We start from the raw sequence: 56,935 nt of genomic DNA, 5'->3' as shown, positions 1-56,935 counted from the left end.
GATGGCGGCCGCTTTGTACGCCAGGTTGCTGCTGTCCAGGGGGATGTCGACGTCGTCGAGGTCCAGGGTGCTGTCCGGGCTGAGGCTGATGGTGATGCCGGGGGCAGCGGTACTGGTGGCAGCCACTTCCTCGTACAGGGACACCGCGAGGTAGACGCTGGCCACCGAGTGGTAACCGTCAGGCCGCAGCGGCCCCACCGCCAGGGACACGTTGACCTTGCCGGGCGCCTTGACCCGTACAGTCCTGGCAGCGAACCGCCCTGCCGCGCTCACGGCCGGTTTTCCCTGGCTTCGGCGATCCGGGCGAATGCTGCAATATCAATGACTTCACCGCGGGCGGTGGGGTCCACGCCGGCAGCGAGCAGGCAGCGTTCGGCTTCCGGCGCTCCCCCGGCCCAGCCCGCCAGGGCGGCGCGGAGCGTCTTGCGGCGCTGGGCGAATGCGGCGTCCACCACGGCAAACACCTGCTCGCGGGTGGCAGTGGTGGCCGGTGGTTCGCGGCGGGTGAAGGCCACGAGACCGGAGTGGATTTTCGGGGCGGGCCAAAAGACGTTCATGCCGATCACGCCGGCCTTGCGCATCTGGCTGTACCAGGCGGCCTTGACGGACGGCACACCGTAGGTCTTGGACCCCGGCCCGGCGGCCAGGCGGTCCGCCACCTCGTCCTGCACCATCACCAGGCCGTGCTGCAGGCTGGGGAAATGCTGCAGCAGGTGCAGCACCACCGGAACGGCCACGTTGTACGGCAGGTTGGCCACGAGGGCGGTGGGTTCCACCGGCAGTTCGGTGACTTTCATGGCGTCGGCGTGCACCAGGTGGAAAGCATCGGCGGCGGCCGGCCGCCATTCGTTCACGGTCCCGGGGAGCTTGGCGGCGAGGACAGGGTCGATTTCGACGGCGACGACCGCCGCTGCCGCGTCGAGCAGTCCCAGCGTCAGGGAGCCCAGGCCAGGACCGACCTCAAGTACTGTTTCGTCCGGCCCCACGCCCGCGGCCGCAACAATGCGGCGGATGGTGTTGCCGTCAATGACAAAGTTCTGGCCCAGGGTCTTGGTGGGCCTGACCCCGATTTCCGCTGCCATCCGGCGAATGTCGGAGGCACCGAACAGCGGTGCGGGCACGGCGGGGATCGGTTCAGTCACCTAGGTATCCTATCCCGCGCGGCAGGCCCGCCCTTCCGGTTAACGGCGATGGCCGGCCCCGGAGTATACGGTGCCGGCCATCGCCGTAACTGCGCGTTTGTTCCTTGCGGATCAGCGGCTGGCCGCCCAGCCGCAACCCCACGGCGACAGGCCGCGCTGCGCGTAGACGCGGTTGGCGATGTCGATCTGCTGGGCCTTGGTGGCGAGGCTTGCATTCGGAGCGTAGGCGCCGCCGCCGGCGCCGATCCAGGTCTGGATGTCGAACTGCAGGCCGCCGTAGTAGCCGTTGCCGCTGTTGATGCTCCAGTTGCCGGTGGACTCGCACTGGGCGATCTTGTCCCACATGGCTTCGTTCATCATGGCCGGTGCTGCCGCGCCGGTGTTGGCACCTGCAGCGGCGGACGCGGCCTGGACGGCCGGCTTGGCTTTGGTGCCCACGGTGACCTTCTCGGTGACCGGCTGGACCGCGACATTCTCCGACACCAGGGTCCGCGAGGCCTCACGGCCGTCCACAAGCACCAGCTTGAAGGTGCGCTCGATCTTTCCGGCTGCTCCGGCCTGGGTCACCTGCTTCTCACCCTTGAGCATGTCGGCGCTTTCGGCGGTGACCGTGTCGAAGGGGACGTCCTCGCTGGTAACTGCGGTCTGGCCGGTGTCCACCCGGGAGACCTTGATGACCATGTTGTTCACCACGTTGGCGTTGGCCGGCTGCGAGCTCCGGTCGTTGGCGCCTAGGGTCACGCCGGAGTCCTCCAGGACCTTGCCCACCGTGGGGGCGGTGGTGGTGGCGGTGTTGACCTTGCCGTCGGCGACGATGCTGACGGTCTTGGGTGTGGAGATGGAGACGTATGAACCGGCCAGGGCAAGGGTGGCATCCTTGGGCTCCGACACGGACGAGGCGCTGGCCACACCGAGTTCGGTCACCAAGTCCTCGACGTCCTGCGCCGTGGTGTTGACCGTCTTCTCGGCCCCGTCAAGGCTGACCTTGACTTCCTTGGCCTGGTTGATGTTGATGATGGTGCCGTTTTGGACGGTGGCGTCCAGGGAAGGCGAGACGCGGTCGCCGGGCTTCAGGTCCAGGTTGGCGCTCTTGACCACCTGCGCCACTGTTCCACCAAAGGACTGCACGGATGACGCCTGGCCATCCACGTTGAGCGTGACTGTTTTGTTATTGCCCACGAAGGCTACGAGGCCTGCGACCAGGCCGCAAAGCACCAGCAGCTGGGCGCCAACCTTTATAAAGCTGAACTTGCCGTCCGATGTGAAGAACTTGATCACGATTGCCCGTAACTCTCGGTCCATCCGGGCACGGGGAACGCGCAATAAAATGCCCGGAGCAACCTCGAAAGAAGAGTCCGGGCACCGATGCGCCGCCACACTCCGCGCAGCGGCATGGCCGGATATTGGTCAAGCCGGGCCGGCTGCACGTTGAGTGAAATTACCCGTTGGCCTTCCCCGACCCCGGCTAATAGTTTTCCACTGTAACCGTAGCGTTATAAAGCAGCCAACATTTTTGCATACCAGGTATGCGGTAAGGGGCGTAGCGACAGGCTGCGGTCAGGACCAGGATCCGTATGCCCTTGCGGTATTTTCGCTGATTGCGGTGCACAGGCCGGCAAGGTCGGAGCCTGTCAATTCTGCCATGGCCCGCACGGTGTAAGGGACCATGTAGCTCGCGTTCGGACGTCCCCTGTGCGGATGCGGAGTCAGGAAGGGGGCGTCCGTTTCCACCATCACAAGCTGCCGGTCAGCGACCGCGAGCGCGGCCCGGAGGTTCGCGGCGTTCTTGAACGTCAGGGTGCCGGCAAAGGACATCCACCAGCCCTGCTCATTGCACGTCCTGGCAAGGTCCTCGTCCCCGGAAAAGCAATGGAACACCACCCGTTCCGGTGCCCCTTCCTCCCGGAGTACCCGGACCACGTCATCGTGGGCATCCCGGTCATGGATCTGCAGGGTCAGGTCCAGCCGCTTTGCGATATCGATATGGCGCCGGAACGAGTACTCCTGGTGCCGCAGCCCCTCGCCTTCCGTGCGGTAAAAGTCCAGCCCGGTTTCGCCGATGGCACGGATACGGGGATGCGCGGCCAGCTGTTCGATCTCCGCAAGGGCCGCTTCCAGTTCGCCCCGGGCAGCGTAATGCGGAGCATCGTTGGGATGCAGCGCCACAGCTCCCAGCAGCCTTTCGTCCAGGTCCACGGCCTCCACTGTGAACCGCGAGGACTCCAGGTCGCAGCCAACCTGCACCGCCCCCTGCACGCCGACGGCCGCTGCGGCGTCAAGGGCTGCCTTGATCCCTACCGGGCCCTTTCCTTCCGGGAAGTCCAGGTGCGTGTGGTTGTCCATGACCGGGACCGGCAACGGTTCGGGCGCCGGCGGGAAATCCCTGCGACGGTCCGCATCAGGATCGGTGGTTGCATCTGCGGCAGGCGCCCGGTAGGCGGCGGGAATGGACGAATCGCACATCCAATCAGCCTAGCGGCCCAAGGCTCCCCCATATTTGCCGGAACTCTCTGTCAGGCAGGGCAGTTGTGTTAGTAGTCTGGAACGAACACACGCGCACGCCCACCGAGGGGCGAAGGCAGGCTTGCTGTCACGTCCAGGTGAAACCCGGGCTGAAAGGTTGCCGATGGAACCCCACCGACGCACTGCCAACAATGGAAGCGCACCTAACCTCAACCTGGCCGGCGTCGCCGATCCCGTCAGCCACCTGAACGGCCACCGGCCGGCAGCCATGGAGTCCGGGGCCTTCCACGCGGCGGCGCAACGCATCCTGACCACCGTCAACACGGTCATCGACGGCAAATCCGATGCCGCCAAGCTGGCGCTCACCGTCCTCCTCGCCCAGGGCCACCTGCTGGTGGAGGACGTGCCCGGCGTCGGAAAGACCCTGTTGGCCAAGACCCTTGCCCGAACCATTGACTGCACGGTCAACCGCATCCAGTTCACCCCCGACCTCCTGCCCTCCGACGTCACCGGGGTGTCCATCTACAACCAGGCGTCCAGGCTTTTCGAGTTCCGGCCCGGCGCGGTCTTCGCCAACATCGTCATCGGCGACGAAATAAACCGGGCGTCCGCCAAAACCCAGTCCGCCCTCCTCGAATGCATGGAGGAGCACCAGGTGACGGTGGACGGCACCTCCTACAAACTCGATGAGCCGTTCATGGTGGTGGCCACCCAGAACCCCATCGAAATGGAAGGGACGTATCCACTGCCCGAGGCGCAGCGTGACCGCTTCATGGCGCGGATTTCCATGGGCTATCCGGATAAGGACGCCGAGATCGAGATGCTCGAGACCCACCAGGCGGTCTCGCCGCTGGCAAACGTCTCCCCCGTGGTCACGGCCGGCGATGTCGCCGCGATGATCGCCACTGTCCAGCAGGTGTTCGTGTCCGGTCCCGTGAAGGAATACACGGTGTCAGTGGGCAGGGCCACGAGGGAAAGCCCGCTGCTGCGGCTGGGTGCGAGCCCCCGCTCCATGCTGCAGCTGCTGCGCGCCGCCAAAGCCACCGCAGCCCTGGACGGACGCGATTTTGTCCTCCCGGACGATGTGGGTGACGTGGCAGAGGCAGTCCTGGCGCACCGGATCATCCTTGACCGGAAGGCTGCCGGCGCCGGCGAGACCCCGCACAGCGTCCTGCGGGGCATGCTGTCCCGGCTGCCCGTGCCGCAGGCCGCCGCCGGCCAGCCCGACCGTGCCGGGGCCGCCGCCGGCAGCAGGAACCGCTAGGCGCATGCCATGGCCCTCCTGGACAAGCTCCCCCGGCACCTGTTCACCAGGCGTGGGTGGGGCATGCTGGCAGCCGGCGCCTTCGCGTTGGCCGCGGCCCAGGTCATGGGACGCCGTGACCTCCTGACCCTGGCACTGCTGCTGCTCCTGCTGCCCCTGGTCTCCCTCGCGGGCGTCCGCCTCGTCAAACCCCGGTTCCGGGTCTACCGGGAGTTCAACCCCTCCCCGGTGGAAACCTCGGCTCCCGCAGTGGTCTCCCTCGCGGTGGCCAGGACCGGCCCGGGAAGCGGGCGGGTGGTCATGGAGGAGCGGCTTCCGGCGCAGTTCGGCCACCCACCCGCCTTCCGGTTCCCGTCCCGCGCAGCCACCGCCGGCACCAGCCGCTACGAATACCACCTCACCTCCAGGTTTCGCGGGCAGTTCAGGATTGGACCGGTCACGGCCGAGTTCACCGACCCCTTCGGTCTCTCGCTGCACCGGCGGTCCATTGACGACGGCGACGTCCTCACCGTGACGCCTGCCGCCGTCGTCCTGCCCGCCACAGGGCTGGCAGGAGCCCGGGGCAACGACGGCGTCACCGCCACCCGCGTGCGGGCGAATCCCAGCGATGACGACGTGATGACCCGCGAATACCGCCACGGCGACCCGATGCGGAGGGTCCACTGGGCTGCCACGGCCAGGCATGGGGCCCTAATGGTCCGGCAGGAGGAATCCGTGACCACGCCGGAAGCGACCATCATCCTGGATCACCGTTCCGGTGCGTTCGCAGGCGGGCCGGGAACCTCGTCCCCGGGGTTGCCGGGCCACGACGGGCATGCGCCGGCCACCAGCGACACGTTCGAATGGTCGGTTGTTGCCGCCATGTCCGTCAGTGCACACCTGGCAGAACGCAATTACGGCCTCCGCCTGCTGGATGCGGCAGGCGAACCAGCGTTCCTGCACTCGCCGTCGTCCCCCGAGCCGGCGGCCGAGGAGTACAGCGGCCCGTCCGGGCTGCAGTCGATCGCCGAAAGCCTGGCTGCGATCCACCTCTCCGGCCCGCTCCACTCACGGCGGGACGGCGTGCTCCTGGACAAAGGCGGCCGTGCCGCGGAGCACCGGGCCGCGGCAACGCGGCCGCACCCGGGCATCGACCAGGGCCCGCCGGCGTTTGACGACCACCTGATGGACAAGCTCTCCGCCCACCGGATGCGGGGCCCGCTGATTGCAGTGCTGGGCCGGATCACCGGCGAAGAGGCGGCGGCCCTGGCTCCGGCTGCCGCCTATGGCACGGACGCGTTCGCCCTCCTGGCGGTGGAACGGCCCGCGGAGTTCCAGCATGTCCTGGAGGTGCTCCGGCAGGGCGGCTGGCGGGCCGTGGCCGCCGGACCGAACACCCGGCTTCCTGCTGTGTGGGGCCAGTTCGGCCAGGATCCGGCCGTCCCGGTGGCACCGGCATCGGAGGTCCGCCGGGGAGCGGGGGTGGCCAAATGACCATGGCACCTGCCCGGCCGACGGGCGCGGGGCAGCGGGCGAACGGCAATCCCGGGGCGCCTCCCGGGCGGACGGGCGCGGGCGCCTATCCCTGGGCCATGGCGGCAGCCATCACGGCGGCGGGCTGCGGGGCTGCCCTGTCCCTGAATGGCGTCCTCCGCGGCTGGAACTGGTACTGGGCCGCCATGACCACCGTGCTGGCGGTGGCCTTGACCATGGCAGCTCTCCGTTCCCTCCGCGCCCAGCCCCTGCTGGTGACCGCCGGCGGGTTCGTGGCCCTGGGCGGTGTGCTGACCCTGACTTTCTTCCGCAGTTCCAGCTTCCTTTGGGTCGTGCCCACCGGAGCGACACTGCCGGAACTGGACCGGTTGATCCAGCGTGCCAGCGAAACAGTCCTGGCCGAGACAGCACCCGTGGCGCCGAACGCCGGAATTGTCATGGTGGCCTGTGCCGTCCTCGGCCTGGCGGTCATCCTGGTCGATGCCCTCGCGGTGCCGCTGGGCATGCCTGCGGCTTCCGGCGTCGGGCTCTTGGCCCTGTTGGTGGTCCCGGCCATGATCAAACCCCAGAGCGTGGGCGTCTGGAGCTTCGTTGCCACGGCGGCGGGATATCTGCTGATCCTTGCCTGCAGCCAGTGGTTCGCGCCGGACGGCAGGGTGCAGGGCGGCTCGGCCCGCAGCCCGGGGCTGATGCGGCGGGCCGCCGTGACCGGCGCCGTGGCCCTGGCCGCCACGCTGGTGTTGCCCCTGGCCATTCCCGGCTTCGACCGCGGCACCTTCCCGCAGGGTTCCCGGCTGAACCCATGGGGCGGCGCCACCGGCCTCAACCCGATGATCACCCTGGGCAGCAGCCTGCGCACCCCCGACGGAAGCGGCAGGATCACATACGCCACCAACTCGCCCGGACCCCTCTACCTGCGCTCGGTGACGGTGGACAATTTCGACGGCGATTCCTGGGGCCCGGATGACCGGACCGGCTCCAGGGTGCCGCTGGACGGCCGGATCGACCCCGGCTATCCGGTCCTCACCGACGAGCAGGTGCGCCTGGTCACCGCCATCGACGCCGGGTCCTTCACCAGCCCGTACCTCCCGGTCCCCTATGCGCCTGAAACCGTCAGCGGCCTTGGCGGGCAGTGGACCTGGGATCCTGCCACGCTGAGCATCAAGGGCACTGACACCACCACCCGGCGGCAGGAATACCTGGTGACCTCTGCGGTGCCCAAGCTCACCGCAGCCCTGCTGGCCCAGTCTTCAGGGCCGGCCCGGGGCATCGCCGATGTGTTCACCCGGGTCCCGGGCAACGTTCCGGACATTGTGAAAACCACGGCGCAGAGCGTGGCGGGAGGCGCAGGGACCCCGTACCAGAAGGCCATGGCCATCCAGAAGTACCTCCGGTCCTCCGAGTTCACCTACTCGCTCCAGTCACCGGTGCAGGGCGGCTACGACGGCAACGGGCTCTCTGTCCTGGCCGACTTCCTGCAGCAGAAGAGCGGGTACTGCATCCACTACGCTTCGGCGATGGCGGTGATGGCACGGCTGGAAGGCATTCCGAGCAGGATTGCCGTGGGTTACGCACCGGGCAGGCTGACCGGGGCCAGCATCACGGTGGCCGGCCAGGGCTCCCTTCCGGAGTACGAGGCGGATGCGCGAGACGCCCATGCCTGGCCCGAACTGTACTTCCAGGGGCTGGGCTGGGTGGCCTTCGAACCGACGCCGTCCCGCGGAGTTGTCCCCGACTACGCCACCGAGGCTTCGGCATCATCCGGTGCGGAGTCCCTGGGCAACAACGACGGTCTCATTCCCGATACGGCGCCGGTCCCCTCATCGGCCGCCACCCCAACTGCGCAGGCCGTACCCGGCGCAGGCGGCGACGGCACCGGCGACGGTGCGCAGTTGGTGCCCTGGCTCCTCGGCACAGCCGGAGCCGCCGCCCTGCTGCTCCTGGCCGGGGCCCCGCACATGGTCCGCGCCGGCATCCGGTCACGCCGGCTCCACCCCAAACATCCCGACCTGGCAGTCCCCCTTGCCTGGAGCGAACTGAGGGACCTCGGCACCGATTACGGGCTGCCACCCGGAGAGAGCGAGACGCCCAGGACCTATGCGGCCCGGTTCCGCGGCACGCTGCTGGGCGAGCCGGACGGCATGGACCGTGACGCCCACGAGGCAGTCGTGTCCCTTACCGCGGCCTTTGAACAGCACCGGTACGGCCGTCCCGGCGGTAGAGGTCCGGCCGGCGTAGCGGGCCAGGACCTTGCTGCCGGAGTTGCCGCCGTGGAGGAGTCCCTTCAGGCGAACGTCCCCCGGTCCAGGCGGTGGGCGGCCTCCTGGCTCCCCCGGTCCGTCAACCGCCGGCTGGGGGCGCTGCTGGGAATGCCGTTCAGCGCCGCCGGCCGCACCATCCGGCGCCTGCCGCGCGCCGGGGCACGGGTGGGGTCAGCAGCGGACGACGGCGACAGCAGGTCCCGCGGCGGCTGAAAGAGCTGTGCCGGCCGGGATATTCCCGGCCGGCACGTACAGGTCACCTGCCAGGATCAGCCGGCGTAAGGGTCGGCGATGCCGATGTACTGCGTGTAGAGGTACTCCTCGATGCCTTCCAGGCCGCCTTCGCGGCCCAGCCCGGACTGCTTCACCCCGCCGAAGGGTGCCGCTGCGTTGGAGATGACGCCGGCGTTCAGGCCGAGCATGCCGGTCTCCAGCTTTTCGCCCATCCGGATACCCCGGTTGATGTCCTTGGTGAAGACATAGGCCACCAGGCCATATTCGGTGTTGTTGGCCAAGCGGACAGCCTCGTCCTCACTGCCGAAGGTGATGATCGGCGCCACCGGGCCGAAGATTTCCTCGGACAGGATGCGCGTTCCCTCGGAGACACCGGACAGGATGGTGGGCTGGTAGAAGTAGCCCGGCCCCTCCACCGGTCCGCCGCCCAGGACGGCCTTGGCACCGGAAGCGACGGCGTCGGAGACCAGCTCGTGGACCTTGTCCCTGCTCTTGGCGTCGATCAGCGGCCCCACCTTGGATTCGGGCTCAGTGCCGCGGGCGGTGGTCATTTCCTTCATTTTCGCGGCGAACTTCTCCGCGAATTCGGCGGCGACGGACTCGTGGACGATGAACCGGTTGGCAGCGGTGCAGGCCTCGCCCATATTGCGGAGCTTCGCCGCCATGGCGCCGGTAACGGCGGCGTCCAGGTCGGCGTCCTCGAAGACCAGGAACGGGGCGTTGCCGCCGAGCTCCATGGAGGTACGCAGCACGTTTTCGGAGGCATCGGCCAGGAGGCGGCGTCCAACTTCGGTGGAGCCTGTGAAGGACAGCTTGCGGAGGCGGGAGTCCTTGATCAGGGGTCCGGTGGTGGCTCCGGCCGTGGAGGTGGGAATGACGTTGAGGACACCGGCGGGCAGGCCGGCCTCCTGCATGACGGCCGCGAACAGCTGGGAGGTCAGCGGGGTGAGGTTTGCCGACTTCAGCACCATGGTGCAGCCCGCCGCGACGGCCGGGGCAATCTTGCGTGTGGCCATGGCCAGCGGGAAGTTCCACGGGGTGATCAGCAGGCACGGACCCACCGGCTTCTTGGTCACCAGGAGGCGGGACTTGCCGTCGGGGGAAACGGAGTAGCGGCCAAAGGCACGCACCGCTTCCTCAGAGAACCAGCGCAGGAACTCAGCGCCATAGGTCACTTCGCCGCGTGCTTCGGCCAGCGGCTTGCCCATTTCCAGGGTCATCAGGAGGGCGAAGTCTTCGGCCCGTTCGGTCACCAGGTCGAAGGCCCTGCGGAGGATTTCGCCGCGTTCGCGGGGCGGAACCTTGGCCCAGGACTCCTGGGCCGCCGCGGCGGCATCCAGGGCTGCCGCACCGTCCTCGGGGCCGGCGTCGGCGATGCTCAGCAGCACCTTTCCGGTGGCGGGATCCTCGACGTCGAACGTCTTGCCGGAAGCGGCGTCGCGCCACTCACCGTTGATGAGCAGCCCGGTGGGAACGGAGGCCAAAAGCCGGGTTTCGCGCTCGGCGGTAACGGCCGGCTGTGCAGTGACAGTCACGATGACTCCCTCGTCGGTAGGGTTGTGGCAGCCCGTCGCCGCGGCCGGAGTGACCGGGATCATGGGGCTGATTAACAGCCAGACTACTGCGGGGCACTGCCATGGTCTACGCCGTTGCGCACTGCGGAATCGCTCCGGCGCTGTGCAGCTGCACAGCACGCCAGCAGGTCCCGGGAGTAGGCGCGCGGCGGCCCGAACGGGCCTTAGCGGGCGGCGAGGACTGCGGAGTAGAGCTCCCGCTTGCTGACCCGGACATCCTCGGCGACCGCAGCCACCGCCTCCTTGAGCCGGATGCCTTGGGCCACCAGTTCGTTGACCGCCGCCACATGGTCTTCCGGGGTGCCTGCTGCCTGTTCGGGAGCGCCGCCCAGGACCACGGCGATCTCGCCGCGGACCTCGTTGTCCTCGGCCCATTGGAGGAGCTCGCCCACGGTGCCGCGGATGACCTCTTCATACGTCTTTGTCAGTTCGCGGCACACCGCGATCCTGCGGTCCGGGCCGAACCTTTCCCGCAGGGCCCGCAGCATTGCCTCAAGCCGGTGCGGGGCCTCGAAGAACACCATGGTGCGCCGCTCCCCCGCCAGGTCCGCCAGCCGGGAGGCCCGCTCGCCCGCCTTGCGGGGCAGGAATCCCTCGAAGCAGAACCTGTCGGTGGGCAGGCCCGAGAGCGCCAGGGCGGTGAGGACGGCGGATGGCCCCGGAACAGCGGTGACGGGGAGCCCCGCCGCGATGGCCCCCTCCACCAACCGGAACCCGGGGTCCGACACCGCCGGCATTCCGGCGTCCGTCACCATCAGCAGCGTGCTGCCTGCACGCACCTGATCCAGGAGTTCGGCCGTCCGGGTGGCCTCGTTGTGCTCGTGGTAGCTGATGATGCGGCCGGCAACGGCGACACCCAGGCTTTGGACCAGGCGGTGGAGGCGCCGGGTATCCTCGGCCGCCACGATGTCAGCCGTGCCCAGCAGTTCCACCAGCCGGGCGGAGGCATCGCCGGTGTTCCCGATGGGAGTGGCGGCAAGGACAATCCGCCCCGCCGTCACAGGGCCGGGCTCGGGAAGGGTGCTGGGGTTCGGGTCCACCCATCCAGCCTACTGCTGCCGGGTCTTCCAGCCGCAAAAGGTAGCATGGGGCTCGTGACGCAGACCTCGACGCGGCCCGCCGGGGCCGGGAAACCCAGCCCGGCGGCATCCTCCACTGGAACCGGCGCCACTGCGGCAGGGCCGGCCGGGACGAGTCCCCGGGCCTGGATCAGCCGGCCGGACGAAGCGTTCACCGTCGAAGCGCTCAAGGCGAGGCTCATCGGTACCGCCGCGTCGTGGCGGGACTATCCGGCGTCACTCCGGCTCTGGTACATCCTGGTTCCGGTCCTCACTGCGGTGATCGCCGGCCTTCTCCGCTTCGTCCGCCTCGAAGTGCCGCACAAGCTGGTCTTCGACGAGACGTACTACGTCAAGGATGCGTATTCCTACCTCATCAGCGGATACGAACGCAGCTGGCCGGACAAGGCCAACGATTCCTTCAATGCCGGAAACCCGGACGTCCTGCTGAACACCCCCGAATATGTGGTCCATCCGCCGGTGGGGAAATGGATGATCGCGGCCGGCATGTGGCTCTTCGGGCCGGAAAACCCCTTTGGCTGGCGCTTCGCGGCGGCCCTCACGGGCACCCTTACCGTGCTGCTGGTCTCACTGATCGCCCTGAAACTGTTCCGTTCCCTTCCACTGGCCGGCGCCGCAGGGCTGCTCCTCGCCGTCGACGGCCACCACCTGGTGATGTCCCGCACCTCGCTGCTGGACGTCTTCCTCACCTTCTGGGTCCTGGCCGCTTTCGGGGCACTCCTGATGGACCGCGACGACGGGCGCCGCCGGCTGGCCCACCGGCTGGGCCGCGCCGCTGCCGGGAACGGCGGCCAGCCCCCGGCCGGGGCGCTGCTTTCCGGACCATGGCTGGGCGTGCGCTGGTGGCGGGTTGCCGCCGGGGTCTGCATGGGACTGGCAGTGGGAACAAAATGGTCAGGCCTGTTCTTCCTGGCCGGATTCGGCATCCTCACCGTGCTGTGGGACCTCAACGCCAGGCGTGTGGCGGGCATCCGCGGATGGATCAGCGGCGGGGTCATCCGGGACGGCATCCCTGCTTTCCTTGGAATGGTCCCCGTGGCAGGGATCGTCTACTCGGCCACCTGGACGGGCTGGTTCCGGTCGGACAACGCCTACTTCCGCCACTGGGCGGAAAGCAACCCGTCGGCTGAATGGGGCTGGCTCCCCGACTCCGTCCGGTCCCTCATCCACTACCACCTGGAAGCGTACAAGTTCCATCAGGGCCTGAGCTCCGAGCACCCCTACCAGGCCAGCGCATGGAGTTGGCTGGTGATGGGGCGGCCCACGTCGTTCTTCTACGAGTCCCCGCCCCAGGGCACCCCCGGCTGCAACGTGGAGAAATGCACCTCTGCCATCCTGTCCGTGGGAAACCCGCTGGTCTGGTGGCCGGCCGCCATCGCGTTGGTGGTCCTGCTGTTCTGGTGGGCCGGGCGCCGGGACTGGCGTGCCGGGGCGGTGCTGGCCGGCGTCGCTGCGGGCTACCTGCCGTGGTTCATGTACCCCGAGCGGACCATGTTCTACTTCTACGCGGTCTCCTTTGAACCCTTCCTGGTCCTTGCCCTGGTGTACTGCCTCGGCCTGGTCCTGGGCAGATCCTCGGATCCGCCGTGGCGCCGGCGCTCCGGACTGTACTTGGTGGTCCTGTTCCTGGCCGCGGCCGCGCTGCTCTCGGCGTTCTTCTACCCGATCTGGACCGCCGAGGTGATCCCGTACGTCGACTGGAAGGTGCGGATGTGGATGCCGTCCTGGATCTAGGGCAGGATGTCAAGGGAGACCTGAAGGAGCCGCTGCCGCGGCGTGGCAGCGGAAACGGAGACCTGCTGTGAGAGAAGCGAGCACGGAACTGCTGGTTGAGCTTGACGCCAACAGCAACGTGACTGACCTGTTGCTGGAGCAGCACGCTGCCAACCCGGCCCACGCCCTGTACCGGCGGAAGGGACCCAACGGCTGGGTGGATATTTCCGCGCAGAAGTTCCTGCAGGACGTCAGCGCGCTGGCCAAGGGCCTCATCGCCGGCGGCCTGGAACCCGGTGACACCGTCGCGGTGATGTCGCGAACTTCCTATGAGTGGACGCTGGTGGACTTTGCCATCTGGTTCGCCGGCGGCGTTACCGTGCCCATTTATGAAACGTCGTCCGCCAGCCAGGTCCAGTGGATCATCCAGGACGCTGGAGTCCGCCGGGTTTTCGCCGGCGATCGTGCCACCGTGCAGCTGGTCAGCGCCGTGGTAGCCGGATCAGCCGAGCTCCGGGACCGCCTGGTCAACGCGGTGCGGATGGATTACGACGGCGAGGCCCCGGACCTTGCCAGCCTCGCCGCTGCGGGCACGGGAGTCAGCGACGCCGAGCTGGAGCGCCAACGGAGCAGGGCAGGGCTGGCCGATCCCGCCTCGCTCGTATACACCTCGGGTACCACGGGGAAACCCAAGGGATGCGAGATCACGCACGGAAACTTCGCCCTGGTGGCGAAGAACATCGTTGCGTTCCTCCCGGAAATCCTGCAGGAGGACCAGGCCCGCACCCTGATGTTCCTGCCCCTGGCCCACGTACTGGCCCGGGCCGTCCAGGTGGTCTGCCTCGCGGCCGGGGCAACCCTGGGGCACACCCCCGGCGCGGCGCAGCTCCTGGAAGACCTTGGGACGTTCCGGCCCACCTTCCTGCTGGTGGTGCCCCGCATCTTCGAAAAGGTCCGGGCAACGGCAGCGCACAAGGCCGCCGTGGCAGGGAAGGAAAAGCTGTTCGATGCCGCGGCGGCCGCCGCGATCGAATACTCCCGGGAACAGGACCGGCAGAGCCGCGGCGACGGTCCAGGCCCGGGCCTGCTCAACAGAGCCCGGCACGCTGTATATGACCGCCTCGTGTATCCGCGGTTGCGCCAGGCTTTGGGCGGAGAGGTTGGCTACACCGTTTCCGGCGCCAGTCCCCTGGCCTCCGATGACGCGCACTTCTTCCGTGGTGTGGGCATTCCCGTTCTCGAAGGTTACGGGCTGACCGAGACCACGGCGCCCTGCACGGCCAACACCCCTTCCCGGACCAAGGTGGGAACTGTGGGAATCCCTGTCCCCGGCACCACCATCCGCGTAGCCGAGGACGGCGAAATCCTGGTCAAGGGAATTGGCGTGTTCAAGGGCTACCACAACAATCCGGCAGCGAATGCCGAATCGTTCGTGGACGGCTTCTTCCGCACCGGTGACCTTGGTTCCCTGGACAAGGACGGCTTCCTGACCATCACGGGCAGGAAGAAAGACCTGCTGGTGACCGCCGGCGGCAAGAACGTGGCGCCCGGCCCGCTGGAGGAGAAGATCCGCACCCACCAGCTGGTTGGCCATGCGGTGCTGGTGGGCGACGGCAAGCCCTTCATTTCAGCCCTGCTGACCCTGGACCCGGAAGGGGTTGCCAACTGGCGGTCGGAGCGTGGCCTGCCCCCGCTCCCCCTCACTGAAGCTGCCGGGGACCCCCAGGTACTGGCCGCGCTCCAGGAGGCGGTGGACCTTGCGAACCGGATGGTGTCAAAGGCTGAGTCCGTGCGGACGTTCAGGCTGCTGGATGCCGAGTTCACGGTGGAGTCCGGGCACCTGACGCCGTCCCTGAAGTTGAAGCGGGCCGCTGTGGTGGAGGAGTACCAGGCGGAGATCGCCAAAATCTACGGCTGATCCACCATTTCCTGCTCTGCCGCCTTGCCGGCCTCCGGCGCAACGCCGCGGCGGCGCCGGGTAGGCCACGTGAGCACGAGCGTCACGATGGATGCCAGGAGGACCAGGCCCGCGATGGCGATGCCGGCGTCGATCCAGAACTGGCTCGGGAAGAGCCTGATCAGCGTGTCGTCCAGGCTGAAGGTCCAGGACCCGTCGGCAAAGAAGACCCGGTGGAATTCGGTGAAGAACTGCTGCCAGCCCAGGGCCGCCAGCGTGCCCAGGCCCAGGATCAGGACGAGCGTGATGATGGAGCCCGCGAAGAGCCCACGCCGGACCCCGCCGGTGCTGCGCCGGCGCAGGTACAGGATGGCGATCAACGCCAGGATCAGCAGCAGTGCACCCGCGCCGACAGTGGAGAGGATGACCGCCTTGACGTCCGCCATGTGGCTGACTTCGCCGTCCTTGAAAAGCTTTTCGCCGCTGCGCTGCACCAGGTCGCCCAGGTACCTGGGGCCAGCCCAGTTGAGGAGGTAGTCCACGGCGTAGGAGCCGTAGGTCATCCTGTCATCGGTGCTGAATCCGTAGCCGTCGCCCGGGAACCCCGGGCGGTTGTACTCCACCCAAAGGAAGAGCGGGGTGGTGACCGCCCGGACGGCCAGGATCAGGAGGATGAACGGGTAGATGACAGCGAGCAGGACCTGCATGAAACGCGGCGCCACGGGCTTGGCGTTCGCGGCGCTTTCCCGTTGGGCGTTGCGGCGTTCCACTTCCTCCTCGGGGGGACGGACGTGCAGCGCAGTAGTGGGAAGGGACTCCTTAAACACCGGCGAACCGGGGCTGTGGGTGTGCCCATCCGCGGAAGGGGAGGCAGCTGCAGACGCGGCGGCCGTTCGTCCGGTTGCGTTACTTCCGGGGGCGGAGGACTCAACGGCGGCCTCGGCGGCCTTGCGGTGGGCGCGGGTTTCCGGTTGCGGGGTTTTGCCCTCGGCACCGGATTCCTGCCGGCCGGCCTTGTCCCGGTCGGCTTCTTCCCCATCCGGTTTGTCCCCGCGGGCTTCTTCACCATTGCTCTTGTCCCCGTCAGCAGGCGTCAGCCAGGAGAACGCGGGCTCGTCGGAATCCCCGGACGTATCCAGCAAAGGCTCCGGCTGCGGCGCAGCGCTTTTGGCGCGGACCGGCGTTTCGTCATTCACAGCAGCGTCACTTCCGTTGGGTTCCGCGCCGGTTCCATTCCGCCGGCGCGATTGATTCTGCTGACGAGCCTACCGTCCGGAACTTCCGCTGTGCGAGGAACCACCCCGGCAGGATTACAACGATTCAGGCAGCGATTTCCGTGTAGCCGGCATCTTCCCGGCGGAGGTCACCGCGTTCCCCGGCGAGGAAAGCGCGCCTGCCCCACACCAGGACGTACGTCCAGTACGCGGCGAGAACGGCCGCGCCGATGCCAATCCTGGCCCACGCAGGGAGCGGACTGGGCGTGACAAACCCTTCCACCAGCCCGGAGACGAACAGGACCAGGACCAGTCCCAGGGCCACCGTTACCAGCGACCGGCCTTCTTCGGCCACCGCCCGTCCCCGGGTCCGCGGGCCCGGCGAGACCATGGCCCAAAAGATCCGCAGTCCAGCGGCTGAAGCGACAAACACGGCGGTCAGCTCCATCAGCCCATGAGGCAAAATGTAGCTGAAAAAGACGTCGGATTTCCCTGCGGCGGCGAAGATTCCGGCGGCAATGCCCACTCCCTGGGCATTGCCAAACAGGATCATCGGCACCCACACCCCGGTGATCCCCAGGGCCACAGCCTGCGCGCTGATCCACGCGTTGTTCGTCCACACGGCGCCGGCGAAGGACGCTGCCGGGTTCTCCGAGTAGTAGTCAATGAAGTCCTGCTCCACATACTGGGCGGCGGCGGTCTCCGAGGCTACCGCCCGGAGTGCGTCCGGCGACGACCCGATCCATGCCGCGTAGGCGGCGGCAATGAGGACGAAGGCCGTTCCGCACGCCAGGGTAAGCCCCGTGAGCCGGTACAGCGCGGCGGGCAGGGCCACCACGAAGAACCTGGCAAGGTCGGCCATGGCGTTGGAACGTGCTCCGGTAAAGCGCGTCCTCGCCTGGGCCAGCGTGGCAGAGAGGGAAGCTGACAGGCCACCCTCCGGGGCCATGGAGCGGACCAGCGACAGGTGGCCGGATGTTGACTGGTACAACGCCAACAGCTCGTCCGACTCGGCGCCGCTGAGCCTGCGTTTGCCTGCAAGCTCCTGCAGCCGCGCCCACTTGTCCGCATTAACGGCAGCGAAGGCATCCATATCCACGGCTACAGCCTAGCGGCCGGCACTAGACTTTTACCGTCCGCACCGTCGGATGGACCACATCCACAGCCGCGAAGGGCAGGGACGCAGTGTGAGCCAGATCATCACCGGCGAGGCCGTGGTCCTCGAGCTGCGGCCGGCGGGCTTTGCTGCCCGGGCACTGGGCCTGGTCATCGACGTCGTTTTCCACCTGGTACTGCTCGTGCTGATCATGCTTGGCCTGGCCGCCGCCGGCGGGGACCTGGACGGTGCCGCCGTGCGTGCCCTGGGGCTGGCCGCCGTCGTCTTCTGCCTAGTGGTGGTGCCCGTGGGAATGGAAACGCTGACCCGGGGCCGGTCGCTGGGGAAACTGGCCACGGGCCTGCGGGTAGTGCGTGAGGACGGCGGTTCCATCCGGTTCCGGCATGCCGTGATCCGGGGCCTCACCGGATTCCTCGAGATCTACCTGACGTTTGGCGGCCTTGCCCTCGCCGTGGCGCTCTTCAACGACAAATCCCGGCGGCTGGGCGACCTGCTCGCCGGCACGTACGCCGTGCGAAGCAGGGTTCCCGCAGAGGCGGCCGTCCAGGTTTTCGTACCGCCCTACCTTCAGGCGTGGGCCGCCGCGGCGGACATCGGCCGGATTCCTGACGCCACGGCGCGCAGGGCCGCCCAGTTCATCCGCCAGGCGGGCCGCATGGCGCCGCTTTCAAGGGCCGGTATGGCGCAGGCGATCGCCGGGGAACTGTCAGCCCACGTTGCGCCGCCGCCACCGCCGGGGACCGGCCCGGATGACTACCTGGCCGCCGTCGTCGCTGAACGCCGGAACAGGGAGTTCAACAGGTTGTCGCAGTCACGCCGGCGGACCACCGCAACAGGACAGCGGCTGCAGCGGCTGCCGTTCGCAGAGTGACTCAGTTGTCGTACTCGCTCCACGGAATGTTCCAGTCACCATATCCGTCCGTGTTGGCCGCGTAGTCACCCTCCGTGTTGATGATCTGGACGACGTCGCCGGTGCCCATGTTATCGAACACCCAGGCTGCCCCGTCCGGAAGGAATCCGATGCAGCCGTGGGAAACATTCGCGTTGCCGATATACGGATAGGCGGACTCCAGGGCCTGGTGGATGTAGGCCCCGCTCAGGGTGAGGCGGATGGTGTATTCGACGTCGGCCTCACCGTAGTAGGCGGGATCGTCCGGCTTCAGGCCGATGCTGGCAGCCCTGAAGTGGTCAAACCGGTTCTTCTCCATGAGCACGGCGTAGCCCTTGGCGGACGGGAACCGTTTGTCCCCCATGCTCACGGGCAGCGTCTTGACGGGCTGGTCGTTGACGCTCAGCGTGAACGTGTGGGCAGTGGCGTCCGCGATGGCCACCTTCTTGTCCCCAATGTTGACGTTCACTTTCTTATTGAAATTGGCGATCTGGCCGTTTCCAAGGTCGACGCCAAAGAGCTGCATGTCCATGGTGATGGTGGAGTTGGCCGCCCAAAAGTTCTCGGGACGGTAACGGACCATTGTGTCGCTGTACCAGTGGAACGCCCCGGCCTGTCCTGCCGTGGTGGTGATCTTGATGGCCTTTTCCACGGCGGCGCGGTTGGTCACGGGCTCACTGAAGATGATCTGGAGGGGCTGGCCGACACCCACCTTCATGCCGTTCAAGGGGTAGATGGCGGCGTCCGCCTCATGTGAGCTGGAGACCGTGTTGAAGGACTGGGTGGTGCTGGTCTCCCGCCCTGCACTGTCCTTGACCACGTAGGTGTAGCTGTACTCGGTGTTGAACTCCAAAGGCGCGCTGGCAGACCATGAGGTCCCGGCCGGGTCGATGCTTCCGTCGATGCTCTTCCCCGCGATGCTGGCCAGGGTGACGCGCTGGATGATCCCGTTGCCCACCTTCAGGGAGACCGGCGCGGCGGGATTGACCTGCTTGGCGCCGTCGGCGGGGGCGGCGTCGACCTTTACCGGCGGGACAACGGGCGATGCGATGCCCGGCGATGTACGCAGCGCGGAGCCTGCTTCCGATTCCAGCGGCCCGCCTGCAAGTCCCGGCGCGACGGCGGCAAAAACCCCGCCGACGGCAGCCAGGATACAAACGGCAGCCACGGCAAGGACTTTCTTGGCAGTCCCCCGGCGGCGGGGCTTTACATCAGGCTCCATGTTTTCGATCCTACGTGCAGAAAATAACAGGCCCGGGCACGTTGCGTGCCCGGGCCCTTACGTCTCAGTAACGATAGTGCTCAGGCTTGTAGGGGCCCGCGACGTCGATATCCAGGTATTCCGCCTGGTCCTTGCTCAGCTCGGTCAGTTCAACGCCCAGGGCGTCCAGGTGCAGCCGGGCCACCTTCTCGTCGAGGACCTTGGGCAGGACATAGACCTTGTTCTCGTACTCGTGCTGGTCCCGCTTGGTCCACAGCTCGATCTGGGCGATGGTCTGGTTGGCGAACGAGTTGCTCATGACGAACGACGGGTGGCCGGTGGCGTTGCCGAGGTTGAGCAGCCGGCCTTCGGAGAGGACGATGATGGAGCGCTCGGCGTCCTGTCCCTCGTCGAAGACCCACTCGTGGACCTGCGGCTTGATCTCGACCTTCTTTACCCCGGGAACGCGGGCCAGGCCGGCAATGTCGATTTCGTTGTCGAAGTGGCCGATGTTGCCCACGATGGCCTTGTTCTTCATGCCCGCCATGTGCTCGGCCATGATGACGTCCTTGTTGCCCGTGGTGGTGATGAAGATGTCACCCTGGGCCAGGACCGATTCCAGCTTGGCCACCTGGTAGCCGTCCATGGCCGCCTGCAGTGCGCAGATGGGGTCGATCTCGGTGACGATCACGCGTGAACCCTGGCCGCGAAGGGCCTCGGCGGCACCCTTTCCGACGTCGCCATAGCCGCAGACGACGGCGACCTTGCCGCCCATGAGCACGTCCGTGGCCCGGTTGATACCGTCCGGCAGGGAGTGGCGGATGCCGTACTTGTTGTCGAACTTGCTCTTGGTGACCGAGTCGTTGACGTTGATGGCGGGGAACAGCAGCTTGCCCTGGTCAGCCAGCTGGTACAAGCGGTGGACGCCGGTGGTGGTTTCCTCGCTGACGCCCTTGATGGTGGCTGCAGTGCGGGTCCACTTCTTCGGATCGGCGTCCAGCGAGCGGCGGAGGACGTCAAGGAAGATGCCGTATTCCTCAGAGTCCTCGGGGTCCGCGGAGGGCACATTGCCCACGGCTTCGAATTCCACGCCCTTGTGCACCAGCATGGTTGCGTCGCCGCCGTCGTCCAGGATCATGTTGGGACCAAGCTCGGGGTTGGCCTCGGCGCCCGGCCAGGTGAGGATCTGTTCCGCGGTCCACCAGTATTCCTCGAGGGTCTCGCCTTTCCAGGCGAACACGGGCACGCCCTGCGGATCCTCGACGGTGCCGTTGCCCACCACCACAGCGGCGGCGGCTTCATCCTGGGTGGAGAAGATGTTGCAGGATGCCCAGCGGACCTCGGCGCCCAGCGCAGTGAGGGTCTCGATCAGGACGGCGGTCTGGACCGTCATGTGCAGGGAGCCGGCAATCCGTGCGCCCTTGAGCGGCTGGGAGGCGCCGAACTCCTCGCGGAGGGACATCAGGCCCGGCATTTCGTGCTCGGCAAGGCGGATCTGGTGCCGACCGGCCTCGGCCAAGGAAATGTCGGCAACTTTGTAGTCAAAAGTCATGGGTGGTCCTTTACTTGGTCCGGGTCCTCGTCCAGTCCCCGTGCTGCTGTTTTGTGCGTGCGGAGGCAGGTGACCTAGGGCCCTGCCGCAGCGGGATCGTGCTGGTCCGAGCCGGCGGAGGCTGCTGCCGCCAGCAGCTCCGGAGGAAGCAGCAAAGGGATCCCGTCCTCGATGGCGTACCTGTTCCGGGCGCCCGCGTCCCCGGCGGCGGTGGCCACCAGTTCGTCCCCCTCCTGGACCAGGGGCGAGCCGGTCACGGGGCAACGCAGGACGGACAACAGCTCGGGACTGATCTTTGGCATTTGTTCATGCTCCCTGGCGGGCGCGCTCGCGCCGGTGGCGGAAAAGATGTTCAGGTTCCAGCCTACCGCCAGATGCGGTTCAGGAAGGTTCCCGCAGGACCCGCAGGTGTCCGCGGCGTGCGCCTTCGCTGCCGGCCGGAGCTTCCAGGGCGGAATGGTGTGCCCGCTGGGCGGGCACCTGCGGCTCCGGAGGGAGGGCGGCGGCGTCGCGGACGGCGTTGGCAAGGGCCAGCAGGTCGTCAGGACCGGGCTGCTGCGGGGTGGACGGCATGGCCAACCGCAGCACTTCCCAGCCGCGGGGCACCGTCAACGAATCAGCGTGCTGCTCGCAGAGGTCGTAGCAGTGCGGTTCGGCGTAGGTGGCCAGCGGACCCAGGACGGCAGTGGAGTCGGCATACACGTACGTCAGGGTGGCTACCGCCGACTGGCGGCAGGCAGACCTTGAACATTGACGGATAGCTCCCACGACATCACAGACTACCCCTTCGCCGGCCAAAAGCCGCGCATTGCCGCCCCGGCCGACGCGCCCCCGGGGCACAGCGGATGTATCGCGTAAATCCTCCCCCGGGTCTACAGTCAATGTATGCAGTCATCGAACCATGAATCAGGTTTTTCGGTCCGGTTGGCTGACCCGGATGCCCCTGTGGCAACGGGTGCGGAAACCAGTGGCAGGAGCTTCTCCCGGCGGCGCCGGAACCGCCACGGGCGTGGCCTCCGCGGCGAGGTGATGCTGCCCACCCATCCCGGATACCGGACCCGCGCCGACCGTTTTGACGACATGGTGCTGGACTCGGCCCAGCGGCTGCACGATATTTGGGGCAAGACCCTGGACGGCGTGCGGTTCGGCGTGGATGAAATCCCGCCGGAGCTGGAGCAGCTGGCGGCGACTGCGTCCACCCCGCCCATGGGCTCCTACACACCGGCCGCCGATGGGGACGGCCCCACGATCACGGTGTACCGGCGGGTGGTGGAGCAGGCGTGCTCCAGCGTCGAAGAACTCCAGGACCTGGTCCACGACGTGGTGGTGGAACACACGGCGGAGATGCTTGGCGTGGCGCCGGAAACCTTGGATCCGGTCTACCGCCGCCGCTACTGACGACGCCGCCCGCACGACCGACCGCCTAAGCAGCCTTGGCTAGTAGCCCAGGCTGACCGGGACGGTTTCCTGTCCGGCTGCAGCAGCCAGGAAGGACAGGGACGAAACGTCGTTGCGGCCGTCCTGCCCCACGAGCACGGAACCATACGCGGCATCCCCGGACGCTGACACCACATAGCCAACTACGTCCGCTCCGTCAGCCTGGTCGGGAATGTTGATGGAGGCCGTGGTTCCCCCGGCGATGTCCGCAGTGGCCGCGGCACGCACCTTTCCATCGGCTGTGATGGGCGAGTACGTGATGGTGGCCCTGGAGTCCAGTACACCGAACACCAGCTGGCGTTGTCCGCCCTTGGGGACCGGGACCACGTGCTGGCTGCCCAGGCGCACGGCTGACGCCGTCCAGGCCACGTCCGAGGGCTGGCCGGCCTGGAGGCCGCGGCTCATCCGGGCGGCGGCAAGGAAGGAGACGTCGGAAGAGGCGGCAACCGTGTACTGGCCGGCGGGCACCCCTGCCAGGGATACCTCGGTTGTTGTCCCGGCTTTTGCAGTGATGACGCCGCCGGACGGAAGCGCGTGCTGGCCGTCGCGGCCGTACAGCTTGATCTCCACCACAGCGTCGGAAGCGCCAGGCACTGTCAGTTCAAGGGCGGGGCCCGCATCGCGGTAGCCGGGCTGCGCCGTCAGGGTGGCCAGGCGTGCAGGGTCCTGGATGTCCACCCCCGTCGTTACCTGGCGGACGCCGGGGGCGGTCCCCGGGCTGATGTAGTCCACGCCGCCGGGAGTGAGTCCGCGCAGGAAGCTCTGCTGGATGGAGGCCGCAACCGGTCCACCGGCGCTGCGGACGTGGACGCTGAGCTGGGACTCGTTGGGGGCGAGCCCGGCGAGGACCACGCTCCGGGTGGTGCCGGGGGCAACCAGCAGGCCACGGCTGCCCGGGGCCTGGATCTGGCCGCGGCCACCGAACAGCTCAAGGCTCACGGTGGCCGGCGTGCTGGAGGCGTTGGTCAGCGCGAGCACGGAGGTGCGGCCCACGGTGGTGCTGGCACCGGCCAGCCACTGGTCGTTCGAAGGTTGCCCGCAGGTGGCGGCGGCACTCCCCTGCAGGTCACCGTCGGTGGCCGTGTATTTCATGGCACCAGCGGCCGACGTGTTCTGGTTCGCGACGGCCTTGGCACTCAGGACGTTCACCTGGTCCACGGTCCGGTCTGCCACCACTCCGGCGAGGAGCTCCTGCGGGGCCGCGGCGGTTGGGGCCGGCCCCGGGTCCTTGGCAATTTCGACGGCGGCCGTTCCATCCAGGTGCGCCAGCCGGCTTCCCGGCAGCACACCGCCGGCGCTGAGCACCGCGGCGCTGACCCTGGTTGTGGCGGTGGCGGACTCCGGCCGGAACTGGGCGTCCGTCCCGGCATCCGTCCCTTCCAACAGCCGCGCCGGGCCGGGGCATACGCCCACGCTGGCCCCCGCGGGGACAGCTGCTTTGGCCGCCGGCACCATGCGGCTGGACGCGGGCTCGGCCAGCAGCGATCCGGCCGCGACAACGGCCCCGCTGCCGGCGAGGATCAGGACGCCTGCAGCCAGTCCGGCGATGGAGGCTGCCCGGCCTTTCCCGCCCGGCAACCGCGTGGCGCCGCGCCCGGAGCTTTTCCGGCCTTTCCCGGTTCCGCCTGCGGAGGGTTTGCCAAGCGAACCGGGTATTTCAGTTGCCGGTTCTTGTCCGCCAGGCAGTGGCTGCCCGGAAGCGTCCGGAATTCCGGCGTCCGGGATTCCGGCGTCCTCGGTTCCGGCGCCGGCCTCGGCGTTGGCCTTGCCGGCCGGTGGAGTGTGCTCATGCATGCTGGTGTTCCTTACGCAGGGAGCCCTCGTCCCGTGAGAGGCCGGTCCGCGGACGCCGGGCCGGCATGGGGATTGCCAGGATGACGGTCAGCCCGATCACCGTGATTTGGCCGACGGCAGACCAGAACGACCAGGGGTTCTCGTAGCGGACCGTCAGTTGGCCGGCCGACGCAGGCAGGGTGAAGGCTTGGGACCAGCCTGAGGTGGTGGAGGTCAGTTTCCGGCCGTCGAGCCAGGCGGTCCACCCTGGATCGGCACGCTCCGCGAGGACCACCAGCCGGCCTTCCGGCCCGGCGGGCACGGCGGTGTCGACGCCTTCAGCACTGGACGCCACCAGCGCCGTGGCCGTGCCGCCTGCATCGACGATGCGGACACGGTGGGCGACGTCGGCGGCCTGGGTGCCGCGCTGGTTCAGCGGGCTGATGCGCCACAGCCAGCCGACGTCGGTCTGTCCCACGGCCACCAGGCCCGGGACTGCGTCCATGCGGCTTGCCGTCAGCTGGGCTGCGGTATCCGCCGAGCGCAGCACCACGAAGCCGACGCCGAGTTGTTCGAGGTCGGAACGGGGGTCCACGCCCTGCCCGGCGACCATGGTGGCCACGACGCGGCGGACGGCTGCGGTGACGTCGTCGTCGTCGCGCACCTCTTCGGAACCGGGGCCGCCGATGATGTTACGGGCGGAGGCGATGGCGGAGAGGCTGTCCAGCGTGGTGCCTGCCCCGCGCATCAGCGAGGCGTTGAACGTCCCGTCGTCACCGGTGCTGAGGAGGAGGGTCCGGGTTTGTTCGGGTCCGGTCCCGCGGTCGATGGCAGTGGCAGGAAGGGAACGGCCGGTGGCAGCTTCCACGAGCCGCGGAGCACCCAGCGCACCCCCGTCCACGGGAGCGGCCGGAGTTGTGCCGGCGGCAGGGCCTTGCGCTGCCGGTGTGGCCGCCGAGGTGGCCGGACGCAGCAGGTTCTGCGCGGACCAGGCGGCCATCCCTGCCAGCGGGCCGGCCAGCACCAGGACCAGGGCAACCGCCAGGCCGGCGCGGGCTGCGGTCCTGGTCCGCGCCCCGGCCCCGGAGGTCCGGTCCGTAGCCGCAGCGGCGAGGAGTTGCTCCCAACCGAGCAGTGCCGCGGCCAGGAGGGCAAAGGAAGCGGCGGATACGGCAGGCCCGGGGAACGGCGCCACGATGACATTTGCGTTCAGTCCCGTGGCAACGTGGCCCGCGAACCAGCCGCCGGCCAAGGCGATCATCGATGCGGCCCAGAACCACCGGGCAGTCCGGGCCCGGCGTCCTGCGCTGAAAATTCCCACGACGGCGAGGATCAGCACCGGCCCGGCAATGAGCACGGCGAGCAGCAGGGCCCAGGGCACCGGTCCGCCCGCAAAGGCCGTCAGCCCGTGGAGGCCACCGGCGGGGTCAAACGACAGGGGTTGGCCCATGAGCTGCTGCCACAGCGGCGCTGCCTCGAATCCCAGCGGGAGGCCCGGGTCTGCCAGGAGCGCGCGTGGTCTGTCGAGGGTGGACAAGGCGAACGGGACAAACAGGGCTGCGCTGGGCAGCAGCGCCCACCACACCGTCCGTCCGCGTCGTCCCAGCAGGACGCCGCACAGCACGATGACCAGGGTTGCGGGAAGAAGAAGGGAGGGTGCCGACGCCGTGGTGACCGCCAGTGCCAGGCCCGCAGCAGCAGCGGCTGTCCACGACGGCACACCGTTGATGCCTGCCTTGGCCGGCAGCTGCTCAGCAGCCGGGTAGCCGGACGCCGCGCTGGCGCTGAACCGTCCGTGGCCAATGGCCGAACCCGTGGCCCGCAGTAGGCCCAGGACCACCAGTGGCAGCATGATGTGGGCGATCAAGGCACCTGCCCGGCCCTGGTTCAGCGCGGCCTGGAGCGCCGGCGCGGCAGCCCAAAAAAGGGCGGCCGCGAAACGGAGCCGCCGGCGTTCGGTGACTCCGCCGGCCCCGAACCACGCGGTGAGTCCGGACAGCGGGGCCCCGAGCAGGAGCAGCCAGGCCATGGCAGCGTTGGCATCGCCTCCCCCGGCGAGGCCAACGATCCAGAGGACGTAGTCAAAGGGGTCGCCGCGCCCGGGAAGGCCCGCTCCGAGGCTGATCCACCAGCTGGAGGCGTTATGCCAGATATCCCCGAGGCTTGCGGAAACCGGGATCAGGGCACCGCCGGTGACGGCACCGGCACGGAACAGTCCTGCCAGCGCCAGCAGTGAGGCCACTGACGCGATGATGACGGCGGCCAAGGCACCGTTGCCCACCCAGCCGCGCTTGCTGGTGGCAAGGGCCGCGAAGTCGTCCGCGGCGTCGCCGGTGGGCTGGTGTGCGAGCGGATCCTGGACAAGGTGGTCCGCACCTGACCCGTCCGATCCCAGCGCCTCCATCAAGGACCGCCGGTGGCTCCACACCTCCCGGCGGGGCGTCTGGAGCTTGCGTATAACTGACCGGCGGATGCGCCGCGTGCGTTTTGCCGCCCTGCGGGCCTTGGCTACAGCCCGGGGCCGGCCCAGCGCGGCGCAGGTGGCGAGGAGCTGGGAGATGCCATGCCCGGGGTCTTTGACGACGATGCTTAGGACCAGCTTGAAGAGGCTGCCGAGCAACGCGCCGATGCCGTGGACGGGCACCATCCAGAGCGGGCTGTGCTTCAGGCGGAGGTGGACCTGCGCTTTTCGGGCGGCAGAGGGGTTCCCCAAGGCATGGGGCCGGTGAGCCACGTGGAACATTCGGGCCGCGGGAACCACCACCACTCGGTGGCCGGCAAGCCGGTTCCGCCAGCAGAAGTCGACGTCGTCTCCGCTGCCCGGCAGTGCGGGGTCGAAGCCGCCCAGCTGTTCCCAGACATCCCGCCGCACCAGCATGCCGGCGGAGTTCACCGCGAACGTGTCAGTGCGGCCGTCGTACTGGCCCTGGTCCATCTCATCCGCGTCGATGAGGGTGAGCCTCTCGGCCCAACGGCTGGTGGAAAGGCCCACGTCCATCAATCTCCGCGGTGAATGCCAGTCCAGCTGCTTGCAGCCCGCTACCGTAACCGATGGGGCGCGTTCCACTGCGCCCAGGAGTTCCGCGAGGGCTTCCGGGGCCGGCGCCGCGTCATCGTGCAGGAGCCAGATCCATTCCGTCCTGCCGGAGTCGGCATTTCGGTCGAACGGCACGAGGGCTGCGAGTGCTGCGGAGACGGCGGAACCCATGCCACCCTTGCTCCGGGAATGGCTGACAACGGCTGCCTCCCCCAGGGCCCGGCTGAGGAGGCTGTACGAATCGTCGCCGGATCCAGCGTCTACGCCGACGGCACGGTCAACCGGGCGCGTTTGGGCGGCGAGCGCCGAAAGGGTTCTGGGCAGGTAGGCACTGCCGTTGTGGGCAACCACAACGGCAGTGACATGGACATCCTGAAGAATTAGATTGCTCGCTTCCTAAGCCGCCGGCGCTCACGCTCGGAAAGGCCTCCCCAAATGCCAAACCGTTCGTCATTGGCCAGCGCGTATTCGAGGCACTGGGACCTCACGTTGCACGCGCCGCAAACCTTCTTGGCATCGCGTGTTGAGCCGCCCTTTTCGGGAAAGAAGGCCTCGGGGTCAGTCTGGGCGCACAGGGCGTCCGTCTGCCAGCCAAGCTCGCCTTCGTCGTCGAAGTCCTGCTGCCGCGGCAGGCCAATCCATACCGGCTGGACGGTCCCGGCGGCGGCCAGTTCCATAGGTGGATCAAGATCGTCCTCCGGCTCGGCGCCGCCGTCCAGGAGGGCTTCATGCGCCGCGAGGAACGCGGTGGCCTGGTCCTCGAGGACACTGGTGGAGTTCCTGTTATACCTCTCCGCAGCATCAGGATCTGCGGGATCGACGTACCAGTCACTGGGCACCCCCCGCGCACGGTACTTGGCCGTTGCCTGACCGGCCACGACGGCATCTTCCTGGATACGCTCTGCTTGCCCCACGGCGACCCTCCTGATGTTTCAGCCATTGCCTGGATACGTGGACACTCGGTTGTGTGCCGGTATTTACGCAATTGCTTTAGTTACCTAATTACACGTGTGTAACTAGGGCTAGTCAAGCCGTTGCCGGGATAATAGACAGTTCCTGTTCAGAAGTTTGCGCACGCCACGCCCGGGATTTTTGCCGGCCTCGGCGCGGCGCATGCAGCAACGGGTCTGCGGCGGACCGAAAATCCGTCATAACGCAGGGTCTGGCGGGAAAAATACCCGGTCTCCGGCAAAATAGCAAGCACGCTTAGCAACGGTTGTGATTAACATCATTTCGGCTCTCTTCGCCGTATTTCCGCAGCCCTCCCCGGATGACCCCGCCACTGCGGAGTGGCAGGATGAACCCATGACGACAACCCCCGCAATTGACTTGATGGGCACCCTGCGCTCGGGCAACTCAACGGCACCACGGCTCACCTGGTACGGACCAGACGCAGAGCGGGTGGAGCTCTCGGGACGGGTCCTGGACAACTGGGTCGCAAAAACCAGCAACCTCCTGCAGGACGAGCTTGACGCCGAGCCCGGCATGCGGCTGCGGCTCGCCCTTCCGGCCCACTGGAAGGCGATGGTGTGGGCGCTGGCGTCCTGGCAGCTTGGCCTGGAAACAGTGTTCGACGGCGGTCCGGCTGACTTCCTTGCCACGGATGATCCTGCCGGTGCCACTGGACAGCACGACGCCGTCATTGCCGTTGCACTCCCGGCGCTGGCCATGCGGTGGCCCGGGGAGCTTCCCGCCGGCTGCCTTGACTACGCTGCCGAGGTGCGTTCCCACGGGGACGTGTTCATGGCACACACGGACCCGGATCCGAAAGGATGCGCGGTCCGCACCAGCGAAGGGCATAGTGTCCCCCACTGGGATTTGTTAACCGGTTTTGCCGCGCCACACGAAGAAGGCGCCAGGGTGCATGTCCCCGCGGACCGGGGGCTTGAATCAGCCCTGGCCAGTGCGCTGGGGGCCTGGCAGCGGGACGGCTCGGTAGTGGTGACCCATCCTGCCGTGGCGCTCACCGACAAGCTGCGTGCGGACGAACGCATCCACGGCAGCTGAGGTCAGCCTGCGGTCAGGCCTTCGGTCCGCCGTCCACGGTTGTGGAAGCAGGACGCTCGGCAGACCGGGCTGAGTCCCGGTGCGGGTGGGCTTCGATGATTTCGTGGTCGTGGGAGAACTCCGGTTCCTGGTCCAGCTCCTGGTTGAAGACCAGGAAGCGGTAGGCGAAGAAGCGGACCACGGTGGCTACGAGAATGCCGGCCACGCCCGCAAGGAACAGCAGGTTCTTGTTGTCGATGCCCATGCCGTACTTCGCCAGCGCCGTAAAGCCGGTGGAGATGCCAATGCCAATGCCGTTGATGATGACGAACATGACAAACTCGCGCAGCACGTTGGCCTGGCGGCGGTGGCGGAAGGTCCAGAAGCGGTTGGCCACCCACGAGAAGATGGTTGCGACGGTGGCACCGACGAAGCGTGCCTTCGCCTCGCTGTCCGACATGGGGCCGTGCATGAGGTAGTAGGTCAGGCCGTTGTCGATGACGAACGCCACACCGCCGACCGCCCCGAACTTGGCCACCTCGCGCCAAAAAAGTGAGGCGAGCCCCCGGATACGATCTGCAAGTGCGGTGTACATGACCCTCCATGGCCTGACGAACTGTGGGCCACGTGGCCAAAGCTCCATTTTAGCCCCCAAACCTTTGAGCTGCCCGGGAGAACTTGGCCACCCTGGCTCCGCCGGGCGGAAATCGCGGTGGCCCGCCGGGTTGCAAAAGCGGGATTGGGCCCGTCTTCGGTAGTCTGGCACATGTGACTTTTCCAGTGATAGGCGTGGTTGGCGGCGGCCAGCTCGCGCGAATGATGGCCCCTGCCGCTACAGCACTCGGCTTTGAACTCCGTGTCCTCGCCGAGGGCGACGACGTTTCCGCAGTATCGGCTGTGCCTGCTACGCCCGTTGGCGACTACAAGGACATGCAGACGCTCCTGGACTTCGCAAAAGGCCTGGACGTCATGACGTTCGACCACGAGCACGTGCCGACGGACCACCTTCGCGCCCTGCAGGACGCCGGAGTCAACGTCCAGCCCGGGCCCGATGCCCTGGTCCATGCCCAGGACAAGCTGGTGATGCGTGCCGCCATCGACAGGCTGGAACTGCCCAACCCGGCGTGGGCTTCGGTGGCGGACGTCGATGACCTGGTCCGCTTCGGGGACGAGACTGGCTGGCCCGTCGTGCTGAAGACCCCCAGGGGCGGCTACGACGGCAAGGGAGTCCGGATCGTCGACTCCGCGGAAGAGGCCCCGGAGACCGCGGACTGGTTCGCCGCCATGAGCCCCCTGTTGGCCGAAGCGAAAGTCGAATTCACCCGCGAACTCTCCGCGCTCGTGGCTCGGACCCCGGATGGCGAAGCACGGGCATGGCCCGTGGTGCACACCATCCAGGTTGATGGCGTCTGCGACGAGGTGATTGCACCCGCGCTGGAGATCCCGCTGGAAGTTGCCGCCGCCGCGGAGGATGCGGCACTGCGCATTGCCGCCGAGCTTGATGTCACCGGTGTGCTTGCCGTGGAACTGTTCGAAACCCCTGGTTCAGGGGGCGGGTTCCTGATCAATGAACTGGCCATGCGGCCCCACAACACCGGCCACTGGACCCAGGACGGTTCCATCACCAGCCAGTTCGAACAGCACCTTCGCGCGGTACTGAACCTGCCACTGGGCGCCACCGATGCGCTGGCCCCCGTTACCGTCATGAAGAACTTCCTGGGTGGCGACAACCAGGACCTGTACGCCGCCTACCCCATGGCGCTTGCCGCCGAACCCGCGGCCAAGGTCCACTGCTACGGCAAGTCCGTGCGGCCGGGACGCAAGATCGGCCACGTCAACCTGACAGGCAGTTCCACGGCAGAGGTTGATTCGGTCCGCCGCCGCGCCACGGCCGTGGCCGGCATCATCCGCGACGGGCGGGTCACTGCCGAAGAACCGTCCGCAATTTTCGAGGAGAACGCATGAGCGCCGAAGCCACCCCAGCAGCCGGTACCGCCGCGGGCCCCCTGGTAGGGCTGGTCATGGGCTCCGATTCGGACTGGCCGGTCATGGAGGCCGCGGCGGACGCCCTGGCCGAATTCGGCATCCCCTTCGAGGCGGACGTCGTCTCGGCACACCGGATGCCTACGGAGATGATCCGTTACGGCCAGACGGCGCACGAACGTGGCCTTCGGGTCATCATCGCGGGGGCCGGCGGCGCAGCCCACCTGCCCGGCATGCTCGCCAGCGTCACGCCACTGCCCGTGATAGGCGTCCCCGTTCCGCTGAAGACCCTCGACGGCATGGACTCCCTGCTATCCATCGTCCAGATGCCGGCAGGGGTCCCGGTAGCCACCGTCTCCATCGCCGGAGCCCGGAATGCCGGGCTGTTGGCGGTGCGGATGCTGGCCTCCGGCACCGACGAACTGGCCGACTCCCTGCGGGCGGACCTCATCGACTTCGCCGCGGACCTGAACGCTGTGGCGTCCCGCAAGGGGGCGAACCTTCGGCAGAAGGTCAGCGAGGTCTTCCCCGGCGGCTCCAGCGCGCTTCGGGGCAGCCGTTAGGGCGCCCGGCATGGCCAGCAGCAGCAGTGTCCTCCACACCGGCTCCGGCCCGTCGCTGTCGGACCCGGTGCGCTACCCCGTCAGCGCGTCTCCCGAGGTCCGCACCAAGCGGGCTTTCGTCCTGGTCCTGCTGACACTGCTGGTGCCCGGCAGCGCCCAACTCGTGGCAGGCGACCGCAAGCTGGGCCGGACAGCACTGCGCGTCACGCTCTCCGTATGGGCACTCCTGCTCCTGGCACTGGTCCTGTTGCTGCTGAACCGGAGCTTGGTCATCAACATCGTGACCAACCCCATCACGTCGCTGCTGCTGGTGGTGGTGCTCGCCGCACTGGCCCTCGGCTGGGCCGTCCTGTTCCTGAATACGCTGCGGCTCATCCGCCCTGTCCTGCTGGCACCGCGGGCCCGCCCCGCCGTCGGAATTGCCCTGGTACTGGCCCTGGTCCTAGGCAGTGGCTCTTTGGGGTACGCCGCCTACCTGCTGAACGTGGGCCGCAATGCCATTGGCAACATCTTTTCGTCCGGACCGGCCATCGAGCCGGTGGACGGGCGCTACAACTTCCTCATGATGGGCGGCGACGCCGGCGATGACCGCACCGGTCGGCGGCCAGACAGCCTCTCCATCCTCAGCGTGGATGCCCAAACTGGCCAGACCGCCATCATCTCCGTCCCCAGGAACTTCCAGAACGCCCAGTTCAGCGAAGGCTCCCCCATGCGCGCCCTCTACCCGGACGGCTACAACTGCGGTGACGAGTGCCTGATCAACGCCATCAACACCGAGGTCACCAACGAACACGCGGACCTGTACCCGGGCGTGGCAGACCCCGGCGCACAGGCCACCATGGAAGCCGTCTCCGGCACCCTGGGCATGCAGATTCAGGCCTACGTCCTGGTCGACATGGAAGGGTTCTCCACCTTGATCGACGCTATGGGCGGCATCAGGATCAAGGCCGGCGGCTGGGTTCCCATGAGCGGCTACTTCGACGAGGCCACCAAGACCCACGGCATGCCCCTGGGCTGGATTCCCGCCGGGGACCAGACCCTCAACGGTGCCCAGGCCCTCTGGTACGGACGGTCGCGCGAATATGTTGACGACTACTCCCGCATCCAGCGCCAGCAGTGCGTCCAGCAGGCCATGCTGAAACAGCTGGATCCCGCCACGCTACTGTCCAAGTTCGAGGACATCGCCGGCGCCGGGACCAAGGTGGTGGAGTCCAACATCTCCTCCACCCAGCTGGGCAGTTTCCTGGATCTGGCCATCAAGGCTAGGGGCAAGGACGTCAAGCGGCTGACCATCGGGCCGCCGGACTTTGACCCGTCATTTTCCACGAACCCCGACTTCGACCAGATCCATGAACGCGTGGACCAGCTGCTGGCGTCGGCCTCCGCCAAGGGTGCACAGTCGGCCGGAATTGCCGACGACGTGATGGCCCTTCCCCGGGCAGGCGCCGGACACATCCAAGCCGCCGGGGCCCTCCCGGCCACCCTGCCGGCCGCAGGCAACGCTGTCCAGCAGCCCTCGCCGTCGGACTTCACGCCGGTGACCACCACGCCCGACGGTGAGCCGATCACCGAAGAGATGCTGACCCAGCTCAAGCTGGAGGGCAACGAAGAGGCCATCCGCCAGCTCGTGGCCACCAACGGACAGTGCGCCCCGCTGTAGCGGCGGCCCGCCAGCTCCCACCCACCAAGGAACGGAACGGTTTTGTACGAGATTGAGAACGTCCTGCGTGACTACGCCTGGGGTTCGACGACTGCCATCGCCTCGCTGCTGGGGCGCCCCGAATCCGGGCGTCCGGAGGCCGAGCTGTGGATCGGCGCGCACCCTGACTCGCCATCCATGGCCCGCCTGCCCGAGGACGGAACCCGGAGCCCACTCGACGCCCTGATCGCATCCGATCCGGAACATTTCCTGGGGCCGGACTCCGTGACCGCTTTCGGGCCGCGGCTGCCCTTCCTGGCCAAGATCCTGGCGGCCGCGCAGCCGCTCTCCCTGCAGGTGCACCCGAGCCTGGACCAGGCCCGTGAGGGGTTCGCACGGGAAAATGACGCCGGCGTGGATCCGCACGCACCGCACCGCAACTACAAGGACGACAACCACAAGCCGGAGATGATCTTCGCCCTCACGCCGTTCGAGGCCCTCTGCGGGTTCCGGCCGGCCGCCGAAACCCGCAGGATCCTGCAGCACATCGCGGACGCCTTTCCCGCGACCGCACAGGTCCCCGCGCTGGTCCAGGCCCTCCTTGAGGATCTCGCCGCCACGGACGAAAGCGCAGGACTCCGCCGCGCCTTCGAGCGGCTGATCACCGGCGGCCAGGGCGTTGCCGAGGAAACAGCGCTGGTGGTGGCGGCCCTTGTGTCCGGCCCTTCCCTCGAGCCCTTCCAGGCAGAGCTGGGCACCGTCATCAGCCTCAACGAAAAGTATCCCGGCGACCCCGGCGTCCTGATCTCCCTGCTGCTGAACAGGATTTCGTTGCAGCCGGGCGAAGCGGTCTACCTCCCTGCCGGAAACGTGCACGCCTACCTGCACGGCCTGGGCGTTGAGGTCATGGCATCCTCGGACAACGTCCTGCGGGGCGGCCTGACCCCCAAGCACATCGACGTCCCGGAACTCCTGAAAACCATCGACTTCCACCCGGTGGCCGTGCCGATGCTCACCGCGGAAAATTCCGTGATGGACCAGGAACTGTTCCGGCCCCCATTCGGGGAATTCCAGCTGCAGCGCATCGAACTGGGGCCGGACGCCGGTCCGGTTCCCCTGGCGCAGGCAGGCGCGGCAGTGGTCATCGTGATGGCCGGCTCCGTGTACCTCGACTCCCCCAAGGGCGACCTGGAGCTTGCGCAGGGCAGCAGCGCGTTCATTGCCGCGGCCGAGGCCCCCGTCAACGTCCACCGGGTAGCCGGCAGCACCGGGCCGGCCCTGGCCTTCGCAGTGACCACCGGCCTCTAGCGCTCCCAGCAGCCCTGCAACAGCAAAAGGGCGACGGCGGCACTCCGGTGAGTGCGGCCGTCGCCCTTCTGTTTGGCTTGGGACCGGGTCCGGGGCCGGTCAGTTGCCCGGGCGCAGCTTCCGGACCAATGGGCGCACCTGCCCGGCTGCGCCCTTGAGCAGCCGGCGCGCCTGCTGAAGGCCCTTGCGCGCCAGCGGCATGGCCTTGGCGTAGGCGGGGTAGAACGGCGACAGCGGCCTTTCCCACGTGCCCAGGAGCATGTTTTCGTGCTTGGCGAACTGCTTCTTGAAGTCGGAAATGCCGTCATTCAGGAGGCCGTTGAAGTCGTACCGGCTGCAGCCGTCTTCCCGCATGGCCAGCAGGGCCGCCCATTTCACACCGTAGTTCACCCGCTGCTTCTGGCCCTCGGCGGAGACGCCGCCGTAGAGCTCAAACGCGGTGGCGGCGCTGCGCGAGAGCCAGGTGAAGGCCAGCATCTGCTCGCCGTCGAACGCGGCGATGATCGGGGAAGAGTCGCCGAGGTTCCGGAAGATGTCCCGGTAGTACTGGTCCTCGTGGATGCCGAAGCCCGCCCGCTCGGCGGTCTGGTGGTAGATCGCCAGCACCTGCTCCAGCTCGGACTCGTTCTTGACCTTGCGGAATTCCACGTCACTGCGCATTGCTTTGCGGATGTTGGCCCGCGTGGACTTGGACATCTCCGCCATCAGCTCGTCGTCGGACCGGGTGAGGTCCAGGATGAGCGTGCGCGGAATGAGGACGGTGTTGGTGGACTCGCGGAAACCGGCGGCGGCCACGGCGCCGGCAAAGGCGGAGTCCTTGTCCCAGTCCGGTTCAATGCTCAGGGCAACGCCCCGGTGGCGAAGGGCGGCGTGCTCGGCCAGCCGGTTCAGGACCACCTGCGCGTTGCCGGCTGAGCACATGGGGCCCCGGGGGATGTAGACCAGTGCGCGGAAGGGGACGGGAAGCCTGCGGACCAGGAGCTGGGCGCAGCCGATGGTTTCGTCGCCGTCCTTGACCAGGACACGGTCCACGGACCAGCCGTGCGCGGCCTTGGTCTCGCCCCAGCCCCACAGCTGCTGCGGATGCCCCTGGAACCGGTCAACGTGCTCGTCCCAGAGGGCGCGGTCAGTACAGGGCACAACAGCAGGAATCATGGCTTAAACCCTATACCAAGGGTTAACGCCAAAGCCCCCGGCGCGTGGTGCGCCAGGGGCTTTGAGTCAGCGGGGGCCGCGGGTCAGTTCTTGCGGGCGTAGCCTTCCCACTTGCTGGCCTGGTGCTCGCCGTCCACGAAGCGGATGGTGCCGGACTTGGAACGCATCACGATGGACTGGGTCAGGACCTTGTCCTTGGAGTAGCGGACGCCCTTGAGCAGGTCGCCGTCCGTGATGCCGGTGGCGGCGAAGTAGCAGTTGTCGCTGGAGACGAGGTCGTTGGTGGAAAGCACCCGTTCGAGGTCGTGCCCGGCGTCGATGGCCTTCTGCTTCTCTTCGTCGCTGGTGGGCCACAGCCGGCCCTGGATCACGCCGCCCAGGGACTTGATGGCGCAGGCCGCGACGATGCCTTCGGGGGTGCCGCCGATACCCATGAGCGCGTCCACGCCGGTACCGGAGCGGGCCGCGGCAATGGCGCCGGCGACGTCGCCGTCCATGATGAATTTAGTGCGGGCACCGGCTTCGCGGATTTCCTCCACCAGCGGGCGGTGGCGGTCACGGTCGAGGATCATGACGTTGAGCTGGTTGACCTTCACGCCCTTGGCCTTGGCGATCAGGTGCAGGTTCTGCTTGACCGGCAGGCGCAGGTCCACCATGTCGGCGGCCTCGGGGCCGGTAACCAGCTTTTCCATGTAGAAAACGGCGGAGGGATCGAACATGGAGCCACGTTCGGCAACAGCCAGCACCGCCAGGGCGTTGTTGATGCCCAGGGCGGTCAGGCGGGTTCCGTCGATGGGGTCGACGGCGACATCCACCTCAGGCCCGGTGCCGTCGCCGACGCGCTCTCCGTTGAACAGCATGGGCGCTTCGTCCTTCTCGCCCTCGCCGATCACCACGACGCCGTTGAAGTGGACGGTCTGCAGGAAGGAGCGCATGGCGTCGACGGCGGCGCCGTCTGCGGTGTTCTTGTCGCCGAAGCCCACCCAGTGGCCGCCGGCAATGGCCGCGGCTTCGGTAACGCGGACAAGCTCAAGGGCAAGGTTGCGGTCCGGCTCGTCGTGGCCCACCGCAAGCGACGGTGAAATCGTGGAGTACTTCTGGGTCATGGACGCTGGTGACACGTGAACCTCTTCTTCGAGTGGCGATCATTGAACCCGCCCGCCGGTGCAGCAGAACGGTGATTCCTCTGTTACCGATCATAGTCGCGGCACCGCGCCGGGGGCGGCCCGTGACGCAACCCCGCAATGTGCATGGCGGCCCGGGGCGGACTGCCGGCCTGGCACGAATGGAAGTCCCGCTCCGGGATGGGCGACTATAGAGGGGTGAACGACATGCAGGAAGCCACCAGTCCCAGCTCCGGCCCCGCCCGGCCCGACGGCCGCCCAGGCGCCGCGGACAGCAGCGCTGACACCCCCGTGAAGCCCGTCATTCCGGCGGCAGCGGCCAAGCGCGCCAACGCTTCGGTGATCGGCATGATCATTGCTTTGGTGCTCAGCATCGCTGCATTCCTGCCTGTTGTGCTCATGAACCCGCAGCCGAAGAGTGAGGGCTACCGCCCGGACATCGACGTGGCGTCGGTGGCGCGGAACGCGGCAGATGTGGCGGGATTCACACCCGTTGCACCGGACACCGGCAACGCCTTCCGCGCGAATTACGCCCGCTGGGAAGCGGGAACGGGCAGCGGGGTTCCCACCTGGGAGGTTGGCTACGTCACCCCCAAGACGTCGTTCATCGCCTTGGTGCAGACCACGCAGGCCAATCCCACCTGGCTGCTCCAGCAGACAAAGAACGCCCCTGTCACCGGCTCACGGAACGCCGGCGGCCAGCAATGGGAACTCCGGGACACCGGCAAGGGCGAGAAGGCGATGGTCCTGAACTACCGCGGCAGCGCCGTCATCCTCTTCGGCGCAGCGCAACTGGACGAATTCGCAACCCTGGCGGCCGCCGTCGTCTCTTCCCTTGACGCCAACCCCGCCGTCACAGTTTCCCCTTCCGCCACTGCCGCGCCTTAACGTAGTAAGCATGGCTACTAACCTCACCCCTGCACTGGCGTGGCGCCGCCTGCGCGAAGGCAACGAACGTTTCGTAAACGGCGAATCCTCCCATCCGAACCAGAACGCGTCACGGCGCTCGGAACTGGTCGAGACCCAGAATCCTTTCGCAGTGATCTTCGGCTGCTCCGACTCCCGACTCGCCGCCGAAATCATCTTCGACGTCGGCCTCGGCGACGTTTTCGTGGTCCGCACCGCCGGACAGGTGATTGACGACGCCGTCCTGGGCTCCCTGGAATACAGTGTCGCGGTGCTGGGGGTGCCGCTGATCGTGGTCCTTGGGCACGACAACTGCGGCGCCGTAACCGCCACCAGGGACGCCGTGGAGACCGGTGAAATGCCGGCAGGCTTCATCCGCGACCTCGTGGAACGCATTACGCCTTCCGTCCTGACGTCCTTGCGGAACAACCAGCCCGAGGTCAACGACATGGTGGTGGAGAACGTCAAGCAGATGTCCCATCGCCTTGCGGACAGCTCGCGTGTGATTTCCACCGCAATCGAGGAGGGCCGGACCGCGGTCATCGGCCTGTCCTACCGTCTGGCAGAGGGCCGCGCCGACCTTGTTTCCGGAATCGGCGAGCTCTAGGAACCCTGCGCCGGCGGCCCAGCGGGCCGCCGGCAATGCTCCCTTAACGGTTTTCGATGGGGCGCCCGGGAGCCATAAGCTAGCCCCATGACTTCCACTGAAGAGTTCCGCATTGAACATGACACGATGGGCGAAGTCCGCGTCCCCGTGAACGCACTGTACCGCGCGCAGACGCAGCGGGCAGTGGAGAATTTCCCCATCTCCGGCAAGACCCTGGAGCGCACCCACATCGAGGCGCTGGCCCGGGTGAAGAAGGCCGCAGCCCAGGCCAACGCAGAACTGGGCGTGCTCGACGGCGAGCTGGCCAAGGCGATTGCAGACGCAGCCGATGAGGTGGCCGCCGGCAAGTACGACGGCGACTTCCCCATCGACGTCTTCCAGACCGGTTCCGGCACCTCGTCGAACATGAACACCAACGAGGTCCTGGCAGAGCTGGCCACCCGCGCCCTGAAGGCCGCCGGCAGCGACAAGGTGGTCCACCCGAACGACCACGTCAACGCCTCGCAGTCCTCCAACGACGTCTTCCCGACGTCCGTGCACGTGGCCGCCACGTCGGCGCTGATCAACGACCTCATCCCCGCCCTGGGCTACCTGGCAGAGTCGCTGGAGCGCAAGGCCGTCGAGTTCAAGGACGTCGTCAAGTCCGGCCGCACCCACTTGATGGACGCCACGCCGGTCACCCTGGGCCAGGAGTTCGGCGGCTACGCAGCACAGGTCCGCTACGGCATCGAGCGCGTCAACGCCTCCCTCCCCCGCGTGGCAGAGGTTCCGCTGGGCGGCACCGCCGTGGGCACCGGCATCAACACCCCCGCCGGCTTCCCGGAGCGCGTCATCGAGCTGCTCGCCACGGACACCGGCCTGCCGCTGACCGAGGCCCGCGACCACTTCGAGGCCCAGGCCAACCGCGACGGCCTGATCGAAGCGTCCAGCCAGCTGCGCAACATCGCCATCTCCTTCATGAAGATCAACAACGACCTCCGCTGGATGGGCTCCGGCCCCAACACGGGCCTGGGCGAAATCGCCCTCCCTGACCTGCAGCCCGGCTCCTCGATCATGCCCGGCAAGGTCAACCCGGTCATCTGCGAGGCCTCCATCATGGTGGCAGCCCAGGTCATCGGCAACGACACCGCCATCGCCTGGTCCGGCACCAACGGAGCCTTCGAGCTCAACGTCGGCATCCCCGTCATGGCCGCCAACCTGCTCGAGTCCATCCGCCTGCTGGCCAACACCAGCCGGGTCATGGCGGACAAGATGATCGACGGCATCACCGCCAACGTGGAGCGTGCCCGCTTCCTGGCCGAGGCCTCCCCCTCGATCGTGACCCCGCTGAATAAGTACATCGGCTACGAGAACGCCGCCAAGATTGCCAAGACCGCCGTCAAGGAGGGCCTGACCATCCGCCAGGCCACCGAGAAGCTCGGCTTCGTCGGCGAGGGCGACGGCAAGGTTTCCGAGGCCGACCTCGACAAGGCACTGGACGTCACCACCATGACGGCCCCGGCCCATAAGGCATAAACGCACCCAGCGCCCGACGGCGGCCGGCACCTTTCGCACGAAAGGCGCCGGCCGCCGTCGTACTTTAAGGCACCTGCAGTCCGCAACCAGAAGTTTGCACTCAAGTATTTTTAGTGCAAAAATTTACTTTGTGACTGATAGTGCAACTTCTGACGGCCTGCGCGAGCGCAAGCGGACGGCCACCCGGACCGCCATTACCTCCGCTGCCCGCGCCCTCACCTCCGGGAAGGGCCTCAACGGCTACACCGTGGAGGAAGTCTGCGAGGCGGCCGGGATCTCCCGCCGGACCTTCTTCAACTACTTCCCCACCAAGGAAGACGCCATCATCGGCCACGCCGAGGACGACGTTCCGGCGGATGTCATCGACGAATTCGTGGCCGGAGGTGCGGACTCGCCCGCCGGGAGCATCTCCCCCACCCTGTTCAGCGACCTGGTCCGGCTCTCCCTGCGCCTGGCCGAGGGCATGACGGAATCCGAGGAAGAAACCCGGCAGCTGATCGGGGTCGTCAAAAAGGAGCCCCAGCTCATCCTGAAAATCATCGGCGTCACGGAACAGCGCGAAGCGCAGTTCGCCCGGGACGTCGCCCGGCGCGAAGGCGTCTCCCCGGACCACGCCGTGGTGCAGATGGCAGTGGTCCTGCTCAGCACCATCGCCCGCAAGAGCAGCATGGCCTACTTCTCGGACGGCAACACCCGCAGCTACCGGGACCTGCTGCTGGAGAACATCTCCGCGGCCAGCCTCCTTTTCTCCCAACCATTCGACAGCACGGCCACCGCCGCAGAAGGACAATCATGAGTACCGCCCCCACCAAGGCGCCGGCAGGGCCCCTGCTGCTGACCCAAAAGCGCATCTGGATCATCTTCTCCGCGCTGATCGCCGGCATGCTGCTCTCCAGCCTGGACCAGACCATCGTCTCCACGGCGATGCCCACCATCGTGGGAAAGCTCGGCGGCGTGGAGCACCAGGCCTGGATCACCACCGCCTACCTGCTGGCCACCACCATCGTGATGCCCATCTACGGCAAGTTCGGCGACATCCTGGGCCGCCGCAACCTGTTCCTGGTGGCCATCGCGCTCTTCACGCTCGCCTCCGTGGGCTGCGCCCTGGCCACCGATTTCTGGGGCTTCGTCATCTTCCGCGCCATCCAGGGCCTGGGCGGCGGCGGCCTCATGATCCTCTCCCAGGCGATCATTGCCGACATCGTTCCCGCCAAGGAACGCGGCAAATACATGGGCCCGTTGGGCGCCATCTTCGGCCTTTCCGCCGTGGCCGGCCCGCTGCTGGGTGGCTTCTTCGTGGACCACCTGACGTGGGAGTGGGCGTTCTACATCAATATCCCGGTGGGCCTCGCGGCATTCGCCATCGCCTGGTTCGCCCTGACCCTGCCGAACAAGAAAGCCGACAAGCGGATCGACATCCTAGGCGTCGTGCTGCTCTCTGCCGCCACCACCTGCCTGATCTTCTTCACCGACTTCGGCGGCAAGAAGGACGAGGGCTGGGATTCCCCCCTCACCTGGGCGTTCGGCGCGGGGCTGGTCGTCTCTGCCGCCGCGTTCGTCCTGGTGGAGCGCCGGGCCGAGGACCCCATCATTCCGCTGGGCCTGTTCCGGAACCGGATCTTCATCAACGCCACGGCGATCGGCTTCACCCTGGGCCTGGGCATGTTCTCCGCCATCGCGTTCGTCCCCACGTTCCTGCAGATGTCCTCCGGCACGTCCGCCGCCGAATCGGGCCTGCTGATGCTGCCCATGATGGCGGGCCTGATGGGTACTTCCATCTACTCGGGCATCCGGATCTCCAAGACCGGCAAGTACAAGATGTTCCCCATCCTGGGCGCCGTCTTCACCATGGCCGCCATGCTCTGGATGACCACCCTCACCGCCAGCACCCCCATCTGGGTTATCTGCCTGCAGCTGTTCGTCTTCGGCGCCGGCCTGGGCCTGATCATGCAGGTTGTGGTGCTGGTGGTCCAGAACTCCGTCCCGGCGGACCAGATCGGCACCGCCACCAGTACCAACAACTACTTCCGCGAGGTGGGCGCCGCCATGGGCGTGGCCGTGTTCGGCTCCATCTTCACCACCCGCCTCTCGGAAGCCCTGACCAGTGCCTTTACCGGCGCCGGAGCCTCCGCCGAGCAGGCCGGGCAGTCCACCCGGACCCTGGACCCGCAAGCCCTGAACCAGCTCCCCGAACAGCTGCGCGATGCCATCGTCAACGCCTACGCGGATTCCCTGGCGCCCGTGTTCTGGTACCTGCTCCCCTTCATCGCCGTCGCGCTGCTGCTGGCCCTGACGCTGAAGCAGATCCCGTTGTCGGACACCGCCGGTATGGTGGCCCGTGGTGAGGCCGTAGGGGGCGAGGAGGCCGAGCGGCTCGCCGCAGGGCTTCCCCGCGCCGCTGCCGCGGACGTGGAAGCCGGCCGTGACGGGGGTGTTGTGAAGGACGACGACGGCGAGCTGGTTTCCCAAGGCCGCTGACGGCGTCGGACGTACGGCTTGGCCCCGGCTGGTTGTGCGCCAGGCGCACGGCGGGGCCGGCGGGAAGTGGCCAACAGGGTCGCCGCAATCTTGGGGGTTGCGGCGCCCCTGTGTCGTTTAAGGGTTCGCCGCTGCGGCCGCTACGGCTCGAAGTGGACTGCTAAGGTGGGGGCCAGCGCCTGCCGGATGCTGGTGAGGTGCCCCGGCATCAGCTCGGGAAGGTCGTCAAGGGTAAACCAGCCGACAGCCAGGGATTCGTCGTCGTTGACCCTGGCTTCCCCGGAGACGTACCGGCAAAGGAACACCACGTCCAGGAATTCGCAGACGTCACCGTTGGGATAGGTGACCGGACCTACCGCGCCCACGGACACCACGCGTTCGGCCTCGGCCACCACGGCCGTCTCCTCGAAAATCTCGCGGACCAGGCCGCGTGCCGGCTGCTCGCCGGGGTCGAGCATGCCGCTGACCAGCGCCCACTGGCCGTTGTCGGCCCGCTGGGCCAGCAGGATCCTGCCGGCGTCGTCCACCACCACGCCACGCACGCCCGGTACCCAAATGGGATCGTTGCCGATTTTTTGGCGCAGCTTCAGGACATACTCGGGTGCAGGCATAGGGCCAGCCTATCCAAACCGGGGCGCTTCCCCGCGGTCAAGCGGGAAGCAGCATGGCTGCCGCGGCTCCGGCAAGCATGAACGGTCCAAACGGAATGGACGACTTCAGGGTTCCCTTCCGGGCTGCGAGGAGGGCCAGGGACCACAGGCCGCCGAGGAGGAAGGCCAGGAAGGTTCCGGCGAACAGGTGGCCCCAGCCCAGGTAACCCAGGTACATGCCCAGCACTCCTGCGAGTTTGACGTCGCCGAACCCCATGCCCGGCGGGTACACAAAGCGGAGGACGAAATAGAACAGCCACAGGATCCCCGCTCCTGCCACCACGCGCACGGCCGGGCTGGACAGGAAACCGGTGGCCCCCGCATCCGGAAGCGGGCCGGCCCATGCGATGGCGGCCGCCGCGAGCAGGAGCACCCCGGCCACGCCATAGGACGGAAAGACGATCCGGTTGGGCAGGAGGTGGTGCCGGACGTCGATGACGGTCAGCCGGACCGCCATCACCGCGAAGTAGAGGCACGCCGCCAGAACCAGCCAGAAGGCAAGCGGGGTGTGTTGCCAGAGTTCACCGAGTCGTCCGATCACCCCTCGGATGCTACTGGATCCCCCCATTCCCGCCGTAGTGCACCCGCGTAAAATGTGGATATGTCGACCTGGGACTCCCGGCGCGGCCCGGGTCCGGACTCTCCTGCCGCCCCGGCGGACCTTGCCGCCGTGTTCCGGAACCTGTGCCGGTCCTCCCCCTGGAAGTGGCAGTCGCTGCGCTTCGAGTACTGGGACCAGGCCTTTGCGTCTGCCCCCGCCCCGGGCGCCCCGTTCGTCCGCGCCTGGCTGCGGCGGCCGGGTGCGCTCCGCCTGGAAAGCCCCGAGCGGCTGGTCCTGCACAGCACCACGGGCATCAACGATTCCCGCGACGTCTTCTATGTCAGCGCCACGCGCAAATCCTGGCTCCTCCCGCCACACCTGGTCACCCCCGTCTATGACGACGGCGGGCTGGTGCGCCGCCGTCCGGAGGCAGCCTACGGCGAACCCGGCTTCGGCAACGGACGCTTCTCGGCGGCCCTGGATCCCGTGGAGCTCGCGGGCAACGCCCCGGTGCCCATCGAGTTTCCCGGCAGCAACGCGCTGGACATCCGGGAGGTGCGGTACTCCGACCACGAGGGCCGGCGGGTCCTTGAAGCCGTGGTGGTTCCCAATGCCGCGTACCGCCCCGCCGATCCTGCCGCTCCCCTCTGCCTTCCCGGCAGCTCCCTCCTTCGGGTGGACGTGGACACCGGAGTCTGTGTGTCCAGCCAGTCGCTGGAAACGGAAACGGAGGGATACGGCCACTGGATCCGGATCATCGCCGTGGACGAGTACATGCTGGATGACCTCTTCCTGGCCCAGTCCATGAACCTCACCGATGTCCGCCGGCACATCAGCTGGGACATACCGGCCTGAACGTGACAGCGTGCGTCAGCGCCCGTCGGCTAGGCTTCCCGGATGACCACGCTGAGCACACTCTGGCCCCTGTTCGACCTTCGGCTGACTACGCCCCGGCTGGAGCTCCGTCCCATCACGGACCAGGACATCCCGGCAGCAGTCGCTGCCGCCCGCAGCGGCATTCACGACGCCGCCAGGAACCCTTTCAGCACGCCGTGGACAGAACTGCCCGACGACGAGCTTGGCCCCAACATGGCCCGCTGGTACTGGCGCTGCCGCGGCGGGTTCACACCGGAGGACTGGACGCTGCTCCTGGGCATCTGGCACGAGGACCAATTCATCGGATGCCAGGATGTCGGCGCCAAGGAGTTCGCGGTCCGGAAAACCGTCTCCACCGGCTCGTGGCTCAAGCAGTCCGTCCAGGGCCGCGGGCTGGGCAGGGAGATGCGTGCCGCCGTCGTGCTCTGGGCCTTTGACTGGCTGGGCGCCGAAGTGGCCGAATCCGAAGCCGCGGCCTGGAACAGCGCTTCCCTGGGCGTCTCCCGTTCCCTCGGCTACGAACTGAACGGCACCAGCCGCAAGGCTTGGGGCACCAAGGTAGAGACACTCCAGCACGTCCGCCTCACCCCGAAAACCTTCAACCGCCCGGACTGGGAGCTGCAGGTAGAAGGCCACGAAGCAGCGGCCAGCTTCCTCCACGTGCGTTGAGTGCCTCTCCGGGGCTGGGTACGCCGGGCCACGGTCCTTCTCCGTCGCTTAGACACAGCGCATAGGGCCACCTCCGGTCGCTGGGCGACCTACGGCGGCCGATGCGCCGCGATGCGCTCCTACGAGAAGGGCCGCAACCCGGCTTGGGCGTGGGGCAGCCTTCCGGCAGCGTGCGTCAAAGGCGGGCCCACGCCGTCAGGGTTCCCTGGTCGAGCTTGCGAGGCCAGGGGGACGGTGGGGCGGAACGAGCCAGCACGCAGAGGAAGGGTGCCCCACGCACCCGGTCAGCCTTCGAGGAGCTCTGTCACCAGGGCGGCGATTGGCGAGCGTTCCGAGCGGGTCAGGGTGACGTGGCCGAAGAGCGGGTGTCCTTTCAGGGTTTCGACGACGGCGGCAATACCGTCGTGCCGTCCGACGCGGAGGTTGTCACGCTGGGCGACGTCGTGGGTGAGGACGATCTTGGAGTTCTGTCCCATGCGGCTCATGACCGTGAGGAGGACGTTCTTTTCGAGGGACTGGGCCTCGTCCACGATCACGAAAGCGTCGTGGAGGGAGCGTCCGCGGATGTGGGTGAGGGGCATGACCTCGAGCATGCCGCGGTCCATGACCTCCTCCACTACTTCCTGGCTGACCAGGGCGCCGAGGGTGTCAAAGACTGCCTGCGCCCACGGGTTCATCTTCTCGGACTCCGAGCCCGGCAGGTAGCCCAGCTCCTGTCCGCCCACCGCATAGAGGGGCCGGAAGACGATCACCTTGCGGTGTTCACGCCGTTCCAGCACGGCTTCGAGGCCCGCGCAGAGGGCCAGCGCAGACTTGCCGGTGCCGGCCCGGCCTCCGATGGAAACGATGCCGACGCCGGGATCCATCAGCATGTCGATGGCCAGGCGCTGCTCGGCGGACCGGCCGTGGAGGCCGAAGACGTCGCGGTCGCCCTTGACCAGGCGGACCTGCTTGTCCGCGCCCACCCGGCCCAGCGCTGAACCGCGGTTGGAGAGCAGCACCAGCCCGGTGTTGACGGGCAGTTCGGCGGCGGCGGGGATGAAGACGGGCTCGTGGCCGTACAGGGTGGCGATCTCCTGTTCGTCCGCGTCGATTTCCGCGACGCCCGTCCAGCCGGAGTCCTTGACCAGCTCATTGCGGTACTCGTCGGCTGTGAGGCCCATGGCGGAGGCTTTGACGCGCATGGGCAGGTCCTTGGAGACCACCGTGACGTTGCGCCCCTCGTTGGCCAGGTTCTTGGCAACGGCAAGGATGCGGCTGTCATTGTCCCCGCTGCGGAACCCCAGCGGCAGCACCTCTGAGGAAATGTGGTTCAGCTCCACCATGAGGGTGCCGCCCTCATCCCCGATGGGAAGGGGCTGGTTCAAGCCGCCGTGCTTGACCCGGAGGTCGTCCAGGAGGCGCAGGGCATTGCGGGCGAAGTATCCCAATTCCGGATCGTGCCGCTTGGCTTCGAGCTCGGTGATGACGACGACGGGGACCACCACGTCGTGTTCGGCGAACCGCAAGAGTGCCCGCGGGTCGGAAAGCAGGACGGAGGTGTCGATGACGAAGGTGTGGATGTCGGCTTCCCTTCCGGAGACAGCAAAACCGGCCGCAGCATCAGTTGCTGCGCCGGTCTCAGAGGTTGCTCGCTCGGCGCGAGAGGTAGCTTTTCCGCCCTGTCCAACAAGGACCTCGGGCAGTTGTTCAGAAGTAGCCACATCGACTCCAGCCCCGGGCGCCAGCCCGGAATTGTTATTGGTGAGGCGGCTCGGCCACGAGGCCGGGTCCGGCCTCCCATACAACCGGTGCGATGTTCCGCTCCATGTATTGGCCTCCCCGATCAGCCGGCGGTTTTGCCTGCTGATGGATATAACGTAAATCCACGGCGGCCCATTTCCGCAACTATTTGACGGCGATTTCTCCGGCGGATGTATGAACTCGTGATGAACCGGGGGTTTCAGGCGCCGAAGCGCCGCTGCCGGCCGGCGTAGTCCCGCAGCGCGCGTAGGAAATCGACCTTGCGGAAGGCAGGCCACAGGGCCTCGCAGAAGTAGAACTCGCTGTAGGCGCTCTGCCACATCAAGAATCCGGAGAGCCGCTGCTCCCCAGATGTCCTGATGACCAGGTCAGGGTCCGGCTGGCCGCGCGTGTAGAGGAAGCGTGAGATGTCATCGACGCACAGGTCGTCGGCGAGCTTGGAGATGTCCATGCCCTTGGCCACGGCATCGTGGAGGAGTTCGCGGACGGCGTCCACGATCTCCCGGCGGCCGCCGTAGCCCACGGCCACGTTCACGTGGATCTTTTCCCGGACAGGGGTCCTGGCTGTGAGCTTGTTCAGCCTCTCGGCCAGGTAGTCCGGCAGCAGTTCCGGGGCACCCATGGCATGGACGGAGATGTTGGCGTCTTCGTCCAGCCGGTCCAGGGTATTGGCGATGATCCCCATCAGCAGGTCCAGTTCCTCGCTGGAGCGGTTCATGTTGTCCGTGGAGAGCATGTACAGCGTCACCACTTTGACACCCAGTTCCTGGCACCAGCCCAGGAACTCGTGGATCTTGTCCGCACCGGCCTGGTGACCCTGGGCCGTGGGGGCGTTGAACTGCTTGGCCCAGCGCCGGTTGCCGTCCACCATCACACCGATGTGCCGGGGAATACGGTCGCGGGGAAGATCCTTGAGCAGCCGGCGCTCGTAATAGCCATAGAGGAACCCGGGCAACTCCACGCGTCCACTCACCTGACTTTCCTGCCGTACGTACATCCACATCCTAGGCTACCGCCAGCCGCCCTCCGGGACAGGCAGCACGGCAGGACGGGCCTCCGCGGCAAGTTACCCGGCAGTAACTTACCGGTCCGTAAGTTATTCTGGTGCCATGAACAGCGACTCTCCGCAGGCCACCCCGGCGCCCCGGCCGGAGGACAGGAACGCCGGTGCGGATCCGGAGCCCAGCGCGGTGGATGACGCCGCGGTCCGCCTGGCGGAACTGTTGATGATCAAGCCGAAATGGCGCGGCTGGATCCACACCGTGACGGCGCCGCTGGCACTCGCCGCAGGGATCATCCTGGTTGTCCTGGCCCCCACCGCGGACCGGCGGATCACCTCCGCTATCTACGCTGCTACCGGCGTCCTGCTCTTCGGAGTCAGCGCCGTCTACCACCGCGGCAACTGGTCACCGCGGGTCAAGCTCGTCCTGAAGCGGTTGGACCACACCAACATCATGCTGGTGATCGCCGGCACCTACACGCCGCTGGCCTGGACATTGCTGGAGCGGCAGCAGGCGGTGGTGCTCCTCTGGGTCATCTGGTCCGGCGCCATCCTCGGCGTCCTGTTCCGGCTGCTGTGGACCGATGCGCCGCGCTGGCTCTACGTTCCGATCTATATCGCACTGGGCTGCGGCGCGCTCTTCTACCTGCCCCAGTTCTTCCAGGCCAGCATTCCGGCAGCCGTCCTGGTCTGCGTGGGCGGGGTCCTCTACATCACGGGCGCCGTGTTCTACGCACTGAAGAAGCCGAATTTCAGCTACCACCACTTCGGCTTCCACGAACTGTTCCACGCGTTCACCGTGCTTGCCTTCGCGGCCCACTTCGTGGCGATTGCCCTGGCGGTCCTTGCATAGAACGCCCGGAACCACCGCGCGCTTTCCCTACTCGCGGGGCCGTGAAAGACCGTCGGCAGGACCGCTTCCGCTGGCCTTCGGTGCTGCCTGGTGCGTGCCGCCGTCGAGCCCGTCCTGGGCGTCCGCCGCGTCAATGTCTGCCTCGGCAGCGGCGGCCTGGCGTTCCTCCTCGACCTGGGCGCGGTAGCGGACGCGGCGGATGCGGCGCACCATGTCCACGATGAGCAGGGCGGTGGCCACAACGAAGAACGCCGTCATGATGAAGCCCAGCAGGCCCGGCGTCACTTGGTCCTCGGAAATCCCGTCCCGGAGCGTCGGAGTGGGCAGCGGGCTCGGCGTGGTGGCGAGGCTCAAGAGCAGAGAATGCACGGTAAATACCTTCTGGTGGAACGGATGCAGCAGGACGCGGAGGAAACGGCCGGTCGCCGCGCCTGTCTTCTACGCAAGATAGAAATAGCCTGCGTTTCTATCTTAGCCCGGCGAACAAGTCCTTCTCTGGGAGTTCTGACGGCACCCGCGAGTGGATCAGGGAGTAGTCCTCCCATGGCCAGACCCTGCGCTGCATGTCCGGCGACACCGCGAAGAAGAACCCCAGCGGATCCACCTGGGTGCTGTGGGCGCGCAGGGCGTCGTCGCGCACTTCGAAGAAGTCGCCGCAGTCCACCTGGGTGGTGGTGGGGTGCGCGGCCGGAGGCGGGGTGTGGCCCTCGGCGTCCGACTCCAGCCAGGCCGCTAGGCGTTCAGCGTACGGAGACTGCAGCCCCGCCTCTTCGAGGGCAAAGTGCAGCGCCCGGAACCTTTCCGGGCTGAAGGCACGGTCGTAGTAGAGCTTGCTGGGCTCCCAGGCTTCCCCCGCCCCGGGGTAGCGTTCGGAATCCCCGGCGGTGTGGAAGGCTTCCACGGCCACCCGGTGGGCCATGATGTGGTCCGGGTGGGGGTAGCCGCCGTTCTCGTCATAGCTCAGGATCACGTGGGGCTTGAAGGACCGGACCAGGCGGACCAGGGGTGCCGCGGCCTGCTGGAGGGGCAGGGTGGCAAAGGACCCGGCCGGAAGCGGCGGCAGCGGGTCGCCTTCCGGCAGGCCCGAGTCCACAAACCCGAGCCACTGCTGGCGGATGCCCAGGATGGCGGCCGCCTGCTGCATCTCCAGCCTCCGGGCACCGGCCATGTCCCTTTTGGGATGCGGCACGCCTTCCATAGCAGGGTTCTGGATGTCGCCGCGGGAACCGTCGGTGCAGGTTGCCACCAGGACGTCGACACCGGCTGACGCGTACATCGCCATGGTTGCGGCGCCCTTGCTGGATTCGTCGTCCGGGTGGGCGTGGACCGCGAGCAGCCGGAGCGGAACCTGGGGGTTGCTGGACGCTGTCATGGAGGGGACGGCTCCTTATTCGTTGTGCGCGGCTTGTGGCAGCTTACGGTTGTAGGGCGCGGCGCATTGGCCCGGGAGGCGGCAGCCGCAGCCGCCGCGAAGGGTCCAGCGGAAAGGGCACTAAACTGGTCTGGTGACTTCCCCGGACCAGCCGGCCCAATCCGCGCCCGCAGACACTAGCCTAGCCAATCGGTATGGTGCTAAAAAGCGCCGGCTCTCCCCCAAAGCCGCGCGGGCTGCGATCGGCGCCGCGCTCGTCGTCGGAATCGGCTTTCTGGCTTGGGTGACCACCTCCAACTCGCTGTCAGGGGTGACGTACAAGGACGTGGGGTACAGCACCACCGATGCCACGCTGGCGGAAGTGGATTTCCAGGTCACCAGGGAACCGGCCAACCCCGTCAAGTGTGCCGTGAAGGCGCTGGACTCCAAGTTCGCGGTGGTGGGCTGGAAGGTGGTGGACATTCCGCCGTCGGCAGCGGACGGGACAGCCGACGGCGGCAGGACAGTCGCCCAGCGCGTCACGTTGCGCACGGAGTCGGCGTCGGTCTCCGGCGTGGTGGACAGTTGCTGGATTCCTGGCGGAACGTCGTAAAGGATGTGATGCGCGACGCTTGCCTGTTGGGTTATCTCCAGAGGATTGACTACAATGGAGAGATACCTTTACCCCGCTGAGCTGGTTACTGTTCCACAAGTGGCCACCGTGGCGGGGTCTTTTGCATGTAGGACCACTAGAGGAGAAGTCCGTGTCTACCACCAACAGCGCATCTGCAGCCTGGCTTACCCAGGAAGCTTTTGACCGCCTGAAGGCAGAGCTGGACCACCTTTCCGGCGCAGGCCGGGCGGAGATCGTCCAGAAGATTGAAGCAGCGCGGCAAGAGGGGGACCTCAAGGAAAACGGGGGCTACCACGCGGCCAAGGAGGAGCAGGGCAAGATTGAAGCCCGCATCCGCCAGCTCACGGTACTGCTCCGGGACGCCCATGTGGGTGAAGCGCCTGCCGATGACGGCATCGTGGAGCCCGGCATGATCGTGGTCGCCAGGATTGCCGGCGATGAGGAGACGTTCCTGCTGGGGTCGCGCGAAATCGCAGGCGGCTCCGACCTGGATGTCTTCAGCGAAAAGTCGCCCCTCGGTGCAGCCATCCTGGGGCACAAGGAGGGCGAGACCCTCAGCTACGTGGCGCCCAACGGCAAGGACATCAAGGTGGAGATTCTCTCTGCCAAGCCCTACACCGGCTAATACCGGCAGGCACCCCGTCCTGCAAAAAGCGGTGGCCGTCCCCAGCTGGGGACGGCCGCCGCTTTTTTGTGCATACAGCGTGCTGTGCGCAGAGGTGACCGGAGTCAGGACTCCCGTGTGAGCACGGGCGCCCGTGGACGCAGCAGCAGCGCCGCCACTACTCCGCCCGCAGCGCCGCCCAGGTGCGCCTGCCAGCTCACGTAGCCCGCAACGAAGGGAAGGGCACCCAACAGGATGCTTCCGTAGCCCATGAAGAGGACAACTGCGAGCAGGATCTGCCGCCAGCTGCGGTTGAAGAAGCCACGGACCAGGAGGAAGGCAAAGAGCCCGAAGACAAGCCCGGATGCGCCCACCGTGACACCGTCGCCGATGAGCCAGACAGCCACCCCGCTGCCGAGCCAGCTGAAGGCCAGGGCCGTGAGGAAGACGCGCAGCCCTGAAAGGAAGACCAGGAACCCGAAGATGACTAGGGGCAGGCTGTTGGACAGCAGGTGGTTGAAGTTGGCGTGCAGGAGCGGGAAGGTGAAGATGTCCAGCAGCCCGTCGGCGCTCCTGGGCCGCAGCCCGAAGGTGCGCGTCAGGGCGCCCATCATCAGCGTGTTCACCACTTCGATGGCGAACAGCAGTGCCACGAATCCGCCAAGCACCAGCAGGCCGCCCTTGGCGCGCGACGCGATGGTCTGCCGGTCCGTGCCCCGCCCGCTGCTCCCCAGTCCGCTACCCAGCCCGGCCACGGCCGTACCTAGTGGACGACAATCGGCTGGAAACCCTCGGCGCGAAGTGCACTGAGGACCTGCTCGCCATGCTGGTGGCCCTTGGTCTCAAGGTTCACGGTGATGGACACATCTCCCATGCTGATCGAGCCACCCACCCTCGTGTGGTCCAGGCCGGTGACGTTGGCGTCGTTTTCGGCAATGATGCGGGCAATGGTTGCCAATGAACCGGGGCGGTCGTCGAGCATCATCCGCACGGTCATGTAGCGTCCGGCAGCGGAGAGGCCGCGCTGGATGACTTTGAGCATCAGCATCGGGTCGATGTTTCCCCCGGAAAGGACCACCACGGTGGATCCGGGGTTCTCGATCTTGCCGTCCATGAGTGCGGCGACACCCACGGCCCCGGCGGGTTCCACCACCATCTTGGCCCGCTCCAGCAGGAAGATCAGGGCGCGGGCCAGGGAGTCTTCACTGACAGTGACTACATCGTCAACCAGTTCGCGGATGATGCTGAAGGGCAGCTGTCCCGGGCGTCCCACGGCGATGCCGTCCGCCATGGTGGAGACCTTCTTCAGGGGCACCAAAGCGTCGGCGGCGAGTGAGGGCGGGTAGGCGGCAGCGTTCTCCGCCTGGACGCCGATGATGCGGATCTCCCTGCCAAGTTCCCTGGCGCGGGCCTTGATGGCGACGGCGACTCCTGCGAGGAGGCCGCCGCCGCCCACGCCCATGAGGACCGTGTCGACATCCGGGACCTGTTCAAGGATTTCCAGGCCTACGGTGCCCTGGCCTGCCACCACGTCCACATTGTCGAACGGGTGGACGAAGACCATGCCGGTTTCGTCGCTGTAGCGCTGGGCTTCGGCGAGCGCCTCGTCCACGTTGTGCCCGTGCAGGATGACTTCGGCGCCATGGCTCCGGGTGGCGGCGAGCTTGGGCAGCGCTACGCCCAGGGGCATGTAGATACGGGCTTTGATGCCAAGGCTCTTGGCGGCAACGGCAACGCCCTGGGCGTGGTTGCCGGCCGAGGCTGCCACGACGCCCCGTTTTTTCTCTTCCGGGGAGAGCCGGGCCATGCGGACGTAGGCTCCCCGGACCTTGAAGGATCCGGCGCGCTGCAGGTTTTCGCATTTGAAATGGACGTCGCCACCCACCATGCCGCCCAGGGCCCGGGACGATTCAACGGGGGTGCGCGCAATGATCCCGTCAAGCAGCTTCTGCGCCTCAAGGACATCGTCCAGTGTGACGGGAAGGGTTTCAAGGATCTTCACGGACTACTCTCCTCTGGGTTTTGCCCCGGTGCCCTCCGGAGAGGCGACGTGGGCATCACGTTGTTCGGATGACGTGCCAGCTTCCGGACCGTTCCCGGCGTCGGATGCAGTTGGCGGTTCAACGTCCTCGATGGTGTTGTCCCCGCCCGCTCCGGCTGTGATGGGCCTCCCGGCGATTACCGGCACTTGTTCATGTTCCCACGTTCTGGCGGCAATGTAGCGAACGGCCGAGTTTGCTACGGCCAGGATAGGCACGGAGAACAGCGCTCCGGGAATGCCTGCGAGGTACGAGCCTGCCGCAACGCTGAGGATCACGGCGACCGGATGGAGTGACACTGCCTTGCCCATGACCAGGGGCTGCAGAATGTGCCCCTCAAGCTGCTGGACCAGCAGGACGATGCCCAGCATGATCAGGGCGTTCACGGGACCGTTGGCCACCAGAGCAAGGAGGACGGCGACGACGCCGGTCACCAGGGCGCCTACCACGGGGATGAAGGAGCCGAGGAACACCAGCACCCCCAGGGGAAGCGCCAGCGGGACACCGATGATGGCGGCCCCCACACCGATGCCCAACGCGTCGACGGCGGCCACGAACATTTGGATGCGCGCGTAGCTGACCATGGATGCCCAGCCCTTTTGGCCGGCACCGAAGGTTGCTGCCCGGGCTTTGCGGGGAAGCATCCTGACCAGGAAGGCCCAGATCCGGTCACCTTCCAGGAGGAAGAAGATCAGGATGAACAGTGAGAGGAGCATGCCGGCGGCGAAGTGTCCGGCGGTGCTGCCAAAGGACAGGGCTCCGCTGAGGATGCTGCTGCTGTTGTTCTGCAGAGCGTCGGTGGCTTCCTTGACGTACTGGTCGATCTGGGTGGCGGTCAGGTGCAGCGGGCCGGCCGACAGCCAGTCCTGGACCTGCCGGACGCCTTCGAGGGCCTGCGAGTAGAGCTCGCCGAAACCGACCACCAGCTGCCTGCCCACCAGTGCCAGCGCACCTGCGATGACGCCGATGAACCCGATCACGGTCACCGCCACGGACAATCCTGCGGGCAGCCCGCGGCGCTTCAGCCATGCCGTGACGGGGCTGAGCAGCCCGGCCAGGAGCGCGGCCACCATGATGGGAATGATCAGGAGGGTGATGTGGCTGAGCAGCCACACCAGTGTCCCGGCCATCAGGAGGATCAGGCCCAGCCGCCACGACCAGGAGGCGGCGATCCGGATACCGTACGGGATGTCCTTGTCCAGTTCACGGTCGGTGAGGACCCGCAGGGGCGCGGCGGCGGCAGGGGCCGGCACTGGGGGTACCGGTGCGGGATGGGCAAGGGTAACGTCGTCCTCTTTTGGCGTCATGTACCAATACTTCCCCAGCGCCGTCCCGATAGGAAACTACTGGCCCGCCGTGCCGGGGGTGTAGTCGATCCCCCATTCCATGCTGAAGGACTCCCCCGGCGCCAGCCATCGAAGGCCCTCGCCGGAGTTGAAGGCGTTGGCCGGTCCCGTCATCGGCTCCACCGCCACCGCCCGCGTCCGGCCCGGATAGACCGCGCTCACGAAGACATGGACGTACTGGCAGGATTCGTCCTGCCAGAGCGATACGCAGCTGCCGTCATCCGCGGCCAGGGTATGCCTGGCCAGACCGTCCTCGAAGCGGAGGTCCGTCAGGGCGACGTCGACTGCAAGGTCCGCGATGTGACGGCCGGCCCGGAAATCGACGTCCCCGTCGACCGGGGCCGCACTGCGCGGGATGAGGCGCCCATCGGTTACCAGCCGGGTGGCGGCAGACACGGTCAGCTGCAGTTCCTCAACCGGAGTGTCACCGACGCGCAGGTAGGGGTGGGCGCCGAGGACGAAGGGCGCGGCGGCAGTGCCGTCGTTGGTGAGGGTTTGCCGGACGTGCAGCCCCAGGTCTTCCGAAACCTGGTATTCCACCCGGTGCCGCACCAGGAACGGGTAGCCGTGTTGCGGAAAGGCGGTGGCTTCCAGCGCCACAGCGTGGGGGGATTCGCCGACGCGGACGTAGCCCGCGTTTCGAAGCAGGCCGTGGCTGGCATTGTTGCGGGACACTTCGGTGATGTCCAGTTGTTGCTTCTTGCCGTCGAGGAACCATTGTCCGTCCTCCACCCTGTTGGCCCACGGGGCAAGCGTGATGCCGGCGCCGCCCGGTGCGATCTCGTCATCGCCGTAGGTCTCGGTCAGGAGGAACCCGCCGCGGCTGAATGAACGGAGGCCGGCGGCGAGCTCGGTCACCACGGCCACGGCGTCACCCCGGCGGAGCTCGTATTGCCGGCCGGTGGCGCAGGGCCGGGCGGGGGCAGGGGCAGTAGTTTCCGGTTCCGGTTCGGAAGAGGCAGTCATGGGGTTTACCGTACAACGACCGGCCGGGCACCTCCATCCACACCCCACTGTTACATTTTGTTCTTAACTATTCATTTTTGATCGTTTGTGCCACACTTTTTGCATGACAGGGATCACCAGCACCAATCTCTCCGACGGCCGGGAGCTTTTCTACTTCGATGACGGCGGCAACAGCGGCCCGCGTGCAGCGCACTCCACCACCGACCAACGCGGGCTGCCGCTGCGGGCGGAACCCGGCGAGGTGCGTTTCGACGCGCTGACCGACGAATGGGTGGCCATCGCAGCTCACCGCCAGTCCCGCACCCACCTGCCCCCGGCGGACCAGTGCCCCATCTGCCCCACCACCCCCGGAAATGCTTCCGAGATCCCCGCTGGCGACTATGACGTGGTGGTCTTCGAAAACCGGTTCCCCTCACTGGGACCGGCGCTGGGGCAGGTTCCGGAAAATGCCGCATGGGGAACCAAGGGCCCCGCCTACGGCCGCTGCGAGGTGGTGTCCTTCACTCCTGACCACACCGGGTCCTTCAGCGGGCTGAGCGAGGAGCGGTCCCGGACCGTGGTCGAGGCATGGGCACAGCGCACCGCCGCCCTGAGCGCCATGGCGGGCATCAAGCAGGTGTTCCCGTTCGAGAACCGCGGGGCCGACATCGGCGTGACCCTGCACCATCCGCACGGGCAGATTTACGCCTACCCCTACGTCACGCCGCGCGCCGGTGTCCTGGGTGCGGCGGCCCGGAAATATTACGACGCCAGGGACGGCCGCGATACGCTCACCGGCTCGCTGCTGCGCGCTGAGCGGGAGGACGGCAGCAGGATGGTGGTGGAAGGAAAGCACTTCAGCGCCTATGTACCCTTCGCTGCCCGGTGGCCGCTGGAAATCCACCTGGTTCCGCACCGCCAGGTCCCCGACATCGCCTCATTGGGCTTGGAGGAGAAGGACGAGTTGGCCCACGTCTACCTGGACCTGCTCAAGCGGGTTGATGCCCTCTATCCCACCCCCACCCCCTACATCTCGGCCTGGCACCAGGCCCCGCTGGACGCGGTCCTGCGCCCGGCGGGCTACTTCCACCTTCAGCTGA

At 67.3% G+C, this 56,935-nt stretch carries 51 protein-coding genes (2 of these 51 cut by a window edge); 23 read left to right on the top strand and 28 right to left on the bottom strand.

The features are described from left to right. From ACFVTD_RS06595 to ACFVTD_RS06580, 4 genes are all read right to left on the bottom strand, one after another. Positions 1-273: the start of a 4-(cytidine 5'-diphospho)-2-C-methyl-D-erythritol kinase gene (locus ACFVTD_RS06595; protein WP_387559871.1), read on the bottom strand. Its footprint begins 687 nt before the window's first position; the window shows 273 of its 960 coding nt (coding positions 1-273); it begins with the start codon at positions 271-273; its stop codon lies off the left edge, out of view. Continuing rightward, positions 270-1,142, bottom strand: coding sequence for a 16S rRNA (adenine(1518)-N(6)/adenine(1519)-N(6))-dimethyltransferase RsmA (gene rsmA / locus ACFVTD_RS06590; RefSeq protein WP_387559868.1), 873 nt, complete (start codon positions 1,140-1,142; stop codon positions 270-272). The genes ACFVTD_RS06595 and rsmA overlap by 4 nt, the downstream gene beginning before the upstream one ends. 111 nt (positions 1,143-1,253) lie before the next feature. Beyond that, positions 1,254-2,420 carry a transglycosylase family protein gene (locus ACFVTD_RS06585; protein WP_387559865.1) on the bottom strand — a complete coding sequence of 389 codons (1,167 nt, stop codon included), beginning with the start codon at positions 2,418-2,420 and terminating at the stop codon, positions 1,254-1,256. A gap of 279 nt (positions 2,421-2,699) precedes the next feature. Then, positions 2,700-3,605 (bottom strand): TatD family hydrolase, encoded by a 906-nt coding sequence (locus ACFVTD_RS06580; protein ID WP_387559862.1) that lies wholly within the window; start codon positions 3,603-3,605, stop codon positions 2,700-2,702. A gap of 163 nt (positions 3,606-3,768) precedes the next feature. Here ACFVTD_RS06580 and ACFVTD_RS06575 point away from each other — a divergent pair, with 163 nt between their 5' ends. Genes ACFVTD_RS06575 through ACFVTD_RS06565 form a run of 3 tightly spaced genes read left to right on the top strand, consistent with a single transcriptional unit; the run spans position 3,769 to position 8,816 of the window. Next, positions 3,769-4,869 (top strand): AAA family ATPase, encoded by a 1,101-nt coding sequence (locus ACFVTD_RS06575; protein ID WP_387559859.1) that lies wholly within the window; start codon positions 3,769-3,771, stop codon positions 4,867-4,869. Between the two features lie 9 nt (positions 4,870-4,878). Further along, entirely contained in the window at positions 4,879-6,342 is a 1,464-nt protein-coding gene (locus tag ACFVTD_RS06570) for a DUF58 domain-containing protein (RefSeq protein ID WP_387559856.1), read from the top strand. Then, positions 6,339-8,816: a DUF3488 and DUF4129 domain-containing transglutaminase family protein gene (locus tag ACFVTD_RS06565; protein ID WP_387559853.1), complete on the top strand. Its 2,478-nt coding sequence runs from the start codon at positions 6,339-6,341 to the stop codon at positions 8,814-8,816. The genes ACFVTD_RS06570 and ACFVTD_RS06565 overlap by 4 nt, the downstream gene beginning before the upstream one ends. A 56-nt stretch (positions 8,817-8,872) precedes the next feature. Here the strand turns inward: ACFVTD_RS06565 and ACFVTD_RS06560 are convergent, their stop codons facing one another. Then, on the bottom strand, positions 8,873-10,372 hold the full coding sequence (locus tag ACFVTD_RS06560) for an NAD-dependent succinate-semialdehyde dehydrogenase (protein WP_387559850.1): 1,500 nt from the start codon (positions 10,370-10,372) through the stop codon (positions 8,873-8,875). Positions 10,373-10,575: 203 nt separating this feature from the next. Beyond that, positions 10,576-11,451, bottom strand: a complete 876-nt coding sequence (rsmI, locus tag ACFVTD_RS06555; protein ID WP_387559847.1) for a 16S rRNA (cytidine(1402)-2'-O)-methyltransferase — start codon at positions 11,449-11,451, stop codon at positions 10,576-10,578. Positions 11,452-11,496: 45 nt separating this feature from the next. Between rsmI and ACFVTD_RS06550 the strand changes: the two genes are divergently transcribed. Together ACFVTD_RS06550 and ACFVTD_RS06545 are read left to right on the top strand one after the other, a co-directional pair. Further along, entirely contained in the window at positions 11,497-13,224 is a 1,728-nt protein-coding gene (locus ACFVTD_RS06550; RefSeq protein ID WP_387559844.1) for a dolichyl-phosphate-mannose--protein mannosyltransferase, read from the top strand. A gap of 67 nt (positions 13,225-13,291) precedes the next feature. Beyond that, positions 13,292-15,121 (top strand): AMP-dependent synthetase/ligase, encoded by a 1,830-nt coding sequence (locus tag ACFVTD_RS06545; RefSeq protein ID WP_387559841.1) that lies wholly within the window; start codon positions 13,292-13,294, stop codon positions 15,119-15,121. Here ACFVTD_RS06545 and ACFVTD_RS06540 read toward each other — a convergent pair. After that, on the bottom strand, positions 15,112-16,296 hold the full coding sequence (locus ACFVTD_RS06540) for a TIGR01906 family membrane protein (protein WP_387559838.1): 1,185 nt from the start codon (positions 16,294-16,296) through the stop codon (positions 15,112-15,114). The genes ACFVTD_RS06545 and ACFVTD_RS06540 overlap by 10 nt on opposite strands. A gap of 124 nt (positions 16,297-16,420) precedes the next feature. Continuing rightward, positions 16,421-17,413 (bottom strand): stage II sporulation protein M, encoded by a 993-nt coding sequence (locus ACFVTD_RS06535; RefSeq protein WP_387559835.1) that lies wholly within the window; start codon positions 17,411-17,413, stop codon positions 16,421-16,423. Between the two features lie 88 nt (positions 17,414-17,501). Between ACFVTD_RS06535 and ACFVTD_RS06530 the strand changes: the two genes are divergently transcribed. Next, entirely contained in the window at positions 17,502-18,302 is an 801-nt protein-coding gene (locus ACFVTD_RS06530; RefSeq protein ID WP_387559832.1) for an RDD family protein, read from the top strand. Position 18,303: 1 nt separating this feature from the next. On the opposite strand, the gene ACFVTD_RS06525 is transcribed toward ACFVTD_RS06530, so the two are convergent. The 4 genes from ACFVTD_RS06525 to ACFVTD_RS06510 all read right to left on the bottom strand — a co-directional run bounded on the left by ACFVTD_RS06525 (position 18,304) and on the right by ACFVTD_RS06510 (position 21,841). Continuing rightward, positions 18,304-19,542 carry an Ig-like domain-containing protein gene (locus tag ACFVTD_RS06525; RefSeq protein WP_387559829.1) on the bottom strand — a complete coding sequence of 413 codons (1,239 nt, stop codon included), beginning with the start codon at positions 19,540-19,542 and terminating at the stop codon, positions 18,304-18,306. Between the two features lie 64 nt (positions 19,543-19,606). Then, positions 19,607-21,073 carry an adenosylhomocysteinase gene (gene ahcY, locus ACFVTD_RS06520; protein ID WP_387559827.1) on the bottom strand — a complete coding sequence of 489 codons (1,467 nt, stop codon included), beginning with the start codon at positions 21,071-21,073 and terminating at the stop codon, positions 19,607-19,609. A gap of 74 nt (positions 21,074-21,147) precedes the next feature. After that, positions 21,148-21,375 (bottom strand): Trm112 family protein, encoded by a 228-nt coding sequence (locus ACFVTD_RS06515; protein WP_387559824.1) that lies wholly within the window; start codon positions 21,373-21,375, stop codon positions 21,148-21,150. Between the two features lie 79 nt (positions 21,376-21,454). After that, a complete protein-coding gene (locus tag ACFVTD_RS06510) occupies positions 21,455-21,841 on the bottom strand; it encodes a DUF3499 domain-containing protein (protein WP_387559822.1) in 387 nt (128 codons plus the stop codon). A gap of 117 nt (positions 21,842-21,958) precedes the next feature. On the opposite strand from ACFVTD_RS06510, the gene ACFVTD_RS06505 reads away from it, so the two are divergent. Further along, positions 21,959-22,471 carry a metallopeptidase family protein gene (locus ACFVTD_RS06505; protein ID WP_387559819.1) on the top strand — a complete coding sequence of 171 codons (513 nt, stop codon included), beginning with the start codon at positions 21,959-21,961 and terminating at the stop codon, positions 22,469-22,471. Positions 22,472-22,510: 39 nt separating this feature from the next. On the opposite strand, the gene ACFVTD_RS06500 is transcribed toward ACFVTD_RS06505, so the two are convergent. Genes ACFVTD_RS06500 through ACFVTD_RS06490 form a run of 3 tightly spaced genes read right to left on the bottom strand, consistent with a single transcriptional unit; the run spans position 22,511 to position 28,234 of the window. Continuing rightward, entirely contained in the window at positions 22,511-24,304 is a 1,794-nt protein-coding gene (locus tag ACFVTD_RS06500; RefSeq protein WP_387559816.1) for a DUF5719 family protein, read from the bottom strand. After that, positions 24,297-27,671: a glycosyltransferase gene (locus tag ACFVTD_RS06495; RefSeq protein ID WP_387559813.1), complete on the bottom strand. Its 3,375-nt coding sequence runs from the start codon at positions 27,669-27,671 to the stop codon at positions 24,297-24,299. The genes ACFVTD_RS06500 and ACFVTD_RS06495 overlap by 8 nt, the downstream gene beginning before the upstream one ends. A 29-nt stretch (positions 27,672-27,700) precedes the next feature. Continuing rightward, complete coding sequence (locus ACFVTD_RS06490; protein WP_387559810.1) at positions 27,701-28,234, bottom strand: WhiB family transcriptional regulator; 534 nt, start codon at positions 28,232-28,234, stop codon at positions 27,701-27,703. A gap of 391 nt (positions 28,235-28,625) precedes the next feature. On the opposite strand from ACFVTD_RS06490, the gene ACFVTD_RS06485 reads away from it, so the two are divergent. After that, positions 28,626-29,327: a TIGR03089 family protein gene (locus tag ACFVTD_RS06485; RefSeq protein WP_387559807.1), complete on the top strand. Its 702-nt coding sequence runs from the start codon at positions 28,626-28,628 to the stop codon at positions 29,325-29,327. 13 nt (positions 29,328-29,340) lie between these two features. On the opposite strand, the gene ACFVTD_RS06480 is transcribed toward ACFVTD_RS06485, so the two are convergent. Next, positions 29,341-29,901 (bottom strand): GtrA family protein, encoded by a 561-nt coding sequence (locus tag ACFVTD_RS06480; RefSeq protein ID WP_387559804.1) that lies wholly within the window; start codon positions 29,899-29,901, stop codon positions 29,341-29,343. 173 nt (positions 29,902-30,074) lie between these two features. Between ACFVTD_RS06480 and ACFVTD_RS06475 the strand changes: the two genes are divergently transcribed. From ACFVTD_RS06475 to manA, 4 genes are read left to right on the top strand one after another with little or no spacing between them, the layout of a single operon-like run. After that, positions 30,075-31,271, top strand: a complete 1,197-nt coding sequence (locus ACFVTD_RS06475) for a 5-(carboxyamino)imidazole ribonucleotide synthase (RefSeq protein ID WP_387559802.1) — start codon at positions 30,075-30,077, stop codon at positions 31,269-31,271. Next, positions 31,268-31,852 carry a 5-(carboxyamino)imidazole ribonucleotide mutase gene (purE, locus tag ACFVTD_RS06470; RefSeq protein ID WP_387559799.1) on the top strand — a complete coding sequence of 195 codons (585 nt, stop codon included), beginning with the start codon at positions 31,268-31,270 and terminating at the stop codon, positions 31,850-31,852. The genes ACFVTD_RS06475 and purE overlap by 4 nt, the downstream gene beginning before the upstream one ends. Positions 31,853-31,862: 10 nt before the next feature. Next, positions 31,863-33,512, top strand: a complete 1,650-nt coding sequence (locus ACFVTD_RS06465; protein ID WP_387559796.1) for an LCP family protein — start codon at positions 31,863-31,865, stop codon at positions 33,510-33,512. 42 nt (positions 33,513-33,554) lie between these two features. Continuing rightward, entirely contained in the window at positions 33,555-34,799 is a 1,245-nt protein-coding gene (manA, locus tag ACFVTD_RS06460) for a mannose-6-phosphate isomerase, class I (RefSeq protein ID WP_387559793.1), read from the top strand. 99 nt (positions 34,800-34,898) lie between these two features. On the opposite strand, the gene ACFVTD_RS06455 is transcribed toward manA, so the two are convergent. Next, positions 34,899-35,954: a lipid II:glycine glycyltransferase FemX gene (locus ACFVTD_RS06455; RefSeq protein ID WP_387559790.1), complete on the bottom strand. Its 1,056-nt coding sequence runs from the start codon at positions 35,952-35,954 to the stop codon at positions 34,899-34,901. 83 nt (positions 35,955-36,037) lie between these two features. Beyond that, positions 36,038-37,060: a class II fructose-bisphosphatase gene (glpX, locus tag ACFVTD_RS06450; RefSeq protein ID WP_210411426.1), complete on the bottom strand. Its 1,023-nt coding sequence runs from the start codon at positions 37,058-37,060 to the stop codon at positions 36,038-36,040. A gap of 225 nt (positions 37,061-37,285) precedes the next feature. Between glpX and ACFVTD_RS06445 the strand changes: the two genes are divergently transcribed. The 5 genes from ACFVTD_RS06445 to ACFVTD_RS06425 all read left to right on the top strand — a co-directional run bounded on the left by ACFVTD_RS06445 (position 37,286) and on the right by ACFVTD_RS06425 (position 42,584). Beyond that, on the top strand, positions 37,286-37,966 hold the full coding sequence (locus ACFVTD_RS06445; RefSeq protein ID WP_387560516.1) for a DUF4245 domain-containing protein: 681 nt from the start codon (positions 37,286-37,288) through the stop codon (positions 37,964-37,966). A gap of 10 nt (positions 37,967-37,976) precedes the next feature. Next, a complete protein-coding gene (locus ACFVTD_RS06440) occupies positions 37,977-38,591 on the top strand; it encodes a carbonic anhydrase (protein WP_387559787.1) in 615 nt (204 codons plus the stop codon). A gap of 87 nt (positions 38,592-38,678) precedes the next feature. Next, entirely contained in the window at positions 38,679-40,106 is a 1,428-nt protein-coding gene (locus tag ACFVTD_RS06435) for a class II fumarate hydratase (protein ID WP_387559784.1), read from the top strand. Positions 40,107-40,236: 130 nt separating this feature from the next. Further along, positions 40,237-40,902 (top strand): TetR/AcrR family transcriptional regulator, encoded by a 666-nt coding sequence (locus ACFVTD_RS06430; protein WP_387559781.1) that lies wholly within the window; start codon positions 40,237-40,239, stop codon positions 40,900-40,902. Further along, complete coding sequence (locus ACFVTD_RS06425) at positions 40,899-42,584, top strand: DHA2 family efflux MFS transporter permease subunit (protein WP_387559778.1); 1,686 nt, start codon at positions 40,899-40,901, stop codon at positions 42,582-42,584. The genes ACFVTD_RS06430 and ACFVTD_RS06425 overlap by 4 nt, the downstream gene beginning before the upstream one ends. A 140-nt stretch (positions 42,585-42,724) precedes the next feature. On the opposite strand, the gene ACFVTD_RS06420 is transcribed toward ACFVTD_RS06425, so the two are convergent. Both ACFVTD_RS06420 and ACFVTD_RS06415 read right to left on the bottom strand, forming a co-directional pair. Then, the gene (locus ACFVTD_RS06420; RefSeq protein WP_387559775.1) at positions 42,725-43,195 is read right to left on the bottom strand and encodes an NUDIX domain-containing protein; all 471 of its coding nucleotides are present in this window, start codon (positions 43,193-43,195) and stop codon (positions 42,725-42,727) included. A 37-nt stretch (positions 43,196-43,232) separates the two neighbouring features. Beyond that, a complete protein-coding gene (locus ACFVTD_RS06415; protein ID WP_387559772.1) occupies positions 43,233-43,775 on the bottom strand; it encodes a prepilin peptidase in 543 nt (180 codons plus the stop codon). Positions 43,776-43,835: 60 nt separating this feature from the next. Here ACFVTD_RS06415 and ACFVTD_RS06410 point away from each other — a divergent pair, with 60 nt between their 5' ends. Then, the gene (locus tag ACFVTD_RS06410; RefSeq protein ID WP_387559769.1) at positions 43,836-44,630 is read left to right on the top strand and encodes a hypothetical protein; all 795 of its coding nucleotides are present in this window, start codon (positions 43,836-43,838) and stop codon (positions 44,628-44,630) included. A gap of 42 nt (positions 44,631-44,672) precedes the next feature. Next, positions 44,673-45,320 carry a GNAT family N-acetyltransferase gene (locus ACFVTD_RS06405; protein WP_387559766.1) on the top strand — a complete coding sequence of 216 codons (648 nt, stop codon included), beginning with the start codon at positions 44,673-44,675 and terminating at the stop codon, positions 45,318-45,320. A 284-nt stretch (positions 45,321-45,604) separates the two neighbouring features. Here the strand turns inward: ACFVTD_RS06405 and ACFVTD_RS06400 are convergent, their stop codons facing one another. After that, positions 45,605-47,023, bottom strand: a complete 1,419-nt coding sequence (locus ACFVTD_RS06400) for a PhoH family protein (protein WP_387559763.1) — start codon at positions 47,021-47,023, stop codon at positions 45,605-45,607. 239 nt (positions 47,024-47,262) lie between these two features. Next, positions 47,263-48,024 carry an isoprenyl transferase gene (locus ACFVTD_RS06395; RefSeq protein WP_141161648.1) on the bottom strand — a complete coding sequence of 254 codons (762 nt, stop codon included), beginning with the start codon at positions 48,022-48,024 and terminating at the stop codon, positions 47,263-47,265. A 148-nt stretch (positions 48,025-48,172) separates the two neighbouring features. On the opposite strand from ACFVTD_RS06395, the gene ACFVTD_RS06390 reads away from it, so the two are divergent. Then, positions 48,173-48,916: a hemolysin III family protein gene (locus ACFVTD_RS06390; protein WP_387559760.1), complete on the top strand. Its 744-nt coding sequence runs from the start codon at positions 48,173-48,175 to the stop codon at positions 48,914-48,916. A 27-nt stretch (positions 48,917-48,943) separates the two neighbouring features. Here ACFVTD_RS06390 and ACFVTD_RS06385 read toward each other — a convergent pair whose 3' ends face one another. Further along, positions 48,944-49,285, bottom strand: coding sequence for a hypothetical protein (locus ACFVTD_RS06385; RefSeq protein ID WP_387559757.1), 342 nt, complete (start codon positions 49,283-49,285; stop codon positions 48,944-48,946). A 97-nt stretch (positions 49,286-49,382) separates the two neighbouring features. Continuing rightward, on the bottom strand, positions 49,383-50,288 hold the full coding sequence (gene mca / locus ACFVTD_RS06380; protein ID WP_387559754.1) for a mycothiol conjugate amidase Mca: 906 nt from the start codon (positions 50,286-50,288) through the stop codon (positions 49,383-49,385). A 133-nt stretch (positions 50,289-50,421) separates the two neighbouring features. Here mca and ACFVTD_RS06375 point away from each other — a divergent pair, with 133 nt between their 5' ends. Further along, entirely contained in the window at positions 50,422-50,880 is a 459-nt protein-coding gene (locus ACFVTD_RS06375; RefSeq protein ID WP_387559751.1) for a DUF4307 domain-containing protein, read from the top strand. Positions 50,881-51,031: 151 nt separating this feature from the next. Continuing rightward, on the top strand, positions 51,032-51,526 hold the full coding sequence (greA, locus tag ACFVTD_RS06370; protein ID WP_387559748.1) for a transcription elongation factor GreA: 495 nt from the start codon (positions 51,032-51,034) through the stop codon (positions 51,524-51,526). A 104-nt stretch (positions 51,527-51,630) separates the two neighbouring features. Here greA and ACFVTD_RS06365 read toward each other — a convergent pair whose 3' ends face one another. Genes ACFVTD_RS06365 through ACFVTD_RS06350 form a run of 4 tightly spaced genes read right to left on the bottom strand, consistent with a single transcriptional unit; the run spans position 51,631 to position 55,856 of the window. Then, a complete protein-coding gene (locus ACFVTD_RS06365) occupies positions 51,631-52,251 on the bottom strand; it encodes a rhomboid family intramembrane serine protease (protein ID WP_387560513.1) in 621 nt (206 codons plus the stop codon). A 17-nt stretch (positions 52,252-52,268) separates the two neighbouring features. Beyond that, a complete protein-coding gene (gene ilvA, locus ACFVTD_RS06360; protein WP_141161183.1) occupies positions 52,269-53,507 on the bottom strand; it encodes a threonine ammonia-lyase in 1,239 nt (412 codons plus the stop codon). Between the two features lie 3 nt (positions 53,508-53,510). After that, complete coding sequence (locus tag ACFVTD_RS06355) at positions 53,511-54,851, bottom strand: AI-2E family transporter (protein ID WP_387559746.1); 1,341 nt, start codon at positions 54,849-54,851, stop codon at positions 53,511-53,513. 36 nt (positions 54,852-54,887) lie between these two features. Continuing rightward, on the bottom strand, positions 54,888-55,856 hold the full coding sequence (locus tag ACFVTD_RS06350; RefSeq protein ID WP_387559743.1) for an aldose 1-epimerase family protein: 969 nt from the start codon (positions 55,854-55,856) through the stop codon (positions 54,888-54,890). 103 nt (positions 55,857-55,959) lie between these two features. On the opposite strand from ACFVTD_RS06350, the gene galT reads away from it, so the two are divergent. Continuing rightward, positions 55,960-56,935 carry the 5' portion of a galactose-1-phosphate uridylyltransferase gene (gene galT / locus ACFVTD_RS06345; protein ID WP_387559740.1) on the top strand. The gene runs 185 nt beyond the window's last position, so only the first 976 of its 1,161 coding nucleotides appear in the window; the start codon lies at positions 55,960-55,962; its stop codon lies off the right edge, out of view.

The organism is Pseudarthrobacter sp. NPDC058119, from assembly GCF_042884655.1.
Classification (GTDB): Bacteria; Actinomycetota; Actinomycetes; order Actinomycetales; family Micrococcaceae; genus Arthrobacter.
The sequence above is the reverse complement of the archived record's forward strand: the minus strand, read 5'-3'. Positions and strand labels throughout refer to the sequence as shown.

Excerpts from the sequence above, each read along its gene's own strand:
- ACFVTD_RS06440 (WP_387559787.1), top strand. The coding sequence starts at position 37,977 with ATGGCTACTAACCTCACCCCTGCACTGGCGTGGCGCCGCCTGCGCGAA.
- mca (WP_387559754.1), bottom strand. The coding sequence starts at position 50,288 with ATGACAGCGTCCAGCAACCCCCAGGTTCCGCTCCGGCTGCTCGCGGTC.
- ACFVTD_RS06580 (WP_387559862.1), bottom strand. The coding sequence starts at position 3,605 with ATGTGCGATTCGTCCATTCCCGCCGCCTACCGGGCGCCTGCCGCAGAT.
- ACFVTD_RS06565 (WP_387559853.1), top strand. The coding sequence starts at position 6,339 with ATGACCATGGCACCTGCCCGGCCGACGGGCGCGGGGCAGCGGGCGAAC.
- ACFVTD_RS06575 (WP_387559859.1), top strand. The coding sequence starts at position 3,769 with ATGGAACCCCACCGACGCACTGCCAACAATGGAAGCGCACCTAACCTC.
- ACFVTD_RS06515 (WP_387559824.1), bottom strand. The coding sequence starts at position 21,375 with ATGCCAAAGATCAGTCCCGAGCTGTTGTCCGTCCTGCGTTGCCCCGTG.
- glpX (WP_210411426.1), bottom strand. The coding sequence starts at position 37,060 with ATGACCCAGAAGTACTCCACGATTTCACCGTCGCTTGCGGTGGGCCAC.
- ACFVTD_RS06500 (WP_387559816.1), bottom strand. The coding sequence starts at position 24,304 with ATGCATGAGCACACTCCACCGGCCGGCAAGGCCAACGCCGAGGCCGGC.
- ACFVTD_RS06465 (WP_387559796.1), top strand. The coding sequence starts at position 31,863 with ATGGCCAGCAGCAGCAGTGTCCTCCACACCGGCTCCGGCCCGTCGCTG.
- ACFVTD_RS06485 (WP_387559807.1), top strand. The coding sequence starts at position 28,626 with ATGACGACAACCCCCGCAATTGACTTGATGGGCACCCTGCGCTCGGGC.
- ACFVTD_RS06445 (WP_387560516.1), top strand. The coding sequence starts at position 37,286 with ATGCAGGAAGCCACCAGTCCCAGCTCCGGCCCCGCCCGGCCCGACGGC.
- ACFVTD_RS06425 (WP_387559778.1), top strand. The coding sequence starts at position 40,899 with ATGAGTACCGCCCCCACCAAGGCGCCGGCAGGGCCCCTGCTGCTGACC.
- ACFVTD_RS06390 (WP_387559760.1), top strand. The coding sequence starts at position 48,173 with ATGAACAGCGACTCTCCGCAGGCCACCCCGGCGCCCCGGCCGGAGGAC.
- ACFVTD_RS06435 (WP_387559784.1), top strand. The coding sequence starts at position 38,679 with ATGACTTCCACTGAAGAGTTCCGCATTGAACATGACACGATGGGCGAA.
- ACFVTD_RS06480 (WP_387559804.1), bottom strand. The coding sequence starts at position 29,901 with ATGTACACCGCACTTGCAGATCGTATCCGGGGGCTCGCCTCACTTTTT.
- ACFVTD_RS06455 (WP_387559790.1), bottom strand. The coding sequence starts at position 35,954 with ATGATTCCTGCTGTTGTGCCCTGTACTGACCGCGCCCTCTGGGACGAG.
- ACFVTD_RS06570 (WP_387559856.1), top strand. The coding sequence starts at position 4,879 with ATGGCCCTCCTGGACAAGCTCCCCCGGCACCTGTTCACCAGGCGTGGG.
- ACFVTD_RS06420 (WP_387559775.1), bottom strand. The coding sequence starts at position 43,195 with ATGCCTGCACCCGAGTATGTCCTGAAGCTGCGCCAAAAAATCGGCAAC.
- ACFVTD_RS06525 (WP_387559829.1), bottom strand. The coding sequence starts at position 19,542 with ATGGAGCCTGATGTAAAGCCCCGCCGCCGGGGGACTGCCAAGAAAGTC.
- ahcY (WP_387559827.1), bottom strand. The coding sequence starts at position 21,073 with ATGACTTTTGACTACAAAGTTGCCGACATTTCCTTGGCCGAGGCCGGT.
- ACFVTD_RS06405 (WP_387559766.1), top strand. The coding sequence starts at position 44,673 with ATGACCACGCTGAGCACACTCTGGCCCCTGTTCGACCTTCGGCTGACT.
- ACFVTD_RS06350 (WP_387559743.1), bottom strand. The coding sequence starts at position 55,856 with ATGACTGCCTCTTCCGAACCGGAACCGGAAACTACTGCCCCTGCCCCC.
- ACFVTD_RS06505 (WP_387559819.1), top strand. The coding sequence starts at position 21,959 with ATGCAGTCATCGAACCATGAATCAGGTTTTTCGGTCCGGTTGGCTGAC.
- ACFVTD_RS06355 (WP_387559746.1), bottom strand. The coding sequence starts at position 54,851 with ATGACGCCAAAAGAGGACGACGTTACCCTTGCCCATCCCGCACCGGTA.
- ACFVTD_RS06410 (WP_387559769.1), top strand. The coding sequence starts at position 43,836 with ATGTCGACCTGGGACTCCCGGCGCGGCCCGGGTCCGGACTCTCCTGCC.
- purE (WP_387559799.1), top strand. The coding sequence starts at position 31,268 with ATGAGCGCCGAAGCCACCCCAGCAGCCGGTACCGCCGCGGGCCCCCTG.
- ACFVTD_RS06550 (WP_387559844.1), top strand. The coding sequence starts at position 11,497 with ATGGGGCTCGTGACGCAGACCTCGACGCGGCCCGCCGGGGCCGGGAAA.